Source organism: Vitreoscilla stercoraria DSM 513 (assembly GCF_000382305.1).
In the GTDB taxonomy this organism is placed as follows: Bacteria; Pseudomonadota; Gammaproteobacteria; order Burkholderiales; family Neisseriaceae; genus Vitreoscilla; species Vitreoscilla stercoraria.
Window position 1 is genome coordinate 1 of the sequence record NZ_KB908034.1, and the last position, 57,671, is coordinate 57,671.

Here is a 57,671-nt window from a genome sequence, read left to right on the forward strand (position 1 = left end):
GCAGTTTTGAACAGCAATGCTACTGTGCTAGCGGCCTCAATCTAGTGACAGCCGCGATCGTGTTGTGGAACACCGTCTACCTAGAAAGGGCTGTGAATGCGTTACGCAGTCATGGACAAAATATCGATGATACTTTGCTGCAATACCTGTCCCCATTAGGCTGGGAACATATCAACCTAACCGGAGATTACCTCTGGCATAGCAACAAAATCGGAGTGGGCAAGTTTAGGCCGTTAAAGCAATTACCTAAGCCTTAACGTACTTTAAATTCCGTTTTCTGAAGTGACCCCTATAAAGCGTCCTGTAAATTTACAGGACGCTTTTTTATGCTTTTTTGTTGACAGTTTGGTCATATTGCATTTTAATGAAGATGCAATATGAATACTCCTCTTATGCCAAAACAGCATTGTCCAAACAGAAAGGAAGAAACATGAGCACTTATAGAGCGAACATCCGCTATTCTTACTCAAGCACGATTCGTCAATCTCGCAGCACGCAAGTGCATTCTATTTTAACCGTCAAAGACCAAAGCGAATCTGAAATCATCGCTGCCATCAAACGCCGCCATGGCGATGACATTGAAGTGACCATCAGCAGCATTCAGTGGAAATAGCTTTTGAGCCAGCATAACAGCAAGACCCAGCCTATTCATATCGGTCAACATATTGTTCGTTCGATATATGGCATGTTTTTATTGCTAGAGCCTCCCGATGCCACCGTTTTGAAAGCGCATACCGTGGATATTGCCACGTTGGCTTGGCGTTTGCCGTGTGCATGGTCGCAATGGATTTTTGATGATGGTATCAGTCACAAACGTTTGTTGTGGCTCGGCTGTCCTCGTGGCGATGACATGGTGCTGTTTGAACAGCGCATGTGCGATGTGGTTGCCCATTTTAAAATCACGACTTATGCCAGCATTCTGTTGACAGCAGATTGTGTGAGCGTGTCTTTGCACCAAAATGGTGAGAAACAAGTTTGGTTCAGCCCCGGAGGCTTCCTTACCGTTGAATGGCAGCAAGATTTGCTCAGCCAATTGTTTGGTAGCCCAAACCATCTGCTTCATTTGCGTGAATTGTCTGCACATGGAGCGATTGCCGAGCCGCAAACCAATGCAGGTAGAATGGCAAGGCAATTGAAAGCACAGCAACTTTGGCGAGATTTAAGTTGGGATAAAACAAGCGTCCTGTAAGGTTTACAGGACGCTTTTATTTTGAATAGTGACTTAAAAAGACTTTCAATTCGGTTGTGGTAAACCTTGTCTGATTAAATCGGAATATTCTTGGCTGTTGGATTCTTTGCCTATGACTCGTGGATTAACATGTGCTTTTTGATACCACGTTTTCATGTCCCAATTGGGATTTAAAGCGTGGACATCGTGCAAATAATTGGGCAAATAACCCGAAGCCAAAATGCGGTAATCCAAAGGCAGCTCGTTGTGCGTGGCTTTTTGTGCCATGCTGTAAATCAAAGTGGTGCAGTTTGACAACAAGGTGTTATACCATTGCGGCGTCGCTCGCAACGAATCGGATTTGGCAAGATATGCTAAGAACAAAGCTTGCATTTCATGTTGGCTGATGCCTTGAATCGGAAAAAAATACACTTGTTCACCACGCACATTGCTGCGGGTATAAACAATGTCTTTTTCGTCTGCGGCAATCAAACTCAATTCAAATTGACGAAAAAAGCCACCGATGGCAGAAAACTCCTCGGTTTTTTCTTTGCGAATTTCAATCGAAAACACTAAAGGTGTTTGGTCTTTGAAATCAAAGCTGACCAAAGTATGGGCAATTTGTGGACCCATCCAATATGAGGCGATGACGTTGATGCCTGTGATGTGGTTCAAATCGTATTGACGGGTTTCCCAGCGAGCATCGAAATCTGTTTGGCTGCGCCAGTTAAAATTGCGCACATTGTGTAAGGTGATGATGCTCCCATTTTTTTCATAATGCATGATTTTGGCGACATCGGCTTGCCACAAACGCTCTTGTTGAGCAGGAATATTCAAAAACCACACCACGCCCATGAGCACTATCAAGCCATGTGTATAAACAGCATGCAGTTTTCGCTGTGGTTGCCACAGTTTGAAAATGGCAAACAGACTGAATATCAGCCAAATGCCGATAAGCATGTTGTTGGCTGAGCCAAAAGCTTGTTGTGTGTGCCAAGCCATCGCCAACCATGCGCTCAAAAGTAACATGATAAGACTCAGACAAAATAAGCCGATGGCGCGCCATAAACGAGAAATACGGAACATGAATCATCTCAATGTGAACAAATAAGTGGAAGCGAGATTGTAAAGCGGCAAGCGCAGATTGCGTTATTAAGATAGGGTAGTGTTTGAATTGGTTCTGTATTGATGTATGACAATCAGCAATAACAAGCGTCCTGTAACAGCTTACAGGACGCTTGAAACGATATGACTTTAAGGTTTTACAGTTGTGATGACGGAATTTTGACCACGACCACGCATGTCTGAAGCGGCAGTGACTTTGCCATCTTGTACATGAATGGCTTGAATATCGCCCAAACGCCAGCCTTGATCTTCGACTTTATAGCCCATTTTGGTCAAGTTAGCAGCAACGGCACCCGTAATCGGTGCAAAATCATCGTAGTAAATCACATCTTTCGGGAACAATTGGTGATGGAAGCGTTGTGCATCAACGGCTTGCTTTAATGGCAAATTGTAGTCATACAAATTGTTGATGACTTGGAAAATTGAAGTGAAAATGCGCGAGCCGCCCGGAGTGCCAATGACCAAGCTTACTTGGTCGTTAGTGGTCATGATGGTCGGTGTCATCGATGACAACATCCGTTTGCCCGGTTCAATGGCATTGGCATCTGCACCAATCACGCCAAACATGTTCGCCACGCCTGCTTTGGCGCTGAAATCATCCATTTCATCGTTGAGCAAGAAGCCTGCGCCTTCCACCACCACGCCATTACCATAATCCCAGTTCAAAGTGTAAGTATTGGCAACGGCATTACCGTCTTTGTCTAAAATAGAGAAATGGGTTGTGTGTGCCGATTCTAAGCCTGGTTTGATGTTTTCTGTTGCTGAGATTTTTTTCGGATTCACTTCTTTGGCTCGTTGCGCCAAATAGTCGCTGCTGATTAATTTTGCAACAGGAATCTTAGAAAAATCAGGGTCGCCCAAGTATTGACCACGATCGGCAAACACGCGTTTTTCAATTTCAGCTATCAAATGTATGTATTGGCTGGAATTCAATGCCACGCCTTTGAAATCCGCCGCACGAGCTTCTTTCATGCCCAACAATTGGCGCAAAGCAATGCCGCCGGAACTTGGCAAAGGCGCGGTGTGGATGACATGGTCACGCCATTTAAAGCTCAAAGGCTCGCGCCATTTGGCTTTGTATTTGTGCAAATCGTCCATGCTGATTAAGCCATCATCACGTTGCATTTGTGCAACCAACAATTGGGCAGTTTTACCTTGATAAAATTCATTGGCACCATTTTGAGAGATGCGTTCTAAGGTTTTGGCCAATTCAGGTTGCTTGAAATTGACGCCTTCTTTCAAATTGCCAAAATATTTGGAAAAATTGGTTTTGCCACCGAATGTTTTTTCAGCATCGGTTTTATACAAAGATTGCGTGCCTGCGACAATGAAGCCTTGGTGAGCATAATCGATGGCGGGTTGCAGCAATTGTGACCATTGGAGTTTGCCAAATTTTTGATGCGCTTCCCACATGCCCATCACCGTACCTGGTACGCCTGCGGCTTTGGCGCCGACCACGCTCATGTTCTCAATGACTTCACCTTTTTCATTCAAATACATGTTTTTGGTGGCTGCCAATGGTGCCACTTCACGGTAATCTAAGAAATAAGGTTTACCATCCATATAAACGGTCATGAAACCACCGCCCCCAATATTGCCTGCCTCAGGAAAAGTAACTGCTAAGGCAAAAGCCGATGCTACGGCCGCATCAACGGCATTGCCTCCTTGGGCAAAAATATTTTCTACCACTTTGGCACTGTAAGCATCGGGCATGGCATAAGCCGCTTGTTTGCCTTGAGCAAGACTTAAACTGCTGGCACTGATGAGGGCTGCGGTAACTGCAATTTTCAAGTAGCGTGACATAAGCTTCTCTTTCTTCATGTATTGAAAGGGTGTTGCAAGATTCCATTCAAACATCATATTGAAGTTATGGTGTTAACAAAAGCAGGATGGATGAAAATAATCATCTGAGTCATAGAAATCAAAATTCGCTTTTGATTTTTATTACATATTAATAATTTTCCAATCGAGGCAAAGATTAAAAAGCGTTTGGATGCTTGTAAATGTCTTGATGTTAGAATGATTTTCAGTGAAACGAGATGGGGATTTTGTTGGCTGTTATTTTGAATCAATCAACTTGTGATTTAAATGTTACAAACATTGTAAATCTTATTTGTTACTGTCGTAAATTTGCTGCTTAGAGACGATGGATGTCGTTATACTGCAACAAGTAGAGTGCGGCATTTGAAGGATGAATCATGCAGTGGTGGAAGCGGTGTGGGTGGATTGTGGCATTGGGTTTATTGCCTTGTACAGCGATGGCGTGGGATCAAGATTGTGACCCCGATTTTGAAAGCTATGCAGAGGTGTTACAAAAGGCCAAAGCAGGCAATGCCGATGCCCAATATTGGTTGGGCGAAGCCTATTTTTATGGCTTGAATAATTTGGATGAGCCTATTGCCGAAGACAATCAGGCAGCTAAAAAATGGTACGATTTGGCTGTGAAGCAAAATGATGCTTGCGCCATTCATGCCATTGGCTGGATGTATGACAGCGGTGAAGGTGTGGCTGAAGACATGAGCCAAGCATTTACTTGGTATGAGCGTGCGGCGAAATTGGGCTTAAGCAAGTCACAATTCAATGTCGGCGTCTTGTTGCGTGATGGTGAAGGTGTCGAGCAAGACTTTGAGCGTGCGCGTGGTTGGTTTGCCATTGCAGCAGCGCAAGGTGATACTGAGGCGCAAGAAGAATTGAGTAATTGGGACGCTACCATCGCTGCGATATTGGCAGGTGAAGACGAAGAATAAGATTTATTACAGGACGCTTAAAGCGTCCTGTAAATCAATTGAATATTGATATTATGATGTTAGATACCAAGCAATGGTGACCCAAACGATATTGGCAAGCAAGACTATAAATGCCAGCGATTGTTGGGTGTTGGCTTGAAAAGATACATTGCGGCTTTGCCCTCGCCACAATAAGGGTACGATGAAAATACCCAAAGCAGCAGCGCAGCCCCAATACATGCCTGTTTGAGATGATTGCCAATTGAGCCAAGACAAAGACCATGCCGCAGGGATGAAGCTAAGGCTCAGTAAAATATGGGTTTTGTGGTATAAAGGGTCTTGTTTGTGACCAAAAAATAGACAAACCAAAGTCATGAAGCACGTTAGAAAAACAGGGCCAGCTGACATCAACCGCCATCCGATTGTGTCAGGTAGCCACAATGTAAAGCCACTGCTTAAGCCCATGAGCGCGCACGCTGCTAAACCGATTTTTTGGATGCTGCGATTGGCCCATTGTGATGCTGGGCGATAATCGGTGGCTTTGACTTTGCTGTGAATATCGCCATTTTGTGCAGCAATAAAAACCAAAATGTTATTTTGCTTGTCGTATAAACGGCGGTTGGCTGGACGAAGCAACATATTTTGTGCTTGTTTAATGAGTTCTTTGTCTCGTCCTTTGAGCTTAGCGGTACGAATGGCCACTTTGATTTCTTGGTAAGTTGCATCGCCGCGTATGCCTAAAAACTGATACCAATTGTCACGTTTGAATGTCGGTGTTGGATTGGCTGCTGCTTGAGTTGGAGAATATTTGTCTGTTTCGGTGTTGCTTGAATGGGCTTGTGTGTTTGCTTGAGTTTGATGAGGCGGGCGTGGATTGTTTTTGCCTCGCTTGAGCCAATTTTTTACAGAAAAACCACGTTGTTTTTGTATGGATGACGATGATTCGGACTGAATGATGGCTGCTGCCGATACAATGTGGTGTTGGGCATCATAATCGGCACGGGCATCTGGGTTTAAAAGCTGTTCTCGAGCGTCCTGAATATATTTGCCATTGAGTCCTTCCAAAACCGCATCATCTATCGCATCGGCAATGTTGGCATAACTGGCTTGGGTATCAATGCCTAAAAACTGATACAAATGTTCAAATTCGTGGATTTGATTGGTCGGAATCAGTTTCTTGTCAATTTGGTGTGTCGCTGTGGGCTTGATAGGTGTGGTATGGTGATGAACAGTGTTGGCATCCATGCCCAAAGAAGCGAATAAATGTTGGTCGTATGTTTGTCGGTGTTGTGGATTGAGCAAATGTGTGCGTGCTGCGGCAATGACTTTCGGATGGGCATCATCGCGCAAGCTGTAAATGGCAATGCCAGCTTGTATGGATTTGATGGATGCATTCGGTTCAATATTGAGAATTTGATACAAATTAATCATGTGATTGCCATTTTATAAACACTGCCAAACAGAGATTGTAGCAATGACGTCTTAATTGCTGTTAATCTTTGTCTGAAAAAAGTGTTTTTGGTTTGCAGTTTCAAATGAATGTGAACAAAAAATACAGTGATGTTAGAAGGTTTCGTTACAATGGCAGTCATTGCAACAATATTTAATGCTTGAGGAAATCTCGGTGAAAAAAACAATGATGATGGCGTTGGCTTTGTCCACAATCAGTTATGGTGCCCATGCTAATTTTATGCAGCCGAATACAGAAATCGATTCAGTAGGTAAGCATGTGGTGATTAATATTCCACAATTGCGTTTGTTTGTATATGAAAATGGCCGTTTGGCTAAAAGTTATCCGATTGCAGTGGGCAAGGGTCGCACGCAAACGCCTCCGGGCGAGTATAAAATTGGTGCCAAAGCATTCAATCCTACTTGGACGGTACCACCTTCTATTCGCCGTGATCGTGCGAAAAAAGGTTTGCCTGAGCTAAAAAGTGTCCCACCGGGACCGAGTAATCCGTTAGGTCCTGTATTTGTGCGTTTTGGTGATCCTAAATTGGGTTTGGGCATTCATGGTACGAGTAAGCCTTCTAGCGTACCGAGTTTTGCCAGTTATGGTTGCGTGCGTTTGAAAAATCCAAATGCAATTGAGTTTGCCAAGTTCATTGATAGTGGTTCGCGTGTGTCTGTGCTGTATCAGCAAGGCATGGTCAATGTTGATGGCAATAACAATGTTTGGGTGGCAGCTTATACAGACCCCTACAATTTGAAAAAATTGGACCCTGCGGCAGTGAAAGCCCAAGCCAATGAAGCGGCTAAAAAACACGGTAAAACAGTCAACGATAAATTGTTGACGCAAGTATTGGCCAATCGTTCTGGTCAACTCAATTGTGTGACATGCGGTCAAGGTGCGAAAAAAGTGCAAGGTACTTTGCAGCCTGTGAAGCAAACTGTGGCAGCAGCACCTGTCTCTAAACCTGCACAGACGGTTATACCGCCTGCATTAGAGAAGATTCCTGCTTCGGAGCCGATTAGCACCCCAGACAGCGAAGAAAGTGAATATTTCATTCAGCCACATCAGCCTGTGGATTGGAGCAGTCAGTTAAACACCAAATCGGATGAAGATTTTACCCGTTTGTGGTAATTGAATTGGCATTAAAAAAGCGTCCTGTAAATTTTACAGGACGCTTTTTATATAGGGAAAGCTCAAAAATCAATGGTCTTTTAAAGCATAGATTTCGCCCAAATTGCGCCACGCGCCGCTGACATCCATGCCATAACCAAAGACATAACGGTTTGGTACATCTAAGCCGACATAATCTGCGGTGATGGGTTTTTCTTTGTTCAATAATTTATTGGCGAAAACGGCACATTTGCATGATTTGGCACCCATTGCCATCACTTGTTCGGTGATGACGCGCATGGTTTGACCTTCGTCTAAGATGTCGTCCAAAATCAAAACATCACGACCTTCTACTTTTTGCAATTGTGGCGCGCGCGTCCAACTGAAATTGCCACCTTCCAATTTATCGCCATAGCGAGAAACATGAACGTAGTCAAAATCCAATGGGAAACGCAATAAAGGCAATAATTTGCCAGTGAATACCACTGCGCCGCCCATAACAGGCAATAACAATGGGTATGCATCGCCTAAATCGGCAGTAATTTCTGCGGCCATGCGCTCTAAAGCAGCATCACATTCGGCTGCGGTGAACAATACTTCTGCGGTATCTAAAATCTCTTGGGTTTTTGCGCGGTCTGGCATAGTCATGCTGGAGCTCCAAAATGTGTCTATTATACTGACCCTATTAAATAGGAAAAGTGCATAGACATTTTTTTACTTAGGTTTATTTTGTTGATGCTTGCGTCTTTGCCATGCTTTTTTGCGAATTTTGACTTCGTAAGCAATCGGGCTAAAGCCAATAATGAGCAATACGGCAGATAAAGACAGCACAAATTTGAAATGGACTTGGTGAAATCCCCAAGCTCCGAACACGCCACCGAGCACAAAACCTGTTACCAAACCTAAATACAATTTGAGCTTGGCCAGTTGTACCCCTTGTAATGTGGGACGGCGTTTTTTCATGGAATAAAACAGGAATTTGGCTAGCTCGATGCCGATGTCAGTGATAAAACCTGTCATGTGGGTAGAGCGTATCACGCCACCTGATAACATGGTCATGACCGTATTGTGCATGCCCATGATGAAACACATCAATAAAACGGTAATGGGTACTAAGGTTTGATAATGGGTGAGGCCAGAGGCCATGATGCCAAACAGCAACATGTAAACTGCTTCAATCCAAAAAGTGATGGCATATGGGCTGTGTAAGCGAATATGCTTGCCCCACACAATGGAAAAAGCAGCGTGACAAGCACCCAATATAAAACTCAATACCATCAGGGCAGATGAAAGCGCGATAGACCATTGTTGTAAAAAAATATGGTCGGCAATGCGTGCCAATTCGCCTGACATGTGCGAGGTGTAATGGTGAACAGCAAAAAAACCACCTGCGTTGATGGCACCGCCGATAAATGCCATCAAATATCCCAAACCTCGATAGGCGGCATGATTGACATCCGCTTGATGCAAATGGCTCATGCCATAACGAGGAGGGCGAGGATGGGACATATGACCTATTAAAATTGTTTGTGGCTGTCTAATAACAAGGTAACAGGACCATCATTACATAAAGACACTTGCATGTGGGTTTGAAATTCACCTGTGGCAACATTTAAGCCATTATTTTGTAATAATTTTGCAACGAATTCGTATAATGATACTGCTTTTTCAGGACGTGCTGCTTGGGTATAGGAAGGGCGACGACCATTGCGAGCATCACCGTATAAAGTAAACTGCGATACCAGTAACACGCTGCCGCCGATGTCGGTAACAGACCAATTCATTTTGTCTTGTTCATCAGTGAAAATGCGCAAGTGGGTGATTTTATCCGCGATATAACGCGCATCGGTTTCGGTATCTTCTTCTGCAACACCTAATAAAACCATTAAACCTTGTTGTATTTGACCTGCCGTATGGCGACTGTTGGTGGTGAGTACATCGACTTGAGCATGAGCAACACGTTGAACGACGGCACGCATAACCAGAGCACTTTCTAAATATAAATAAGATAAGATTGTAATAACACTGTGTCCATTTAAAAACAAGCGTCCTGTAAACGATTACAGGACGCTTGTTATTGGAATAATGGGTTTTAACCCAAAGCAGAGGTTGTCTTAGCGTACTTGGCTACCAATCACACCACCCAAAGCTGCACCACCTAAAGTTGCACCTGTATTGCCACCAATGAGATGACCAGCCACGCCACCTACGGCTACACCTGCAGCGGTATTGCGTTGTTGAGTGTTCATATTGGCACAGCCAACCAAAGAAGCGCTTACCAAGCCGATAACTGCTAATTGTGCAATGATTTTCATAGTGATGATTCCTTTATCAAATGATATTGTAGATTTTAATATCTAGGTTTCATTTTGACCTGAAAGGTAGCATTTTGTCATTGCCTAACATGTTAAGAATAGTTAAAGCATATAAAAAAGCCTACCATTCTTTTAAAGGTAGGCTTTTAATGCATTTTAAATGATTTATTGAGCGGTCAAAACAGCAGGTGTTTCCGTTACAAAACCGACTTTGGTCAAACCCACTTCTTGTGCAGCGGCCAGTAAAGTGGTTAATGCTTCGTGCTCTGAGGCTTTGTCCGCGGCAATGGCCAAGACGGTATCAGGGTCTTTTTCCAATTGGACTTTCAACTCTTGTACCAATTTATCGGCTGTGATTTCTTTGCCATCCACATGATAAGTACCATCTACACGAATATCCATACGAAACGGTTCTTTTTGCTCTTTGACAGGTTGCTCTTTGGCATTTTCCGAAGCGGTGGGCAAATTCAAAGGGATTTGATGGGTCAAAACAGGCATGGTTACCATAAATACAATCAGCAATACCAACATCACATCGACCAAAGGGGTGACGTTGATTTCCGCCATTGGGCTGTCGTTGCCACCGTCATTCATTGAACCAAAAGACATGATTTACTCCTGAGTTTTCTTTTCAACAGCCAATTGTGCATGCAAGTCGTGTGCAAAGCTGTCCAATTCGTGTGACAAAGTTTTGTTACCACGAACCAATGCGTTGTAAGCCAATACGGCAGGAATGGCCACAAACAAGCCTGCGGCAGTGGCCACCAAAGCCTCACCAATAGGACCTGCTACCGCAGCAATACTCATTTGACCTGCAGCGCTGATGTTGATTAAGGCATGGTAAATACCCCAAACTGTACCGAACAAGCCAATGAATGGTGCGGTTGCGCCAATAGAGGCCAAAGTGGTCAAGCCACTTTCAAATGGGCGCAAAGCTTTGGTCATAGCATTGCGAATGTGGCGAGTCATATAGGTGTCAAATGGCACTTGAATCGCTAAATTACCTGGTTGTTGGCGTTGTTGGTAGGTGTTTTTTAATTCGATAGATTCATTGATCATCTGTGCCAATGGTGAATATTGTGCATCGACATTTTTGTGGGCTTCTGCAATAGATGAAGCATTCCAGAATTTTTCCAATTCAACGCGATTGGCTTTTTTAGCTTTGAGCAAACGGAATGTGCGCCAAATGATGATAGACCATGTGGCAATGCTCATGACTACCAATGATAAAAAGACAAAAATCAGAACGGCATCGCCTTGTTCAAATACCAAACCCAAATTCATAACCCATTATCCTTCATGTATTTATTTGTTTTGTAGTCAGCTGATTGGAAATCAACTGACTCAGTGTTCGTTTGCGCCATCAACTGATTTTGAAGTTGTATGGGCGAGTGTAATTGTTTTGTACCGGCACGCCACCTTTTAAAGCGGGGCTAAAACGGCATTTTTTAGCTTGGCGCAATGCTGCATTGTCCAAACGAGCGTGACCACTAGAGCCTGTGACTTCTACGTTCAGGACGCTGCCATCAGCACCCACCGTCCAACGTACTTTAACCGATCCTGCTTCGCCACGATCTATCGATTCTTGTGGGTACACGGGGCTTAAGCAACTGGCAGAACCTGCAATTTTAGGTCCGCTGGTTGGACCAGAGCCACCACCTTTGCTATTACCTTCACCAGAACCAGAGCCGCCACCTTTGCCTTCACCCTCTTTGCCAATAGCTGTACCTTTGCCGCTACCTTGAGAACCAGCAGCTTGATGGGTGCCTGCACTGGCTGTTTGAGTGGGCGCTGTATTGGCAGGCGCTGTTGGTTCAGCAGGTTTGGGTTTGGCAACGATTTTTTCAGGCTGAGGTTTTTCGATTTTAGGTTCGATTTTTTTCTCAGGCTTAGGCTCAGGCTTGCGCTCGATTACACGCTCGACTTCAGGCTTTTTGACAATGGTGCGTTTGATGTCAGGCTGCGGTTTTGGTTTTTTAACCACAGGCGTCACAGGTGCGACCAAAGGTGCGGCTGCAGGTGGTGGGGCGCTGCCGATTTCGACGAAAGTCAACTCTTCTTGAGTGGTGATTAACTCCGCTGGCTTGTCTTCAAACGAAGACAAAGCAGCAATCCCTGCTGCGTGTAGCAAGCTCACGGCGAATATGGTTAAGGCAAATTGCGTGTTCTTTTTCATAGGGCATGATTCTAACTGAGAATGGTTACTATTAACAGTATTTTGTGTGAGATTGACGTAAAATTTTTTCAGCACGCAACAGATGTTAATAGAACAAGCAGTTACTTGTTATATATATGACAATATTATCCATAAGGATGTGGCTTTGTTATGATGTTGTCTCTTCGTCTAAACAAGCGGGTGACATCGTGCATTTAACGCAGTGGTTGTTGTTTGTGAGCAGTACTTTGTTGATTTCAGCAACACCCGGACCCAATATGTTGTGGGCATTTCAATCAGGCTTAAACCATGGTTTGAAAAAAACCATGTGGGCTTTATTGGGCTTGAGTGCGGGTTTGATATTGGTTTTGGGGTTTTCGTTGGCGGGCGTGGCCTTGTTGAGCCAACAATCGCCTTTGGCATTTGAAATTTTCAAATGTTTGGGTGCGCTGTATTTGGCGTATTTGGGTTACCGTTCATGGCACAGTGATGGCGGCAATTTGAATGTAGAAGCAGGAGAAAAAGTCACACCGTCAGCATGGCAATTGTTTCGGACCAGTTTGGGCGTGTCTTTGTCCAATCCTAAAGCGATTTTGTTTTTTGCGGCATTTTTTCCGAAATTCATCCAAAGCGATGCCCCGCAAATTCCGCAATATGGCATTTTGATTGCCACTTTTTTTGTCATCGAAATTGTATGGCAATTGTTATACAGCATCAGCGGCCAAGCTTTGTCCAGTTGGTTGCAGCAAGGCCGCCGTTTGTTGTGGTTGAATCGCAGTTGCGGGGTGGTGTTTGTATTGATTGCGGTGAGTTTATTGTGGGACAGCTTCAACACGATGTTTTAAGCGTCCTGTAAAGGTTTTCAGGCCGCTTCCCAATATTCACTGTGCAATTGCAAGATGTGTTGCCCACGCCATTGATTGTCTACCAAACGATAGACCAAATGAATGGTGGCGGGCAAGTCTTCTTCGCAGCGGAAAAACATGGTTTCGACCACTTGCCCATCTTGGCTTTTTAGTTCAGCTTTTTTATGTCCCACACCAATCGCTCTTTGTGATTGAACACTGAAAATACCTTCAAAAATCGGTGCTGCAAAACCTTGTCCCCAAATGACTTGGTTCAAGTCTTGTGCCGATTGCAAATTCAATTGGTGGCGGTTTAAAACCCCATCGGTCAAAAAAGTTTGGGTCAAGTCTGCCAATGTGATGAGTTCACGCACCGCTGCTTCAAAAGCGTCCTGAAAGGCAGCGAGATTTTCAGCGGGCAAGCTTAATCCTGCTGCCATCGCATGACCACCAAATTGAGCAATTAAATTGGGGTGGCGTTTGGAAATGAAATCCAGCGTATCCCGCAAATGCAAAGCAGGAATCGAGCGCCCTGAACCACGCAATTGTCCATTGTCGCCCGGTGCAAAGACAAAAGTAGGGCGGTGATAGCGTTCACGCAACCGACTTGCCACAATCCCAACCACGCCTTGATGCCAATCATCACGGAAAGCGGTGACTGTCATTTGAGTGTCTTGTACTTGAAACTCAGGCAGATTCAAAGCTTCTTTGAGCATGGATTGTTCGATGTTGCGGCGTTCACGGTTTAAAGAATCCAATTCTGCCGCCAAGTTTTGTGCCTCTTGCATAGATTCGGCCAGCAAACAACGTATGCCCACGCTCATGTCGCCCAAGCGTCCTGCCGCGTTGATGCGAGGACCTATGGCAAAGCCCAAATCAAAAGGTTCTGCTTTATGGATATCACGTTTGGCCACTTCAAACAAAGCTTGTATGCCTAAAGCAGCTTTGCCGCCACGAATGCGTTTTAAGCCTTGCGCGACCAAAATGCGATTATTGTGATCGAGTTTGACCACATCGGCGACAGTGCCAAGCGCGACGTAATCCAGCAATAGCGCTAAATTCGGTGGCGTTTGTGTGTCATAACGACCCAATTGTTTGTAATGTGCACGCAAAGCCAACAAGACATAAAACATCACGCCACAGCCAGCCAAGCTTTTGCTGCTAAAGCCACATTCAGGCTGGTTTGGATTGACAATAGTGCAATCGGGTAACTCATCACCAGGCAAATGGTGGTCGGTGACCAAAACTTCTATGCCTAAATTTTTGGCATGGGCGACACCTGCGCTGCTAGCGATGCCATTGTCGACCGTAATAATCACTTGTGCGCCTGCGGCATGTGCCAAATCGACCAACAGTGGCGTGAGTCCATAACCATGTTCAAAACGATTGGGTACCAAAAAATCGATTTTAGCGCCAAACCAGTGCAAACCTTTCATACCCACGGCACAAGCGGTCGCACCATCGGCATCATAATCGGCAATGATGAGCAAACGTTTGCCTTCATCAATGTATTGCGCCAATTGTGCTGCGGCTTGGTGGATGGATTTCAAATCTCGAAAATGCAATAAATGGCTTAAAGCATTGTCCGTTTCGCTCAAATCTTTCAGGCCGCGTGAGGCGTAGAGTTTGGCTAATAATGGATTGATTCCTGCATTTTGCAATTGTTGTTGTATGGCGCTGTCGGGCTCTCGAGCCAAGATATGTGGTTTCATTCGGTATCAGACGCTTGCAAATAATGGTTGAAATGGTGACCACGTTTCCAAAATGCCCAACGTTGTTTGGTTTGGAAATGCAAATCAAAGCCTGTTTCACCATCGGTTTTAATGGTCAAAGATTGTAGTTCACCGCGTTTTAATGCTTGCTGAATGGGCTGTAAAAAGCGTTCATTCAAAGCTTGAAATGCATCTTGATAGCCCCAAATGTCGCCAAACATGCTCGGTGCTTCCAATGGATTGAGCCACAAAATGGCTTGTTCAGGGCGACCTTGTTCTTGTAGCCAAGCTGCGGCAGCTGACCAATCATAAGGCGCATCGGTTTGAGTGTTGGCAGATTGTTGTAATAAAGGTGCATCGGTCAATAAAGGAATATTGGCATCCAAAGGTGTATCGCTGGCCAAGTCACGCCAAAACCAAATGCCGTTGATTTCTGCTTGCTTATTGGAACGGCGTTGCTGGTTGACAGGATGTTGGCTTAAAAACATTTGCAGTTCAGCTTGCAAGGTTTGTAATTTGGCACTGGCTTTGCGATTATCACTTTGTGGGCGCGGCATGAATTTTAGCTGACCTTCGATGTCACATACTGGCGGCAAATGCCATTCGATGGCTGCGCTGCTGGTAACCAACCATAGATATTCACGCTGGGGAACAAAGTGAAACAGGTCATCGTCCATAAAAGCGTTGATGTCTTGGCACATGGCTTGCGCTTCAGACATCGTGAGATTGAGATTGCTACCATCGCTCACGCTCATGCTGTGCATGTCTACCCGTTGTAATACTGGGCTGGCAAAAAAGACATGAGGTGCATCTGCCAAACCTGCTTGCTGTTGGCAATGTTGGAGTAAACTGGTATAGCTTTGTATTTGGCGGTACAAATCACTGCGTTCACGTTGACACGGCTGTATGTTGCCAAAACGCAACCACTCATCTATGGCTTGTGTAGGCAAGTTTTTTGGGACTTGTCCAGTGGCGGCAGCGTGTGGCCAAATCAATCCAGGTAGACACAAGGTCAAATGCATGGCGCAGTCATCTTAATGAGTAAAAAATATATTTTAACCTATCGTGGGCATAGACGATATGGTGGCTTGGTGTTCTGCCCAATGTTGATTTGGAGCATAGACTCTTTAAATTTAACTATAAGTATATTGATTGTAAAAGATTAATTTTCGCTGCATAATTGTAAAGTGATGGAAAGTTATTAGGTGTTGTATATGGGTCGCACTTATAATCCGTATCGATATTAATGAATCAATCTAAATTTGCGCCACGAATCCACTTGATTTGTTTGGCGCAATTGTATTTTTTGATTGAAAGCAATAAGTGAAATAAGGAATCAATTTGAATTCAGCTAAAAGAACCAAACGATGGATGCTCATTCCTATGGTCGTGGCTTTATTGGGTTCAGTAACAGCATTTGCTGTCGGTGATGCGCAAGAAGCACAGCGTCCTGACATGACGCGAGTGATTGAGCGTTTGAGTAAACCTGTTTTACAGCATGCACCCATTAAAGAAGTTTATTGGCGCGAAGAACAAGTGAATGAAGGCGAGAATTTCACGACCTTCTTAAATCGTTTGGGTGTGAGCAATAAGGAAGTGCAAAATTTATTGGCACAAAAAAGCTTTAGTCCAGAGCTTGTGCGTTTGCGTGCGCATCAAATGGTGAGCATACAAGGTGACAATGATGGCGGCTTGAATGCCATTCAGTTTTTCAGTGATGATGAAGACGGTGAAAAAACCTTATTGGCTTTGGAAAAAGTCGATAATCAGTGGCAAGCTTCTGCTACTGAAGTGGATACGGTGACGATGCCGACTTTGCGTGCTGTCAATGTGGTGACTTCCGCGCGTGGTGCTTTGGCACAGGCAAAAGTGCCTGTGGAAATTCGCGAAGCCATCAGTGAAATGTTTGGCGATAAATTTGTCTTGGATGATTTGAAAGAAGGCGATACGGTACGAGTATTGTACGAAAGCCATTATTTCCGTGGTCAAGAAATTTCAGCGGGCAATATTTTGGCAGTCGAAGTGGGCAAAGATGGTCGCTTGTTCCAAGCTTATTATTTTGACCATGGCGATAACACCGGTGCGTATTACGACCATCGTGGTAAATCCATTACCAAAGGTTTTGAGAACAAACCGATTCAAACTGCTGCGCGTGTGAGTTCTGCTTTTGGGATGCGTTTTCACCCGATTTTGAAGACGTATCGCATGCACACAGGTATGGATTATGCTGTGCCAACGGGTACGCCAATTGTGGCACCTTCTGATGGCGTGGTGTCATTTGTTGGTACCAAAGGTGGTTATGGTCAAACTGTGATGCTCAGTCATCGCAAAGGCATGGAAACTTTGTATGCGCACATGAGTAAGTTTGAGCCGGGCATTAGCAATGGTAAAAGCGTGAAAGCAGGTCAAGTGATTGGTTATGTGGGTACGACAGGTCGCTCGACAGGGCCGCATTTGCATTATGAAGTGCGTATTAATGGTCAGATGGTCGATCCATCGACGGTAGCCTTGCCTGTGCGGACGTTGAGCAATTCTGAATTGGCTGCGTTTAAAGGTCGTGTGAATTCGGCAGAAGAGAAGATTGCGACCATTCGTGGTTTGCCTGTGATGGTAGCGCAATTGCATTGATGGTCTGTATTGTCTCAAACAAGCGTCCTGTAAAGTTTTACAGGACGCTTGTTTTGTTATGGCATCGATATTTTAAGTTTTTTAACTTTAATTCTAATGTCATTAACAATGAAAGCGGTTAAGATACGCAGGTCTGTCAGACACCATTTAGATATAAGGATTGACCAATGAAAATGATGAAAACCTCTTTATTGGGTTTGACTGCGGCTGCTGTTTTGGGTGTTTCAAGTATGGTTGTGGCAGCGCCGATGCACCACGCTAATGAACAACACCAAGCCAAACGCGCGGCTTTGACGGATGCGCAAAAAGCGGAAATGACCAAAAAACACATTGAACGCCGTTATGCCAATTTGAAATTGAGCCAAGCACAAATTGGTAAAATCGAAGCGATTGAAAAGCAATACCGTGAAGACATGAAAAACGTGCCACAAACACGTGATTTGAAAAAAGACGCTTTGCAAAATCGTTTGGGTCAATTGCGTGAGCAGCGTTCTAGCGTGTTGCAAAACAAAAATTTCAACACCGAACAAGCACAAAAATTAATCCAAGAGCAGCAAGAAGTGCGTCAACAATTGGGCAGTTTGCGTGAACAAGAAATGGCACGCCACCAAATCAAACAATTGCAAAAAGAACATGCTATTTTCCAAGTTTTGGACAAAAAACAGCAACAAACGTATTTAGAACAAGCTAAAAAACCAGTGCCTATGCAACACATGAATGGTAAAAAAGGTCATAAAGGCAAGCATCATGATGGCAAACCGCACCATCCTAAGCCTGTGATTGAAAAAAAGTAATAGATGAATACATGTAAAACCACGCTGAGGCGTGGTTTTTTGTGGCTTGTTTGTGCCGTAGATATCAATGGGGTATTAACATGCCTTCTTCATGTAAAACTTCCACTTCATTTTTAAATACCGTCAACAAGATGTCGGCGGAAGATTCACCCATTCTGTTGCGATATACTTCATACATATAAGGGCCGCTTTCAAAGCGCACGATTTCATTGCGAGCAGTACCTTCTACTTCAAAATCGGTGCTTTTTAGCAGCAAATCGGGTTTGCTCGATTGGTTTTGGCTTTTTTTCCATGAAGCATAACGGTAGGTTTGGGCATCTAATTGGTCTATGCGTACCAAATAGTTTGGCGTTTGGAACAAATAAATAGGCTCTTGGAATGTTTTTAATGATGCGTGTAATTTGTTTTTTTGTTGCTGCAAGAGTTGTTGACGCCATTTTTTTTCAGCGGCACTGCTGTGATTGACGGCAATGATTTTCAAATTTTTTCCTGTGCTGTCATTGTCATCATCCCGCAGCCACACATCATTTTGTGTTTGGTTATTGCTCAACGAAATACCACGCCAGCCGTATTGATCCCAATCGTTGATGTGGGAATTGGCAATGTTTTGTGTCAGTTTGGCATCAAAGACTTGGTTAAAACGCTGCTTCATTTCTTGAGCATTTTGAATGGCAGGTAACGGCAATTCACGTTCGAGAGGATAATCCACCAGTTTTACGATGGCATTGACATCATTGTTTTTGAAATGTTGGATGAATTGTTGTACCGCTATTTTTTGTTCAGAGCTTAAGTCGTTGGCATATGCGTTTAAGCTGCACAAGCCCAAACAAGCAATCAATAAGGTTCGCATGAAAATGGGTTTCCTTGGTCAAATAAATATGAGGTTTGATGACAAGATAAAATGATTGGCATGGTTTTGAGGCGTCCTGTAAAACGTTTACAGGACGCTTTGTTGTCAATCATACAGCTTGTGTAATGACAAAACCATCAAACTTATTTAAGCTCAAGCATCTGTTTGGAGACATTGGTAAACCATGAATATTACCCAAATTTTGGCCACTGAGTTGGCAGCAAAAGCACATCAAGTCGACGCGGCTGTGGGCTTGTTGGATGAAGGCGCGACAGTGCCATTTATTGCGCGTTATCGCAAAGAAGTGACAGGCGGTTTGGATGACACGCAATTGCGTTTGCTTGCTGAGCGTTTGCAATATTTGCGTGAGTTGCTAGAGCGAAAGGCGACGATACTCAAAAGCATCAACGAGCAAGGCAAATTGACGGATGCATTGCAAGCGCAGATTGAGACGATAGACAACAAAACCGAATTGGAAGATGTGTATTTGCCTTACAAGCCCAAGCGTCGCACCAAGGCGCAAATCGCGCGCGAGGCAGGTTTAGAGGCTTTGGCGCAGACTTTGTGGCAGCGTCCTGAAACCGATTTGGATACGGAAGCGGCAAAATATTTCAATGCCGAACATCATATTCAAGATGTCAAAGTGGCTTTGGATGGTGCGCGCGCGATTTTGATGGAGCAGTTTGCTGAAGATGCGGTATTACTAGGACGTTTGCGTGAACGTTTGTGGCAAGTGGGCGAGATACGCAGTGAGGTGATGGCTGGACAAGAACAAAAAGGTGAAAAGTTTCAAGACTATTTCCAGCATCAAGAACCTTTGCGCAGTTTGCCATCGCACCGCAGTTTGGCTTTGTTGCGCGGCCGCAATGAAGGCATCCTGAATGTCAAAATTGTGTACCAATCCGATGACACGCCAATTACCGAAGCCAGTGAATTTGAAAACCAAATCGCTGCATATTATGGGATTGCAGACCAGCAGCGTGCGGCAGACAAATGGCTCAAAGACACGGTGCGTTTGACTTGGCGGGCGAAATTGTTTTTGTCTTTGGAGTTAGAAGCCATTCATCGTATCAAAACCGAAGGCGATGTGGCAGCGATTACTGTGTTTGCACGCAATTTGAAAGATTTGTTGCTCGCAGCTCCGGCAGGGCGCTTGGTGACTTTGGGTTTGGATCCGGGCATTCGTACAGGCGTGAAAGTCGCTGTGGTGGATGACACCGGCAAATTGTTGGCAACCGATACGGTGTATCCGTTTCAGCCGCGCAATGACAAAAACGGTGCTTTGGCGACTTTGGCACGTTTGATCAAACAATACCAAGTCAAATTGATTGCCATTGGCAATGGTACGGCCAGCCGTGAAACTGACCAATTGGCGGCAGAGTTGATTAAAGCCTTGGGCGATGCGAGTGTGCACAAATTGGTGGTATCGGAAGCGGGTGCTTCAGTGTATTCGGCATCTGAATTGGCAGCAAAAGAATTTCCTGATTTGGACGTGTCTTTGCGTGGAGCGGTATCGATTGCGCGCCGTTTGCAAGACCCATTGGCAGAGTTGGTGAAAATCGACCCTAAATCCATAGGCGTGGGGCAATATCAGCATGATGTCAATCAAGTGCAATTGGCGCGCAGTTTGGATGCGGTGGTGGAAGATTGTGTGAATGCAGTGGGTGTGGATGTGAATATGGCTTCTGCGCCCTTGCTCGCGCGGGTATCGGGTTTGAATCAGACTTTGGCGCAAAATATTGTCGCTTATCGTGATGAAAATGGCGCATTTAAAAATCGCAAACAATTGAAAAAAGTACCGCGTTTAGGCGACAAAACATTTGAGCAAGCGGCAGGATTTTTGCGTATTCAAGGTGGAACTGAGCCTTTGGATGCCTCGTCTGTGCATCCTGAAGCTTATCCGATTGTGGCGAAAATGTTGTTGGATGCCAAAACCGATGCTAAGAATTTAATTGGCAATATAAGCGTCCTGAAAAATTTACAGGCCGCTCGTTACACGGATGCACAATTTGGCTTGCCAACTGTGTTGGATATTTTGAGTGAATTGGAAAAACCGGGTCGAGATCCGCGTGGTGAATTCAAAACCGCTATATTTGCCGAAGGCGTGGACGACATCAAGCATTTGGTTGTCGGCAGTATCATGGAAGGCGTGGTGACGAATGTGGCGGCATTTGGTGCATTTGTTGACATTGGCGTACATCAAGATGGTTTGGTTCATATCTCAGCTTTGGCCAATCAATATGTCTCTGACCCTCATACGGTGGTGAAGGCAGGGCAGGTAGTAAAAGTCAAAGTATTGAGTGTGGATGTGGCGCGCAAGCGTATTGCGTTGACGATGCGTTTGGAGGATGAGGTGGGTGGTGCGGTATCTGAGCGTTCCAATCGCAACATGAATCAGCCAAATCGCCAACAAAAGCGTCCTGAAAAAGAAGTGGTTTCTGATGGTGCTATGGCCGCAGCTTTTGCTAAACTGAAGCGCTAATATTCAATAACGTCCGTCAAAACAGTGTAGTGATACACTGTTTTGATAGATGTCATCTTAGATAGCAAACAACAAAGACATAATCAAACGGCGTACATCTTTGCCTTCACGCACATCAACCAATAATACCGGAATATTAGGACGAAATTCGTCCGTGACTTGTTTGAAATCTGCTGCAGCAATATGTGGATTGGTTTTGTCGATGTGGTTAACACCAATGACCAAGGGTGTGCGGTCTTCTACAATCAGCTTTTTAAAAGCTTCCATATAAAAACGCAAATCGCCTAAAGGATCAGGCGCACGCGCATTGACTAAAATAGCCAAGCCCATGCTGCCACGACTGAGAATTTCCCACATGAAGTCAAAACGGTGTTGGCCAGGTGTGCCATACATGTGAACTTTGGTTTCTTCATCCAAAACCACTGAGCCATAATCCATGGCTACAGTGGTTTGGTTTTTCATGCTTGCGACATCGTCAGATGGACGGACTTCTGTTAACACAGGATCATGATCACTGAATGCTTTAATTAGCGTCGTTTTCCCTGATCCTACAGGGCCGGTAAAAATGATTTTGTGCTCAAACATGGTCTGCCACCTGTACATCCTGCTTTGCGTTCATGGATATTCGGAAAATAGTAAGGTGGTAGTCTACCATTAACCGTTAGCCCAAGGTAAAAAGTCTTTAGGAACAGGTTTGTGAAACCATTTAAAGTAAATACGATCGTAAATACCTTCTTCATGAATCTGCTTTAAGCCTGCATTGAGCTTGTCTCTGAGCTCATAATTGCCTTTTTTAACTGCAATACCAAAGTATTGGGTTGGTGCTTCAGGCAAAACCAAACGCTTGGTTGGCACTTCAGGATAGCTCAACGCGTAGTAATCCATCACCGGTCCTTCACCAACGACTGCATCAGAAGCATCTGCAAACATGGCTTTTAGGGCAATAAACTGGCTATCCGATGGAATCACATTGTTTTCGGTGACACCTAATTGCATGATATTGGTTTGTTGAGCAGAACCTTTTAAGGTAGAAACCTTACTTTTATTGGCCACTAAATCCTCAAAACTGTGGATTTTATCATTGGTGGTTTTAACCAATAATACGTCTTGCAGTGCGAAATAAGGTTGTGAGAATTGATAAACCTCTTCACGCTCTGGCGTCAAGTTGACCGATGAAATGATGATGTCACGCTCGCCTGTATTCAAAGTATGCAACATGCCATCCCAAGGATGGGTCAAAACATTGATATGGAATTTTTGGCGCGCAGCAATGGCATAAATAATGTCCATGTCAAAGCCAATAGATTGACCATATTCATCGCGAAACTCCATTGGTGCATAAGAACCCATGGTGCCGACCAAATACGTTGGCGCATTTTCTGGCAAATTGGTGTCCATGTATTCAGATGGCTTTGGAATTTCTTGGATTTCTACCGCTTCAGCGGTTGCGTCACCAGCTTTTGTGGGTTGTTGGCATGCGCTTAAGAGCATGACAGAAACAGCCAAACCAAGAAATGCCCGTACAGGTCGACGAACAAGCATGATTTTCTCCTAACAATATGCGGATTCAGTGGAGCAGTTCATTATTTACGCAAACAAATAACGATGGCCGCATGGTGTTTGCGCCATTCCAATGGAATGACAAATGAGCGATCCTTGCGTGGTAACAAAATTTCATCAGGCGCACCACAAATGACAATAGGCACCGAAATGTTGAACTCTTCACCAAACTCACTGCGCGAATTGCCTGCAATGGTATTTGCCACTTCACCTACTAAATCTGTCATGTTTTCTTCTGACAAATCTGGTTCTTGAATGCTTTCTAAAATATGAGCAAGCAAGATGCGCGGCGCTGTGAAATACACAATCCCCGTATTGTTGCCTGAAATGGCAATGATGCCTGTGTAATCATGCGCAGCTGGCATTTTGTTTTCAACCAAATAAGGCGTACCGATGATGATTTCTTCTTTATCGATTTGGCTGAAATAATGCTGAGCGCCTGCGATGAATACTTTTAATTTGTCTTCTTTCATATTTTAATCCTGAACCAATTCATTCAGAGCTTCCATCAGCTCGTCTTCTGTAAACGGTTTGCAAATGAAACCGCAAGCCCCTAATTCCAATGCCTTGATACCGGTAGCTTTGTCTGATAAGGCTGAAATAACCAAAATCAATGTGTCCGGTGCTAAATTAATAATGTTGCGTATGCATTCCAAACCATCCATTTCAGGCATGGTTAAGTCCATAGTAATGACTTCTGGAAGGTGTTTTTTAAACTCTTCTAATGCTTCTAAGCCGTTGCTAGCGGTTGCTACCAAGTCAAATTGTGAAGCATTGAATCCCCTTTTGATGCGATTGCGAATGATGTTGGAATCATCCACGACCATGAGCTTGTATGCCATATTTATGAACCTTTTTCTTCGAATTTATAATGGGAAGGTGAAACTAAAGCGTGTAAATTGGCCCGGCTGCGAATGGATGCCAATTTTGCCACCTAATTTTTGTACACGATCTTTCACCACATCTAAGCCTACGCCACGACCTGCATCATCGTCAGCTTGGTTGTACGTCGAGAAGCCAGGAGTGAATAACAGTCCCAATAATTTGCGATTTTCCCAAGACTCCATTTCTTTTTCAGAGTACAGGCCGCTGCTGATGGCTTTGGCTTTGATGGCGTCATAGTTGATGCCTTGGCCATCGTCTTCAATGGTTAATTGAACTTGGTTTGAATCCACATGCAATTTGATTTGTACGTGACCTGTTTGATTTTTTTGACGGGTCAAGCGAATACTTGGGCTTTCAATGCCGTGTACAACCGCATTGCGCAATACCTGAATGGCAATGTCGCGAATCGCTTCGTCCAAGCTGGTTTTAGGCGTGGCATCTTCCAAACTTTGTGTGGTCAATTTCACTTGTTTGAATTGGCGTTTGGCCAAATCTTGAGCAAATTGCTGTAAGTTTTGAGTAAAGGCAAATAGCGGTGCTGTGGTTTTATTGATGTTTTCTGGAACATTGACTTGAACTGTGCCATCGGCTTGGCTGCTGCTAATGCGCTTGTTCAATTGGTCAATAATTTGAGTCAATTTAATCAATTCGTCCAACGATACCGCCAATGGCAAGAAATCGTCACCTGACAATGAGGGTTCTTTTTGCAAACTGGTTACTTTGTCTTCAAACGCATTGCTGGCATTGGCAAATGCATACAAACCCAAGCTACTAGAAATACCTTTTAAGTTGTGAGCTTCGCGGAAGATTTTTTGTAATTTTTGTTGCAATTCGCTTTGTGAAGTACCACTGCCTTTCAAAATTTCATTGATGGTGTCTGTGTGTTTGTGAACGGCGCTAATAAAGTCGGTAATCAAAGCGGCATCGGTATTCAAGATGGTGGTCAACATGTCGATTTGCAAATCGTTGTGCTCACGTTCTTGTAATAAGCGTTGCTCCAATTTCACGGTATCGGTAATGTCAGATACGTTGACCAATACGCGAATAATGTCTTTACCGCTGTATACTCGGGAGAACTTGAAGTCCAAAAAGCGGGTACGTTGATAACCAGATAAGTCATCTACTGTTGTTTCAATACGTGCCAAAGGATTCAAGTCGGCAATCAAACGTTCTTTTACTTTTGGATTGTACAGCTGCTTAATAAAGCCTTGTGTGGTATCCATGTCATCGACTGAAATCATGGTAGTCAAAATTTCAGAGAAGTTTTTACCACCAATATCACGGTGACCAATAATCTGTTCCAACTCTTTAGAATATTGTTGACCGATGTTTAAGTCATTATCCAACAAGAACAAACCTGTTTTTACCGTATCTAAAATCTCGGTTGTTTCTCGACGTGCTTCATTGGCCTCGGCATCGGAAGTGGTCAATCGGCGTACGAAGTAGAACATAAATACGACAAAGTAAATAACGGCCAAACTAATTGCGGTAATTTGTAAGTAGCGCAAATACGTTGCTTGTTGCAAAGAGGCTTGGCTCAATTCATTCAAAATACTGTTAGTGTGGTTGTAGATACTGACACTTGAACCCTGCGTTGAGTCGACTACTTGATCTAGAATCAAAGCAGGAGTGTTGATGTCATTGGCTACTTTTAAGTAGCCATCTAATTTGGTATTTAATGAATGCCATTGTAATTTGATTTGTTCCAAAGAGACTTTTTGGTTGTCTTCCAAGGCATTAATACTGACTTGAGCGCCAAGACTGTCTTCAATCACGCCACCTTGGTCAAAAGCACTGACAATTTTATTGAATCGGTCTTTATTAAGTGTTAACTGACTCAAGGTATATTGAATATGTGGGCTTCGGATATCTTCCGATTGACTCAGTTTTAAGTCATACAAGTCACGAGATATGGTTTGAGTCAGACCTCGCAATTGTTGAGCGGCTGCTACTTGCGTGCTATTGCGTTCAACCAAAAAGATGGTGTAAATGTTGAACGTCAATACGGCAATTACCAATACCAAGAACAATACAATGGATTGGATCAGGCCACGGTAACGGGAGAACGTGGAGTTTTTAAGTTCTAATTGCTTGGCCATAAATGGGGTAACCTCGCTTGTCCTTATTGCTGGCTAAAAAACACCTTGAAGAGCTCAAAATCGGATATTTAAATCAATGATCAAATAGTATATTGCCAGAGCGATTAAAAGAGCTAAGTAGGTGTTTAAACTCAAATCAAAATGATAATGCGTAATGCTAGTGTAATTTAAAATCTTAAAATAACACTCTTTTGCGTCAGACGGCTATGAGTGATTCTGATGATAAGGTGTTTGGTTCTGCGTGAAAATATGTAGCAATTTTATGCTTTAATTGATTATATTTTCATAATTATATGCTTAGTATTGGCTTGATAGCCGTTTTTATTAAAAGATGAGCCCTTTGTATTTTAAAGATAGACCCATTTTAAAATAATGTTATGACATTCAGTTGTTTGGAATAATAAACAATAACACGCCATCTTGAAACCTATTTCAGATTAAATTCGTTGATTTAGGTGAAATAGAGTTAAGAAATATTTGTTTTCATAAAGAATTTATTTGAATAGAATGAATAACTGCTTTTATGTATCAGTGATATGATCGCCAAAGACTATTTGTGAATGCAAGTATTTGTAGTGTAAAAAAATACTATAATTACCAGACGAGCATCACCTTGATGGGTTGAAAGCATTGGGTGATGATTAGGATAGGTTGAAAAAGTCATTAAAATCAGGTGAGATTTTAGTTTGCTCCAGTTGTCTGAAAGTTCAGTATGTTTTTAAAAATATATGACTTATATTTGATACAAATCTAGTATGGATTTTAGAGTGGATTCTTATCATATCTTATCGGTTGGTGTCTTTTAAGTAAGGTTTCATAGGTGACTTGACACACTTTGGAAGTTTAATCATTTAAATCGTTATTTGGCAGTGAGAGAGTATTCAGTATGCAAACGCTCAAATTGGTTGTTAGTTTAGGTGGCTTGTCTGTTTCGGCGGCTCAAAATTTACAAGTGGCAGACAATCCAATATCGATGATCAATGCGCATGCTTGTAAGGCGATTTTGATTACTGATGAGGTACGTTATCAGCCACCTATTATCAGCCAAGTAAGCGACCTGAAAATCATTGATATACCTAAAATATCTGTAGCAGATACGATATTTGATAGCAAACAATTAAAAATGCGCGGTGCGGCTCGTCGCTTGTTAAGAAAGCATTTTTGGCAACATCAAGCATTATTTTGGTCAAGTTTTGATGCTGAACTGGCGCCGTATTCTGATCAACATGCAGTGAGTGTGGTGTTATTGGTTGATACCACGAATATGTTGGCCAGCAGTATTTGTTGGGATGTTTTGTGTCAAATTCGTCTGCATTATCCTCATATTCGTTGTTATTTGGTTTTTCTCGTTTCTCAAAATCCGCAAAGCCTGAATGAGTTTGAAAAATTGAACGTTGCAGCTTTATTATCTGAATACAATGGTATTGGACAAAAAGCATGGCTTCCCTGCAACTTAGACAGTCAAACGCCTTACGCAGTTGAAAATATACCTTTGTGGGAAGCCAGTTTTCTACATGAATTGCCACACAAAAGTGATGTGGCTTTTGACTATGCGCCGTTGATTGAACAAGTTGTGAGTCTGCCGCAACAAAAACTCGGTATGGATACCTTTGAGCATTTGTTGAAAGAGGACTTTCCTAAACTGAGTGACATTAATAAAAAAGTCATGTTGCCACGGGTCATTAGTTTGTTGAAAGCTTCATTGCAAATGGACATGACTGCTGCACAAAAAATGATGACGCAAACCATACAAGTGCAGTTATTGGGTTTGTTGTTACAGCCTAGTCGAGTTAAAAAAAGTGTTTTACAAACCAATGACGGGTGGTTACAGGCCGGTTGGATATTGGATGAGAAAAGTTTGCTGCTCAATGCTTCTTTAGATGCAGGTTCTAGTGCCAAGCATGAAAGCATTGAAAAAGAGTGGCAAGTCCGTGGTGATTTTTTTGTGCAACAAGTACAAGACATGAAAAAATTATCATGGAAAGAGAAAGCCGATGAGTTGTATGTTTTATTTCAAAAAGCTTATGACAAATATTTTAGGGAAGCGGGTGTAGAACAATATTACTCTTTGTCGCAGTCGCGCTTAGAGCGATTACTAGAAGCGCAAGGCAAAGTGATTGAGTCTAAAATCTGGAGTCAATGTTTCCATGGTGAATATGACTTAAATCAGCTTGCGATGCAAATTCCCGAAGCATTGTCATATTACATATTGTTACAAGAAAAATTTGAATTGCAACAAAGACGGATGCGTGAAGAGTATTTGATACAGCAGTCTTTGTGGCAAGAAAAGATGGATGCTTGGCAAAACAGTAGCCGTCGTGAACGTGGGCGCATGGAACAAATACCCATGTTAGAACTGGGTGAATTGTTAAAAACACAATATGTTTTGCAATCTCATTATAAGGCATTTTCATTTGCCATTAAGTTGATTGATACCTTGATGCCATGCTACCAAAATATTTTGAATTCGGTGGATGGCATTAAAAAATTGTGGCTTAAACAAGAACAAACACAAAGTGAAGTTTTGTCACAGCTGGAAATAGATTCTCAGAATGTGTGGGTCACTAAGAATTATAAAAATGGTGTGCATCAATATTTGCTACAACCTACCTCTAGTACAGCACAGCACTTATTACGCGAATTTATAGTTGATTTGAATGATTGGGTGCCTGAAATGCAGTCAACTTGGACACGCCGAGTGGGTGAACAAGGAGATTTTACACAGCTTTTCGCATGGATGAAGCAAGGACAATGGTTGACATTGGTGGAACGAATTGCTGCTCAAATCAGTTACCGTTTGTCTATGCAAACGCCGCAATCAGGTGTGAGTCCATTGAGTTTGATGTTTGAGCAACGCTTAACCGATTTAACGCAATTGCAAGTACAGCAATTGAGTAAGCACATTATTGACAGTATGACTCGTGGCTATAAAACCCAATGGGAGCCATTGGGTAAAGTCTTAAGTGAGCATTATCAATCTAGATCTTCGGCAGCAATTTTATGTTCTTTGGATTTGCAAAATCCAGAAGCCCAAACAGTGGTCTTGTGGATGAAAGAAATTGCCAAAAGAGTGAATCCAAATGTCGCGGTGGTGCCTACTGAGGTTGAACAGCAAATTCAAATGGTCATGATGCATACAGGTTATTTGCAAGAGTGGATGGGTTTATACCAATATCAAAGTGTGTATCAGCAACATGTTCAGCATGATGATGTATTGGAATGGATACACATTGATGGATTGGCTGCAAAACTGCGTCATATTAGCTTGCAATTTGGGCAGCGCAATTTGGATTTGGTGCGACAGCAATTGTTATTGGCGAAAATTTCAGGACACTTGGTACGTAAAAATGACGGTTTTGAGTTGTTTGTCAATCTCGCAGGCGGCCTGAAACGACATACGTTTGTGACGGATGATTTGGCTTATTTGACTGAAACCATTCCATTGCGATTGGTTAAAGCTTTGATAGACCAAAACCGTGTTTTGCGTGAAGAAAATGTGCAAGATGAAATCACTGTTTGGAATCAAAAATTAGATGATATTTTGTCTGAAATGAGGGCATTGTATGTGCCTGAGGGCATGGACTTGGCTGATATGGATTGGAAAGATGCGGGCAAATATGTGGTTTGGACCCGATCGGTACAAAACTTGCGCAAATATTGGTTATTGCCACCAGAGTCTATGGACAATACGGCCAATGCTATTTTGAATTGAAGATTCAAATTGATATCTCAAAAATCAAAAGGTTTTTAGAGTGTCAAACTAAGTTAAATCTGATGGGTTTTTCATTTTTTAGACAAGCATTACAGGGAGTAGATTGCATGCTTGTGGTAGCATAGTGGTCTGAAAAAAATGAGTAGGATGCTTGAATCATGAGTTTATTGACCGAAGTATTGGATCACAACAAAGCTTTTGTAGATGCGGGTGAATACGTCCAATTTTTTAGTGACAAATACCCAAATCGTGGCTTGGCCATTTTGTCGTGCATGGATGCACGCATTATTGAGTTGCTGAACCAAGCATTGGGTTTGAAAAATGGCGATGCCAAAATGATTAAAAATGCTGGTGCATTGGTGACCCATCCTTGGGGGTCGGTGATGCGCTCGCTGTTAGTGGCTGTGTTTGAATTGCGTTGTAAAGAAATCATGGTTGTGGCACATTATGACTGTGGTATGCGCGGCTTGAATTCAAAACACGTGTTGGAAAAAGCCGAAGAAGCAGGCATCAGTACGCAATGCATTGATACTTTGCGCCATGCTGCCATTGATTTGGATGGTTGGTTAACGGGTTTTGATAATGTCGAACAAAGTGTTCGTCATTCAGTAGACATGATACGCAATCATCCATTGATGCCTAAATCGATTCCGATTCATGGTTTGGTGATACATCCGACAACGGGTAAATTGAATTTGGTAGTAGATGGTTATAGCAATGTTGCGGACAATTTACCATGCGCATAGGTTTGTTTGGCGGCACGTTTGATCCCATTCATCAAGGTCATGTGAGTATGGCCAAGGCTTTTGCCGATGAATTGCAATTGCAACAAGTGGTCTTCATTCCGACTGGTGAATCGTATCACAAGACGAGCCAGCCTACTTCCGCTGAACATCGTTTGAATATGGTAGAAATAGCGATTGCTGCCGATGAGCGTTTTGCGGTGAGTGATGTGGACATGGTGCGCAAAGGTGCGACTTATACGGTGGATACTTTGCAAATTCTCAGACAATATTTTCCGCAAGACGAATTGTGGTGGTTAATGGGAATGGATTCGCTATTGCAAATGCATACTTGGCATCGTTATGCAGACATTTTTAAGCTGACGAATATTGCGGTTGCTGCTCGTAATGGTGAAAAAATCCAACAAGTTGCGCCAAAAATGCACCAATTATTGGGCGATGCTTTAAGTGCACCAAGAAGTTCGAGCGCAGGACAGCTACGTTTGTTACAATGGCAGGCTGAGGACGTTAGCTCCACCCAGATACGCGATGCCATTGGGCATCATCAAGCCATAGACGCTTGGGTCGGTCAACCGGTGCAAAACTATATACGCACACATGGTTTATACCGTTAAGCGTCAGATTAAGAGTTTTAAATAAGATGACAGATACAGTAGATTTACAAAAAATGGTCGATGTGGCCGTGAATGCTTTGGAAGATGTTAAGGGTAAAGACATTGTGGTATTGGATGTTGCTGCCAAAACATCGTTGTTCCAACGCATGATCATTGCCAGTGGCGATAGCAACCGCCAAGTGAAAGCATTGGTGAACAATGTTGCGGTTGACTTGAAAGCGCAAGGCTTTGAAGTTTTGAGCACCGAAGGCACGGAAAGTGGCGAATGGGCTTTGGTCGATGCAGGCGATGTGGTGGTTCACGTGATGTTGCCAGCGGTACGTGATTTTTACGATATTGAAGCATTGTGGGGTGGCGAAAAACCATCTTTTCATTCAGGTCATGCCAAGCCTTGGAGCAGCGCAGACTAATCAAACCAAATCATGGTTTTATACAAGCGACCTGTAAATTACAGGACGCTTGTTTTTTGGAGTAACAATCATATTATCAAAGGAGAGTGAGACATGACCAAGCAGCTTGCAACTGCAGTGGGATGTTTGTTGTTGGCCAATATGATTTGGGCGGGCAATGCATTGCTAGCCAGATATGCCAGTAGTGGTGATTTGCAGCCGATTACGATGAATTTTTTGCGTTGGAGTATTGGGGCATTGGTGTTGTTGCCGTTTTGCGTTAAAACCATTTACCAACACCGAGGCATTTGGTTGAAATGGGATGTCTTTAAAAAGCTGCTGTCTTTGGCTATTTTGGGGATGGTGATTTACAACAGCTTGCTTTACGCTTCAGCACATCACACCACTGCCATCAATATTGCTTTGCTCAATACCTGTATTCCGTTGGCGACATTTATGGCAGCTGGCATATTGATGGGACAATGGCCTAAAGCTGCTTCTTGGTTAGGCTTGAGCATTGCAGCGTCAGGATTGTTGTATTTGATTAGCCGAGGCAATATCGAAGCCTTAGTGCAATTGCAGTTTAACCAAGGTGATTTATGGATGTTGGTCGCTGTGGTGGCGTGGTCTGTTTATACGGTATTGTTAAAAATTTGGGCTGGAAAATTGGGTTTGCCGCCTTTGGCGATGCTCAATGTGATGATGTGTTTGGCGGTGATATTGATGTTGCCATTGGCTGGCTGGGAAGTGGCACAATTGGGTTTGCCGAGTTGGAATGCAACCAATTTGGGTATTTTGGCTTATATCGGCATTATGGCATCCATTGTGTCTTATGTGGCATGGAATTATGGCGTGGGGCAAGTGGGTCCTGCTAAGGCTTCATTGGCTTTGTATACCATGCCAGTATTTTCATCGATTTTAAGCTATGTATTATTAGGTGAAAGTTTGCAGCACTACCATTGGGTTGGTGGCGGTATTATTGTCAGTGGTTTGTTGCTTGCCAGTGCTTTAGGTCAAGTGCCTAAAAACAAATAAATTACCCGTATTTTACATGTACGATTGTGGTAAATCTCAGTGGTGGCGATTTGGGCTGACCGCAGTTTGCCACAATCCGTTATAATTTAGCGTCCTGTAACAGATGTGAGTGTGCATGAACATCACTTTATTGGCAGTTGGAAACAAAATGCCACGTTGGGTGGCTGAAGCTACCGAAGAATATGCCAAGCGTTTTGGACGCGAAATCAATTACCAAATCAAAGAGATTAAGCCTGAAAAGCGTGGTGCAGGCGTGAATGCAGAGCAAGGCATGTTGGCTGAAGAAGCGCGCTTGTTAGCAGCGATTCCAGCAGGCTGTTTTTTAGTGGTTTTAGATGAACGTGGCCAAGCGCCTACTTCGGTTCAATTGGCAGAACACATGGGACGTTGGTTGCAAGATGGTCAAGATGTGTGTTTTATTATTGGTGGCGCCGATGGCATGACCGATAAAATTAAACAAAAAGCCCGTTTGTTGATGCGTATTTCCAGTTTAACTTTGCCACACGGCATGGTACGTGTTTTGTTGACCGAGCAGCTTTATCGCGCTGTATCCATCTTAAACAACCATCCTTACCACCGTGAATAAGTGGTTGCATCTTGCATTGCAGCAATCATTTATTCCATGATAACAAATGTTAGAATGTTTTCAGCTACAATAGTCAAAACATCAAGCACCTCAGAATATTACAACTATGACAAAATCATTATTAAATCAAATTGAATTACCTTCAGATTTGCGCCAACTGCCTGAATCTGATTTGCCACAAGTTGCCGATGAGTTGCGCGAGTTTCTATTGCAAACGGTTTGTGCAACTGGTGGTCACTTTGCCAGCAATTTGGGTACTGTCGAGTTAACCGTTGCTTTGCATTATGTTTATAACACGCCGAATGATCATTTGGTGTGGGATGTGGGGCATCAAAGTTATCCACACAAAATTTTGACAGGTCGAAAACATCGTATGGGCACCATGCGTCAAAAAGATGGTTTGGCAGGCTTCCCTAAGCGCTGCGAATCACCTTACGATGCGTTTGGTGTCGGTCATTCTTCTACATCTATTGGTGCAGCTTTGGGTATGCAAGTGGCCGATCAATTACAAGGTCGTCCTAACCGTCATGTCGCGATTATTGGTGATGGCGCGATGACTGCTGGTCAAGCATTTGAAGCTTTGAACAACGCAGGGGATATGAAAGATACCAATTTATTAGTCATTTTGAATGACAATGAAATGTCGATTTCTCCTAATGTTGGCGCTTTACCAAAATATTTGGCATCGTCTGTGATGCGAGATGTGAAAGATTTGGTGAAGTCTGCTAAAAACAAATCCGAAAAAGTATTGAACAAATTGCCCGGTGTGTTGGATGTGGCTAAGCGTTTTGAGAATAAACTCAAAGAAGCGGTGGATGGCTCACCATTAGACATGCATATTTCATTGTTTGAGAAGTTTGGCTTTGAATACACAGGCCCTGTTGATGGTCATGATGTATTGGGTTTGACTGAAACTTTAAAAACCTTGCGCAGTAAAAGCGGCCCGCAGTTTTTGCACATTATCACTAAAAAAGGCAATGGTTATAAATTGGCTGAAAACGACCCTGTCGGATTTCATGCCATTGGTAAAATGGATCCTGCCGTAGGTCCTGTTAAATCCAGTACGCCAGCTGCAGTGACATACACACAAGTATTTGGTCAATGGTTGTGTGACCAAGCTGCCGTAGACAATCGTTTGGTTGGTGTGACACCTGCCATGCGTGAAGGCTCGGGTTTGGTGGCGTTTGAAAAACAATATCCAAATCGTTATTTTGATGTGGGCATTGCGGAACAACATGCTGTGACGTTTGCAGGTGGTTTGGCTTGTGATGGTATTAAGCCAGTGGTGGCAATTTACTCGACTTTCTTACAGCGAGCATATGACCAATTGGTACACGATGTGGCGATTCAAAATTTGCCAGTGATGTTTGCCATTGACCGTGCTGGTATTGTTGGTGCGGATGGTCCTACTCATGCAGGTGCTTATGACTTGAGCTTTATGCGCTGTATTCCTAATATGGTGATTGCAGCGCCATCGGATGAATATGAATGTCGTTTGTTATTGTCAACATGTTACCAATTAAATCAACCAACAGCTGTGCGTTATCCTCGTGGTAGTGGTACGGGCGTGGATGCAGGACGTGAATTGCAGACGGTGGAAGTCGGTAAAGGTTTGATTCGTCGCCAAGGTGAAAAAGTGGCTATATTGGCTTTTGGTAGCATGGTGCAGCCTGCATTACAGGCCGCTGACAATTTGAATGCTACGGTCGCCGACATGCGTTTTGTGAAGCCTTTGGATGAAGCATTGATTATTGAGTTGGCAAACAATCATGATTTTATTGTCACTGTGGAAGAAAATGCGGTTCAAGGTGGTGCAGGTTCTGCGGTATTGGAATTCATGGCTAAAAACAAATTGTGTAAGCCTGTTTTGAACCTTGGTATTGCAGATGTGGTGACTGAACACGGTGATCCTAAATTGATTTTACAAGGTCTGGGTTTAGATGTTGTTGGAATTGAGACCTCGATTCGAAATTTTATGATTTGATATGAAGTTAATTAAAAAAGCCAAGCATTAGCTTGGCTTTTTTAATTGTTGTTTTTAATTCACATATTGATGATTTTCGAAGATAAATATTAAAAAAACATAAAATAATGGCAATATTTTTTTTTGTGAAAATAAATATGAAAATGATTGCTTTACAGTCTTATTTCATGAAATTAAATGTTAATTAGAAATTGAAATTTTGGTATTTTTTGTTAAAAAATAATTATTCTTATGATTTTGGTATTTGATTTTAGATAAGGTTTTTCTTATTTTATGGATACTTAAAGTAAAATATCTATATGATTAAGTATGAGTAATTTTTTATGATGACTGAGAGGACATTTTCAAATAATGAGCAAACTGGTAGAGCAAACAAAGACACTTATCCATGGTTTAGACACAGCTGAAAATAGTACATTAAGCCCACAGCAATTGGTAGAAGCGGCTTGGAATCAACAAGACCCACGAAAAATTGCTGAAGATTTGAATGCGTTGATGCAAGCAATGATGGAAACCCCTTCTCCTTAGTGGGTAAGTAGCATTGCTTGAGTGAGCGCACTTTTGCATCCATTTGATTGAATATCTCATTATGTGAGGCATAAAATCAATCATTTGAGATGAGTGACAAATTAATTATGATAAATTCATCATTAGTGTATTATCTAACTTCTAAAAATCGACCTAATGAGTCGTGATTACAATCCAATGGAGTTGAGATGAAAAATTTTACTTACGATGAGTTGTCAGTAGGGCAAAGCGGCGGTTTGGAAAAAACAGTGACGGCCAAAGATGTGTTGTTGTTTGCGGCTGTAACGGGAGATACCAATCCTGCACATTTGGATCCTGAATATGCCGAACAAACCATGTTCAAAGGCGTGATTGCACACGGCATGTATAGCGCAGGTTTGATTTCAGCGGTATTGGGTACACGCTTTCCTGGCCCTGGTACGATTTATTTGGGTCAAGATTTGCAATTTAAGCGTCCTGTAAATATTGGTGATACTTTGACTGTGACTTTGACTGTTGCTGACAAACGTGACGACAAAAAAATTGTCACTTTGGCGTGCGAAGTGGTCAATCAAGATGGCAAAGTGGTGGTCACAGGCAATTCGACCATTATTGCGCCTGCTATCAGCATAGAACACGAATTGTTATGCTTGGGTGAAGTGGCTGTGCCTGAAGCACCGAATGAGCATTTTGCGGCATTGTTATAAGTTTGTAAAACAAATAGACAAAGCGTCCTGTAAATTTACAGGACGCTTTTTAGATGGGAGATGACTTTAAGATTGTGTTGTTTCGGTTTCAATATTTCCCAATAAAGATACCCGTTGTGGTTCTTGAATGGTGTCAAACTGGGCGCTGAATGTGCTACCGATACCCAACTGGCTTTCAACCAACAATTGGCTACCATGTTCGGCCAATGCATGTTTGGTAATGGCCAAACCCAGACCTGTACCACCGCTGGCACGTGAGCGGCCTGTATCGACACGGTAAAAGCGTTCGGTTAAGCGGGGAATGTGCTCTGAGGCAATACCAGGACCGTTGTCGGTGACGCTGAAGGTGACGGTGTGGTCATCATGGGCTTCCAAGCTGATTTGAATGTGACCACCTTCATGGTTGTAGCGTACCGCATTGAAAACCAAGTTGCTCAAAGCATTGTATAAGTCTAGTTGTATGCCTTTGACCCAAATATTGGCACTGATTTCCGTATCAAACGTTTGTTTGTCCGCAGACAAAATGATACCTTCTTGTATCAATTGCCCTACCATGGCGGATAAATGAATGGGTTGCAATTGGTCGCTGTCTTTGGTGGCTTCCAAGCGCGACAGAGTCAATAAATCATCCAATAAGGCCAACATACGATCACTGTCTTTTTTCATTAAATCTAGAAATTGTATGCGTTGTTCAGTAGGCAATTGTGGATAATCTTGCATGGTTTCGACAAAGCCGTTGATGACAGTCAAAGGCGTGCGCAATTCATGTGAGACATTGGCGACAAAATCGGTACGGGTTTGATTGATTTGCTCGATGCGAGTGATATCTTGGCTGACCAAGAGTTGTAGATTTTTATCAAAATCAGTACATTTGAGCATAACATGGCGGCTTAAGCCTTTGTTGGTTGGTAAAGTCAGTTTGATTTCGTCTGTGTCTTTGTTGTCCATGAATTGATGAAAACTGGGTTGACGCACCAAGTTGGCCAAAATACCGCCAGTGTCTTCCGTTTTCAATAAAAAATGTTCTCGTGCCACCGAGTTCATCCATTCAATTCTGCCATCTTGATTTAAAATCAACACGCCATCAGGCATCACTTCAAATGCTTTGTACAAGCGTTGCAAAGATTGCACGATTTTTTGTTTGCGACGTTTACGGCTTTTGGCTTGTCGGGTCAAAGTCGCAAAAATTTGTTGCCAAATACCAATGCCGCTGGGTGCATTGGAAGGCTTAGGTCGCTCTAACCATGTAATCAATTGGCTGATTTGCCATAAGTGTGTGAACAGCCAAATGGAGAGCAAGCTTAAAAACGTGATAAAGCCGTAGCTTTGTTTCCAAATCATGCCGACAATCGCACCACAGACAGCGAAAGATAAAATCACACGAATGCAGTGCAGCGCAAATCGGCTCATTTATTGGCTTTCTTTTTGCGAGAAACGATAACCTGCACCGCGAACGGTTTGTAGTAAATGTTCCAATTGTGCAGTGCTTAAAGCCCGACGCAAGCGACGAATGTGAACATCGACGGTACGTTCTTCTACAAATACGTGGTCGCCCCATACCAAATCCAGCAATTGACGGCGGGTATAGACACGGTCAGCATGGGTCATGAAAAAATGTAATAATTTGAATTCGGTTGGACCAAAATGAATCGATTGACCATTGCCGCGGACAGTGTGTTCGTTAGGATCTAGCTCTAAACCTGCCAAAGCAATCACTTCACTGGTTTTTTGTGGTGCACGGCGACGCAACAAAGCATTGACGCGAGCGACCAATTCTCGTGGTGAAAAAGGCTTAGTCAAGTAATCGTCAGAACCCAAATTCAAGCCCATTTCTTTATCCACATCATCGCTTCGGGCAGTCAATAAAATGATGGGTAAATCTTTGGTACGGGCATCTTGGCGCAATTGCTTGGTCAATTGTATGCCAGATGTTCCCGGCAACATCCAATCGAGCAAAACCACATCGGGCAGCTTTTCGAGCAAATGTGGCCTTGCCTCTTCCACACTGCCACAACTGGTGACGTTGAAACCAGCTTGTTCCAATGTAAATCGAATCAAAGTCAAAATGGCTGCTTCATCTTCGACCACCAAGACATTAATGTTACTCATGGTATTTCCTTTGTGCCTATCAGCTTGTTTAAAGCAAGAGCATAAAGTGCTGGTATGACGTTATTGTGACAGTGCCATCATTTGTGTGACAAATCGTTTTATGAAGCTGTTTTAAATGCAGAACGTATGACCAAGTTGTCACGATGCAATACTTCTTCTTCAGCCACATAATCCAAAATCGCTTCAATTTGATGCGATGGTTGGCGCAAAATTTTCTCGATTTCATCACTGCTGTAATTGGTCAAACCACGAGCCACTTCTTCGCCATCAGGATTGACCACAGAAATGACCGCACCACGTAAAAACTGTCCTTGTACGCCAATACAGCCGATAGGCAATAAGCTGGAGTGTTTTTGGCTTAGGGCAATGGCAGCACCAGCATCGATGGTGACTTTGCCTGAAAATTGCAAATGACCCATAATCCATTGTTGGCGTGCAGACAAGCGTGAACGGTTTGGAGTCAACCAAGTACCAATACGTTCACCTTGACACAAACGCAAGAGCAAATCAGGTTCATGACCTGATGCAATCAAAGTCGCCGCGCCACTTAAAGCCGCCCGTTTGGCCGCGATGACTTTGGTATACATGCCGCCTGTGCCCACAGCAGAACCTGCGCCACCTGCCATCGATTCTAAATCAGGATGATTGGCTTCGATTTCATGTATGAATTTGGCATTGGGATTTTTGCGAGGGTCGCTGTCATACAGGCCGCTTTGATCGGTCAAAATCAATAAGGCATCGGCTTCAATCAAATTGGTGACCAAAGCGCCCAACGTATCGTTGTCACCCAGTTTGATTTCGCTGGTGGTGACCGTATCGTTTTCATTGATGATGGGAACGACATTCCAATCGAGCAAAGTACGCAAAGTCGAACGCGCATTCAAATAGCGGGTACGATTGCTCAAATCGTCGTGGGTGAGCAGGATTTGGGCAGTTTGAATCCCATGTTCTGCAAACACCTCTTCGTAAGCCTGCGCTAACCCCATTTGACCAATAGCAGCGGCGGCCTGTAATTCATTCAAGGCTTTGGGGCGTGATTTCCAACCCAAGCGCTTGATGCCCTCGGCAATGGCACCGCTGGACACAAACACGACTTGTTTGCCTTGGGCTTTGAGTTGAGCGATTTGGGCTGCCCATTTGGCTAGGGCTTCTAAGTCTACGCCTTTGCCTTCGGCAGTAACCAAACTAGAGCCGACTTTGATGACGAGAGTATGTGCTTCACTGATGGATTTCATGGTATTTTGAGCTCACAACAACAAGACCGTTATGATAATTCATTTGTGCAGACACTGAAAGCCAAGCCGATTGGCTGGTGTGTTTACAGGACGCTTATCTATGTGAATGATCGTTACCATCAGACAAAATCGCCATAAAAAAGCGTCCTGTAAACTTTACAGGACGCTTTGAAAACGAATTGGCAATTGATTATTTGGTAACCAATTTCAATTGTACAGGAATCGCTTTTTCAACATTTTCACCATTGAAATGTTTCACCGCTGCATTGATGGCTTCTTCGCCAATCAAAGCAGGTTGTTGTTCCACAGTGGCAGCCAATTTGCCTGCTTTGACTTTGGCTACGGCATCTTCAGTGGCATCAAAACCAATGACTACGATGTCTTTTTTCGCAGCAGCAACGGCTTCCAAAGCACCCAAAGCCATTTCGTCATTTTGTGCGAAAACTGCTTTCACATTAGGCTGAGCTTGTAAGATGTTTTCCATTACAGTCAAACCTTTTGAGCGATCAAAATCAGCAGTTTGGCTGGTCACAATATTCAATTTGCCTGTTACCGCTTTGGTAAAGCCTTCGCCACGTTCGATGGCAGCAGACGAACCTGCTACACCTTCTAACATCGCCACTTCAGAGCCTTCAGGCACCAATGTCAATAAGTATTCACCCGCCAATTTACCACCTGCAACGTTGTCAGAAGCAATGTGTGAGAAGACATTGCCGCCGTTAGCAGAGCGGTCAACGGTAATGACAGGAATGCCCGCTTTGTTTGCAGATTCAATTACTGAAACCACAGCTGCAGAATCAACAGGATTGATGATAATTAATTTCACGCCTTGTTGAATCAAATCTTCCACGTCGGCTGCTTGCTTAGACGCATCGTTTTGAGCATCTACGACGGTTAAGCTGGCACCCAATGCGGCTGCTTTGGTTTTCGCTGAATCACCCAATGTGACAAAGAACGGGTTGTTTAACGTAGAAATAGACATGCCAATGGTTTTGTCGCCACTTTGAGCAGTTTGGCTAGATGCCGCAGGTGTGGTGCTGCTGGAACCTGATTCCAGAGAACAAGCGGCTAACCAAAATAAGGCAAATGTTGCCATCATCAGGGTGAAATACTTTTTCATGAGAAATTCCTTTTGTTTAAGCTTCTTTTTTACGGTCTAATAAAACCGCTAATAAAATAACGACGCCTTTAACTACCAATTGGTAGAAAGATGAAACACCAATCAAGTTCATGCCGTTGTTCAAAACACCGATAATCAAAGCACCAACCAAAGTGCCAAAAATCCAACCACGGCCACCATTCAAAGATGTACCACCCAAAACCACAGCAGCAATCGCATCCAATTCATACGATGTACCAGCAGTTGGTTGGGCTGAATTCAAGCGTGAAGTTAAAATCAAAGCTGAGATAGAAGCCAATAAACCTGTTAATGCATACACGCCGATTTTGATGCGGTCGATGTTGATACCTGATAATTTAGAGGCCTCTTCATTGCCGCCCACTGCATATACACGGCGACCAAAAGTCGTGTGGTGCAAGATGAAATACAACACAGCGAAAGCGATGATCATGGTCACCACAGGCATCGGTAAGCCTAACATGTAACCTTTGCCCATCATTTGGAAGGCCACCGAATCGCCCAAGCCTGATACAGGACGACCATCGGTATAAGCCAAAGTCAAACCGCGGTAAATGGTCATGGTTGCCAGCGTAGCAATGAACGGAGCGACTTTGCCTTTGGTGATGATTAAGCCATTGATTAAACCTAAGCCTAGACCTAATAACATGGCTATCATCATGGCTAAAATAGGGTCATAACCACCAGCGAGCATGGAGGCTGCAACCGCGCCAGTTAAAGCCAAAGTGGAGCCTACTGATAAATCAATGCCACGAGTCAAAATCACAAAAGTCATGCCAAACGCAATCAATGCGCTGATAGAGACTTGGCGCAAAACATTGAGTAAATTGTTGGCAGTTAAGAAGTTTGGATTCATGGCGCTGATGATAATCACCAATAAAATCAAACCGAAAAAAGGGCCCAAACGCGATAACAACGCTTTGGTTGGATTAGTGGAGGACATGTTTTTCACCTCCTGTGGCAAAATGCATAATGTGTTCTTGGGTCATGTTTTCTTGGGTGACTTCACCGGTCATGCGGCCTTCATGCATAACCAATACACGGTCGGCCATGCCTATCACCTCGGGTAATTCTGAGGAAATCATGAGAATTGCGACTCCTGCTTCTGCAAGCTGATTGATGATGTTGTAAATTTCTTTTTTAGCGCCAATATCCACGCCACGAGTAGGTTCGTCCAAAATCAAAATATCTGGATCTGTGCCCAACCATTTGGCTAAAACCACTTTTTGTTGATTGCCGCCTGATAAAGATTTGGCAGCCAATTCGGCATTGGTGGTGCGGATGGCAAGCTGTTCGATGAAGCTTTGTACAAACTCACGCTCGGCTTGAATTTGAGTAATGCCTGCGCGACAAGTTTTGTCAAAATTGGGCAACATGATGTTGTCACGAATCGAAAAGTCCAAAACCAAACCTTCGGTTTTGCGGTCTTCGGTGACAAATGCGATTTTGTGGCGCATGGCTTGAATCGGATTTTTGATGCTGACGCTTTGACCATCGATGTGGATTTGCCCTTGTTGGGCTTTGCGGTGACCAAAGAGGGTTTGCGCAACCTCTGTGCGGCCTGAACCCATCAAACCCGCAAAAACCAAGACTTCGCCTTTGCGCAAATCAAATGACACATTGTCGAATGCTTTGGACGCTGACAAATTGCGTACCGATAATTTCACTTCGCCAATATTGGCATTGCGTTCAGGAAAACGCTCACCCAGTTCACGACCTACCATCATCGCCACAATTTCGTCGAAATTGGTTTCTGGAATGTTGCGCACACCTGCGTATTGCCCATCACGCAAAATGGTGATGCGGTCGCAAATGGCAAAAATTTCTTCCATGCGGTGAGAAATGTAAACAAAAGAAATGCCTTTGCTTTTCAATTCACGCACGGTTTCAAACAAAGTTTGGATTTCGCGATCGGTCAAAGCCGCCGTCGGTTCATCCATCACAATGTATTTGGCGTCAGAGGCGATGGCTTTGGCGATTTCAACCAGCTGTTGCTTGCCCACAGACAAATCACCTGCGCGGGTTTTTGGATCAATGTCCAAGCCCAATTTACACAGTAATTCATAGGTTTGGCGTTGCATTTCTTTGCGCTTTAAAATACCAAAACCATAAGTCAACTCTTTGCCTAAGAAAAGATTTTCTGCCACCGATAAGTCTGGCAAAATGTTCAACTCTTGGTGGATGACGTGAATGCCACAAGCTTCAGAATCACGCACATTTTTGAAAATTTTTTCCTGCCCATCGACGGTGATGCTGCCGCTGTCTTTTTGATGAATACCGCTTAAAATTTTCATCAAAGTAGATTTGCCAGCACCGTTTTCGCCCATCAAAGCATGGATTTCACCATTTTTTAGCTCGAACTCTACGCCATTTAAGACTTGGTTGCTGCTGAAGGCTTTGCAAATGCCTGTCATGTGTATCATGGAGCCTCCTTAAAAAATCACGCCGCTTTGCAAGATGATATTGGCGTAAGGTGTGGCCTCACCTGTGCGGATGATGACTTTGGCTTGGGCACATTGCTGTTTGAATGCTTCATGGGAAACATATTCTGTGTGCAAGTTCAAATTTTGAATGTGTTGGTCGAGGCTTTGGTTGTGTGCCGTGATTTCACTGGCGCACACACTTTTCTCTACGACCAAATCTGCTAATACAGCATTGAGCACATCTTCAAAACTGGGCTTGTGCAAAGCGTATGCCAAATCGATGCATGTCACACCCGCAGGAACGGGTAAGCCACAGTCTGCAATGACAATGGTGTCGGTATGTCCCAATTTTGCAAAAATACCCGCCAATTCGCGGTTTAAGATGCCATGTTTTTTCATGCGTTGAGAGCCTTAAAGTGTTGATGATGTATGATTATTTTGATGACCATCATCTTCACCTGTTCGTGGTTTGGTTTGGAAAAAGGTGTAATATTATCAAATTAATGGATTCTTTGAGTGTAAATTTGCTTAATTAATTCAATTAATGGGGTTTTTATAACTATGGCATTTAAATTTTGCAATAAATGTTCATATTCATTTCTATATTTATGAGGCATTAGATATCAAAAAGCGTCCTGTAAATGTTTACAGGACGCTGAGTTTGATTTAATCAGGTTTGGAATTGCTTATTCGGCGTTGGTTTCTTTTTTAGCCTCTGGTGCTTCGATTTGCTCAGCATGACCACACTCTTTTTGTGGACACACTTTTTCAGTGCCACGACGCTTGGTCACTTTGATGGTCAATAATGGCCAATTACATTTTGGACAAGCTTCGTTGATTGGTGGGTTCCAAACGGCGTAATCGCAATCTGGATAGGTTTCACAGCTGTAAAACAATTTGCCAAAACGGCTCTTGCGCTCAATCAAATGACCTTTGCCACATTTCGGGCAAGCGACGCCCGAGTCTTTTTTCTCTAAAGGCTCGATGTAAGTACATTTAGGCTTGCTTTTGTAATTGCTGCAACCGATGAATTTACCGAAACGACCTTTTTTGTAAATCAATTGACCATTGCATTTGGGACAAAAGCGGCCTTCTACTTCGGTCGGCTCTTCGGCAGCTTTGGCGGCTTCTTCCGCGGTTTCGTTGACGTTGCGGGTGTAATCGCATTCAGGATAACCGTGGCAAGCGATGAAGCGGCCGCGTTTGCCAAATTTAATCATCAATTTGTGTTGACCACATTTTGGACAATCTTCTTCCAAATCTTCTGAGGTGATTTGTGCGCGCGGAATGTCTTCTTTTTCTTTGACTTGTTTGTCAAAGTCTTTCCAAAATGATTTCATCACCGGTTGCCAAGCGCGTTTGCCATTGGCAATATCGTCGAGTTGGTCTTCCAGTTTAGCGGTGAAATTGTAATCGACGTATTGACCAAAATGCTCGGTTAAAAACTTGTTCACAATGTCGCCTGTGTCCGTTGGCGTAAAACGCTTTTGGTCTAGGGTGACATATTCACGGTCTTTGAGTGTAGAAATGATACTGGCGTAAGTCGATGGACGGCCGATGCCAAATTCTTCCAAAGCTTTCACCAAAGACGCTTCCGTGTAACGTGGTGGTGGTTGAGTAAAGTGTTGTTCGCCACGCAAAGCATCGACGGGCAAAACGTCGCCTTCGTTCATTTCCGGCAATTTTTTGCTGCCTTCTTCGCCATCGTCATCGTCATCAGTGTCTTCTTCGTACACGCTCAAAAAGCCAGCGAAGGTTTGCACTTGACCTGTGGTGCGGAAGATGCCTTCACCCATTTCAATGTCAACCGAAGTCAAATCGAATTTCGCAGGTGTCATTTGACATGCGACTGTGCGTTTCCAAATCATTTGGTACAAACGGAATTGGTCGCTGCTCAAAAACGGTTTCACTTCTTCAGGCGTCCTGTAAACCGAAGTAGGACGGATAGATTCATGCGCTTCTTGGGCATTTTTCGATTTGGTTTTGTAGGTATTGGCTTTGCTCGGCAAAAATTGTTTGTCGATTTTGTTTTCAATGTAATGGCGAATTTCAACCAAAGCATCTTCAGACAAACTGACTGAGTCAGTACGCATGTATGAAATCAAACCAATCGCGCCTTGACCGACATCGATGCCTTCGTACAATTGTTGTGCAGTGCGCATGGTACGGTCAGTGGTCATACCCAATTTGCGTACGGCTTCTTGTTGCAAAGTTGAAGTGGTAAACGGTGCGGCTGGGTTGCGGCTGCGTTTTTTCTTTTCAATTTTGGCAATTTTGGCTTCATTGCCTGTTAAGTTAGCGATGACTTTGGCTTGAGATGCGTCATTTGGCAAAGCAAATTGGTCTAATTTTTCACCCTCATAATGAGTTAAGCGGGCTGAAAATTTGCTGCGACCTTTGTGGCTGTCCAAATGTACAGACCAATATTCTTGTTCGGTAAATGCTTTGATTTCGTTTTCACGTTCACAAATCAAACGCAAAGCAGGACTTTGCACACGACCTGCTGACAAACCACGACGAATTTTTTTCCACAACAATGGCGATAAATTAAAACCAACCAAATAATCCAAAGCACGGCGGGCTTGTTGCGCATCGACCAATTCTTGTGAAATCGGGCGTGGATTTTGAATGGCCTCTAAAACCGCTTTTTTGGTGACTTCATGAAACACCACACGCTCTTTGGGCAAAGTTTTCAGGCCGCGTTTGCCATCTAAGATTTGTTGTAAATGCCAAGAAATGGCTTCACCTTCGCGGTCCGGGTCGGTTGCCAAATACACGTGTTCGGCTTCGCGAGCAGCTTGAACAATGGCATCAACGTGTTTGCTGTTGCGACTGACCAATTGGTATTTCATCGCAAAGTCATTTTCAGGATCCACTGCGCCACTTTTCGGAACCAAGTCGCGCACATGGCCGTAAGACGCTAAAACTTCAAATTCAGCGCCTAAGTATTTTTTCAGTGTTTTGGCTTTGGAAGGTGATTCCACGATTAATAAATTTTTGGCCATTTTAGGAGTATTCGTATTGTTTGATTATTTGGGTGCAAAGTGTGCAAAACGCAGCGTCTAGGCTGCGTTTGGTAAGGCGCAAGAACGTTCTGCCTTATTTATTGCATCATGGTATGACCGTGTAAAGCAACCAATAATTCATCGCCTATCAAAATTGGCAATTCACTTTGGTGTAACCACAAGACCATTAATGCCAATAATTTGGTATGGTCTACGGTAATATCTTCATCGGGCAATTGGGTGAGCATGTGAATGATGAGCTCACGTTGGGTTGAGTTAATACCGCTTTCTGCTTGTAAAAAACTCAATAAATGAATCACTTCTTCAGGCAAGACATCGAGCTCATATTGATTGAAAACACGAATATATTGGCAATCATCTAAGATGGCTTGATCCATGCTTAAACTGTTGGTTAAATGCTCTAAGCATTCTAAAGCATCGCGAATCTCTTCGCCATCAAAGCCTGCTTCGGCTAATAATGTGCCTAAAGCATCTTGCTTTGGACAGGTTTCCCAGTCTTGGAAGTTTTCAATTAAAAAAGCAATGACATCGAACATAGTCTATCCAGTTGGGTTAATGAATGCGTTGGTAACGACCACCTGTGAGTGCTGCAATCTGACCTTGTAGCTCTAATTCCAATAATTCAGCATACACATCTGTAAGGCTGCTGCCAAGTTTATCGACCAATTGGTCAGGATGTATGGGGTCAAAACCCATGGCTTGCAAGAGCGGTGATGGATTTGGATGGTTGTCTGTATTGGCTTTTGGCTCAAAATGGGTATTTTTGTGCAGCTGCGGCAAAAGGATACATTCTTCCAAAATGTCTTGAACCGATTCAATCAGCTTGGCACCTTGTTTGATCAAAGCATGGCAGCCTTTGCTATGAGGATTGTGAATTGAGCCGGGTATGGCCATCACTTCTTTGTTCATTTCCAATCCTAAGCGGGCTGTAATTAAAGATCCTGATTCCACAGCCGCTTCAACCACCAAAATCGCTTGCGACAAAGCTGCAATGATGCGGTTGCGTCTTGGGAAGTTTTGCGCAACAGGTGGTGTTCCAAGGGCGAATTCTGACAGCAATAAGCCTTTTTCACAAATTTGATGTGCCAATTGGCGATTGGCCGCAGGATAAACGCGGTCTATGCCTGTTCCCAAAACAGCGATAGTGGCACCATTTACTTGAATACAGCCTTGATGGGCTGCGGTGTCGATGCCCGCGGCAAATCCAGAAACAATCGCCATATTGTGTTGGCTTAAATCTGCCGCAAATCTGTGAGCATTTTGTAAGCCTTGGGCTGTCGCGTGGCGGCTGCCGATAATCGCAATGCTCGGTTGGTGTAATAAAGACAAATCGCCTTTGGCAAATAATAAAGGAGGCGGTGAGTCAATTTGCGCTAAATTTAATGGATAATCATCGTCTAGTAAAGACAATAAATGGTTGTTTGCATGTTCGCTTTCCCATATTAAAGCGTCCTGTAAAGCTTGTTTGCCTTGACGTTGTTGTATGGCTTGAATGGCTTTGGGTTTGGCTAAGTTGGAAAGTGCAGAGCTTGGTGTTTGCCAAATGTCAGCAGGACAATCCAAATATTGTAATATTTTTAATAGGGTCATAGGACCGACATAAGGCGTGAGGGCCAATTCAAGATAAGCCAATCGGTTGGCATCGTTCATGACTCAATATCCTAGATATTAAAAACGCACCCTAAGGTGCGTTGATAGATACAATCAATATTTGATGTAATCACCACGATTGTAATTACCATGTTCATAGTAATGTGGCTCTTGTGGTTCGTTTGGAACATGTGGACTGTGATTGCTGAAATCATCCAAATCACGACCTGGTTCACGTACTGTATCGCCTACGCTGACGTTGGTTAAACTGCTTAAAATTAATGCATATGAGATATTTTCATTGGCTTGATATACCATGGCCAAAGCCAACTCTTCGGATGGAATGGAAATATGACCATAGCGTGGACCATCGTCATTGCCACGACGCTCGACCTTGGTGGTGTTGATTTTGCGATAGATGCTGATCACTGTACCAGGATCAATACCTTGGCTTAAACCTTGATTGATGGCTATGGTTTGAAATTGTGCTGCTTCACTAACGCCATCCAGAATAGACAAAACTTTGGCATTCACAGGCACAGAAGGCTCGTGTGGCATGAATTGAAAGCCTGTTTTGATAAAATCAGGCTCACGCATCAAATAGTCACCTTTTAAAATTTCCGAACCAATTTCACGAATCATCATCGGTTGTGCGGTTGTGGTTGGGATTTTTAATAAAGGGTGTTTTAAAGTGTAATACTCATCATCATTTAAACGACTGTTGTCGGCGACTGTGTCACGCTCACTCCATGCGCTTGGATTAAAATTAATTGTTTCTAATTTACCGGTGATGATGATTTCACGACCTAAGAATTTTTTGGTATCAGGGTCGGTAATGTCTTTATTTACACGGTAGCTATAATATGTACCTGGTTCTTTTAAGCCATAAGAATAAACACGGTCACCGGGTGAATAAATCAAGCGGCTGTCAGGACCTTGAATCAAATGAGGTGCATTCTTCATTTCTTCGGTACTGATAATTTGTGGCGACTGCATGAAAGTTTGCGCCAAATTCATGTTGATGGTGTTAATACCATAACCGTCACTGACTGTGCGTACACCAGGGTGAATTTTGATGACTGGGATTTTAGTGCTGTCTTCTAAGCCTAGAACAGGTTGCCCATTGACATAACTTAAGACCAAAGTTTGACCTGGATAAATCAGGTGGGGGCTGCGCAATTGGGTACGGTTGGCATTCCACAGCTTAGGCCATTGCCAAGGATTGCTCAGATAGCGTCCTGAAATGCCCCATAAGGTATCGCCTTGTTTGACTGTATAACGAGCAGGAGCGTCAGCACGCAATTTCAGCGTTTGTGCAAAGCTGGAAGTGGAAATAGCTAAGCCTGCAGTGCAAAGCAAGGTTATAATGGTTCTTTGCATGATTTTCCCTTATTTCGAATTCTATAATGACATGAATGCCAATTTATCTAAATCATAGATGATTTGCATGGATAAAATCTAGTTTTTCAATCACATTCTCTTGAAATCAATGATATTGTCGTCAATTAAGTCATATACAACAGCATTTTAGTTTTAAGGAGTCCCCTGATGGCACTGTTAGAAATTTTACAATATCCAGATGAGCGTTTGGCGATCATTGCCAAGCCTGTTGAACAAGTAGATGAACGCATTCAACAATTGATTAAAGATATGGCTGAAACCATGTATGCCGCACATGGTATTGGTTTGGCTGCAACGCAAGTGAATGTGCATGAGCAAGTCGTGGTCATGGACTTGTCAGAAAGTCACAATGAATTGCGTGTCTTCATCAATGCTAAAATTACCGAGCGTGATGGCGAAACCGTTTATGAAGAAGGTTGTTTGTCTGTACCTGGCATTTACGACAAAGTGCACCGTTCAGAAACGGTCACTGTCGAAGCTTTGAATGAAAAAGGTGAGCCTTTCACTTTGCATGCTGATGGTTTATTGGCGATTTGCGTTCAACATGAATTGGATCATTTGAATGGCAAAGTGTTTGTACAGCATTTGTCACGCTTGAAGCAAGACCGTATTAAAAACAAATTGAAAAAAGCCCAAAGAGCCTAATGAGAATCATATTTGCAGGTACGCCTGATTTTGCAGCCCATGCGTTGGCTGCCTTGATTGCTGCTGGACATGAAGTGGCCGCTGTTTTGACACAACCCGATCGTCCTAAAGGTCGTGGTATGAAATTGACTGCATCGCCTGTCAAAACTTTGGCATTGGAACATGCTTTGCCTGTGTGGCAGCCTGAACATTTGAAAGACGAAGCGACTCAACAGCAATTGCGTGATTTGAATGCTGAGGTGATGGTCGTAGCAGCTTATGGCTTGTTGTTGCCTGCAAGCGTCCTGAACATTCCTGCACGTGGCTGCTTGAATATTCATGCGTCTTTGTTGCCACGCTGGCGTGGCGCAGCGCCGATTCAGCGAGCCATAGAGGCAGGTGATGCTCAAACTGGTGTGTGTATCATGCAAATGGACGTGGGTTTGGATACAGGTGATGTATTGCTCACCAAAACCACGCCGATTCATGCGCAAACCAATGCAGCACAATTACATGACGCTTTGACCGAGTTGGGTGCTCAAGCCATTGTAGAAGCTTTGGCGCAGTTGCCTGATTTGGTGGCGTTGCCGCAGCCTAGCGAGGGTGTGACATATGCACAAAAACTGTCTAAAGCCGATGCCCAATTGGATTGGAATTTGCCTGTGCAACAAGTGCACGACAAAATTCGCGCGATGAATCCTGTTCCCGGTGCGTGGACGACTTTGAATGGTGATGTGTTCAAAATTTGGGGCAGTGAAATACAGGCAAACAGTGTGAATGCATCTGTGGGTAGTATTTTAAGTGTGGATAAAAATGGCATTGCTGTGCAAGCAGCAGATGGTGTTTTGAACATTACCGAATTACAAGCCAGTGGCAGCAAACGCATGTCAGTGGCTGCATTTTTAGCAGGACGCACTGTTGTGGTGGGTCAGGCATTTGAAAGACAAGTATGAGTTTAGGCAATATTCAATTACAGGCCGCCCACATTTATTTAAAAGTGGCAGCAGGTTCTAATCTGACTGATTTGTTGACGCAAGTAAAAGCGCAAGAAGAGTGGACTGCGCAAGAGTGGGGCACGTTGCAAGATTTGTCGTATGGTACACAACGCTATCGTGGTAGTTTGAATGCTTATTTGCGTTTGCGCGTGCCTAAACCTTTGTCTGAGCCAAAGCTAGAAGCATTATTGATGGTGGCGATGTATCAATTGCTGTATACGCAAAATGCGCAACATGCAGTGGTGAATGAGGCGGTACAAGCATCACAAAAATTGGCAGATGGTAAATTCAAATCTTTGCTCAATGCAGTATTGCGTCAAGTGATTCGTGATGGCTGCAAATTGCCAAAAATTGTGCTGCAAGACGATGTTGAAGCCAAGTTTAACTTCCCAGAGTGGTGGGTTGAAAAGTTAAAAAAAGACTATCCAAAGTATTGGCATAATATTTTGGCAGCCAGTCAATTGCCGCCGCCATTGACCTTGCGTGTGAATCAGCGCCATACGACGGGTGAAGCGTATTTGGCTTTATTGGCAGAGCAGGGCTTGGAAGCCACCTTGCTTGGTTCACAAGCTGTGCGTCTGAAACAAGCAACATCTGTTGCTAATTTGCCACAATTTTACGATGGTGTTGTTTCTGTGCAAGATTGGGGTGCGCAACAAGCTGCTTTGTTGTTAGATCCTCAAAATGGTGAACGTATTTTGGATGCTTGTGCGGCTCCTGGCGGCAAAACAGGCCATTTGTTGGAGTTGGCAGACATTGACTTGTTGGCGATTGATGTAGATTCAAAACGCTTGCGTCGTGTGCAAGAAAATGTAGATCGTTTGGGTTTGCCTGCTCAAATTAAAGCTGCCGATGCCACGAAGTTAGATGCTTGGTATGATGGTCAACCGTTTGATGCAGTGTTAGCGGATGTGCCTTGTACCGCTTCGGGTGTGGTGAAGCGTCATCCTGATATCAAATGGTTGCGTCGTCGCCAAGATGCTGCATCTGTTGCACAACAGCAACATGTGTTGTTGGATGTGTTATGGTCGACGGTAAAATCGGGTGGTCGTATGCTTTTGGCCACGTGTTCTATTTTCCCAGAAGAAAATCAACAGCAATTGCAGGCATTTTTAGAGCGTCATTCGGATGCTACATTACGCACCGAGCGCATTTGTCTGCCTAATGATACTCAAGATGGTTTCTATTACTCGCTTATTGATAAAGCTTAGTATTCTTTTCATCTGCGTGGGTGGCTTTACGCTGGCCCACGCAGATGGCATTCGTGTGAAACGTGCTCAAGCGGTATTGGGTATTCAAGGGCAGTTGTCGGTGAACAGTCGTTTTGAAACCAGCTTGCCAGCTTCTTTGCACAATGCTTTAAAACAAGGTGTTGCTTTGGATTTTCAGTTGCAATATCAATTGATTGCACCGAAAGTTTTGGCTTATAACTTGCGATTCAATCCGTGGGCTGACACTGTCAGTCCCATTTCTTATAAACTGACTTATCATCCATTAACGGACAAATACCGAGTGACGATAGGAACGTTTTCTACTGAGTACTCGAATTTACAAGTTGCTTTACGCAGTATTGGCGGTATTGTGAAATGGGATGTTCATCCTGTGAATACATTTCTTGCAGCTGAAAAAGACCAAATTTATGCGCAAATTCGTTTAAGTTTGAGCAGTCATCAATTACCAAGACCATTTCAAATCAATACTTTGACTTCCAAAGCTTGGGGCTTGGATTCTGGGTGGGTGCGTTTGAGAGTAGAAACGGAGTAATTTGTGCGTTTATTTGTCATTGCTGTGGCAATTATTACGATGTTGCTGTTGTACATGTTGGCATTGGCAACAGGGCATGCTTCGATTTTTTCCGACTATTTTTGGTGGATTTTCGGGTTCAATGCTCTTGCTTTGGGCATGTTGTTGTTTTCGGTAGGCAGACAAGTTTGGCAGTTGTGGCGAGATGGACGCAAGCGTGTATTTGGTGCGCGTATTGCCAAAAGATTGACCATGATGTTTGCCATTGTTGCCATATTACCGGGTTTGTTTTTGTTTGGTGTATCGGCACAGTTTATTCGCCATAGTATTGATTCTTGGTTTGGCAATGAAACGGAAGTGGCATTAGAACGCAGCCTGAATTTGAGCAAAGTTGCACTGAATGGTAGCGTAGAGGATGCTTTGCGTGATGCTGTGCCGTTGCAAATTGAAATGGCTAGAGCGCTGGTTTTTCATGATGATGTTGCATTGGCGTTATCAGGTCGCTTACAGCGAGGTGGATATCGACAATTGGCTTTATGGGATCAAGAAAATAAAAAATTTGTAGAAAAAGTAGGCGGTGGTGGGCAGTTTGATTGGCCTGAATTGACACAACAAGATTGGCAGCGTTTGCACAAAGATGGCTCGATTGGTAATTTAGAATCGGTACAAAATACTTTATATATCAATGGCTGGCTAATGATTCCACAGGTGGACGAAAGCAATGTTATTTTGTTTTTTCGTAAGCCCGTTCCTGAGTCTATTGCGCAAGATGCGGTGTTAATTGAAGCTGCTCGCGCAAAATATGCTGAATTGAGTTATGCCAAACAAGGTTTGCAAGCTTTTTTTGTGATGACGTTGTTGATGGCAACGGTGTTGGCAATCAGTTTGGCATTGTTGCTTGCGGTTTATTTTTCGAGACGTTTTGTCGCGCCTTTGTCTGCTTTGGCCGATGGGACACGGGCGGTGGCGCAAGGTGACTTTAGTCAAAAAAGTCCTGTTTTGCGTACCGATGAGATGGGTATTTTGAGTAGTTTATTCAATCGCATGACAGAGCAATTGGATGTTGCCAAACAACAGGCAGAAAAAAATCGCCATCAGCAAGAAGTTGCTAGGGCTTACTTGGAGCAGGTATTGGCAAGTTTAAGTACGGGCGTTATCTCATTGAATGCCAATGGTTATTTGCGTACTTATAATGACAGTGCAGAACAAATTCTTGGCATGGATTTGATGGCTGCGGAAACATTGCCTGTAGAACAATGGGGACAGCTGGGTACGCAATGGGGCGTATTAGCGAAAATCATTGAAGAAACGTGTCTGAAAATGGGCGATACAGCACCATTGCAAATGGACTATATTGGCGTGGATCAGGCACAAATTTTGCTCGTTAAGGCCGCTCCAATTATCTATGAAGATATGTCGCATACCGTGATTATTTTTGATGATGTGACCGATTTGGTGAGTGCCCAAAAAGAGGCTGCATGGGGTGAGGTGGCTAAGCGATTGGCGCATGAAATTCGCAATCCATTAACACCTATTCAATTATCAGCCGAACGGTTGGCATGGAAACTTCAAGACAAATTGTCTGAAGACGATGCCCGTATTTTGGTGCGTTCTACGGATACGATTGTGAAGCAAGTGGCTGCTTTAAAAGAAATGGTTGAAGCCTTTCGAAATTATGCGCGTTCGCCTTCTTTACGGCCTGTAAAACAAGATTTGCGCCAAGTGGTCAATGAAGTTTTGGTGTTGTATGAAGGTTCTATTTGTAATTTTCAGGCGGATTTGGGTAATATACCGTTAATGGTGCGCATTGATACGGCATTGATGCGCCAAGTACTGCACAATATCTTTAAGAATGCAGCAGAAGCAGCAGAGCTTGCAGAGCGTCCGCAAGTTGACATTATTGCATGGTCGAATGAGCAAACCGTCACGTTGACAGTGGCGAATAATGGCCAGAGTTTTCAGCCAGCTATTTTGGCGAAAGCATTTGAGCCTTATATTACTGATAAGAAAAACGGAACTGGGTTGGGGTTGGCAGTGGTGAAAAAAATCATTGATGACCACCAAGGTAAAATTACCTTAGCCAATCAAGAATCCGGCGGCGCAATCATACGAATCATATTGCCAAAAATGGAGGAATAATGCGCAGTACAGATATCTTAATTGTTGATGATGAGGTGGGAATACGAGACCTTTTGTCTGAAATTTTACAGGACGAGGGGTATACCGTTGCAGAAGCAGAAGATGCGGAAGCGGCTCGTCAACTGCGCAATCAAACGAGACCTGCGATGGTTTTACTCGATATTTGGATGCCAGATTGTGATGGCATTACTTTATTGAAAGAGTGGGCGCAATCGGGTCAGTTGAATATGCCTGTCATTATGATGAGTGGACACGCTAGCATTGATACTGCTGTAGAAGCGACTAAAATTGGTGCTTTGGATTTCTTGGAAAAACCGATTGCTTTGCAAAAACTGTTGACCACAGTGCAACGTGCTTTGAAATATGGCCAAATGCAACAAGCCAGCACTTTGACTTTGGAGAAGTTGGGCAATAGTGTTGCGATGGATGAATTAAGTACCCAGTTGATTAAAGTTCAAAAAGGCAAGTTTCCGTTATTATTAACGGGTGAAAAAGGCTCACCTTTTGAACTGGTGGCCAGAACTTTGTTAAATAATGGTTCACCTTGGGTGACACCTGCCAAACCTGAGCAATTGATAGACAATGGTTTAGAGTTGCTGCAAAAAGCACAAAATGGTGTTTTGTATTTGGGTGATGTGTCGCAGTTGCCATTGGCCGCCCAGCGTGCAGTGGTTGGTTTATTGCAAAAAACAGAGCAATATCCAGCACGTGTCGTGGCTTATTGCAGTCGTCCTTTGGAAGAGATGTTGACTCAGTCTGAGTACGAATCTGACTTAATCAATGGTTTTGCTAACTCAATGGTGGCAGTACCAGCTTTGCGTGAGCAAGCAGATGATTTGGTGTCCATCATTAACCATTTGTTGGCAGAGTTGATTGAAAATCGCCAGATTCCAATGGTGAAGTTTACCGTACAAGCCCAAAATGCTTTGCGTCAATATGATTGGCCGGGCAATTTAGAGCAACTCAAAAGCGTCCTGAAAAGCTTGGCGTTGAATGCAGAGCATGGTGCAGTAGATGCACCACAAGTTACGGCTTTGTTGTCGCAATTTAAACAAACTCAAGCCAACCATATTTCAGGCGGCTTTAATTTTGATTTGCCTTTGCGTGAGTTGCGAGAGGAGCTGGAAAAGCGTTATTTTGAGTACCATATTACCCAAGAAAATGGCAATATGAGTCGAGTGGCGCAGCGAGTGGGTTTGGAAAGAACGCATTTGTATCGTAAGCTCAAACAGTTGGGCGTGCAATTTTCCAAACGTCAGGCAGAAAAAACTGAGTAATATTGATTGAAACGGCTGCCTTTGGGCAGCTTTGTATTTTTAAAGACCATGAAACACAATAAAGCACACACACAACAAGTTCGTATTATTGGTGGTACGCATCGCCGTCGCATTGTTCATTTTAATGAGGCCGAAGGTTTGCGCCCTACGCCCGATCGAGTGCGTGAGCAAGTGTTCAATTGGCTTGGGCAGCGATTGCATGGTTTGCGTGTGTTGGATGTGTTCGGTGGCAGTGGCGTGATGGCATTTGAAGCAGCTTCGCGCGGTGCTGAGCATGTGGATGTGGTGGAGTTAAATCGTCAGAGTGCTCAAGTGATGCGAGAGAATGTGCGTCAATTGCAATTGGAACATGTGTTTGTTCACCATCAGGATGCATTGCGATTTTTACAGGCCGCTTCTAAGCCTTACGATGTCATCTTCTTAGATCCGCCTTACCGTTGGCAAGATTGGGGATTGGTTTGGGCGGATTTAATCAAATTGTCGCATGAAGACAGTATGATTTACATTGAAGCTTCACAACTGCCAGAGTTGCCTTCGCAATTGGTTTGGCATAAGCAAGGTTCTGCAGGGCAGAGTCATTATGGTTTGGCCATGCTGCAAAGCATTGATTTATAATTGCCAACAGGCAAAATATTTGCCAATATGCATCGAAGCTGTAACAATGTCGGGTTTATAACGCTTGATTATAGGTAACAGAAATGTCTTTGCTTATTACCGATGAGTGCATTAATTGCGATGTGTGTGAGCCAGAGTGCCCCAATGATGCGATTTACCAAGGTGATGAAATTTACGAGATTCATCCGCATTTGTGTACACAGTGCGTAGGTCATTATGATGAGCCGCAATGCCAACAAGTTTGTCCAGTAGACTGTATTTTGATTGATGAAGAAAAACCTGAGACTCAAGCAGAGCTGCAAGACAAATACGAAAAGTTGCAAGAAGCTAAAAAATAATCATCATAAAAACAAGTTGTTAATCAATTAAACGGAAAAACACTGAAAATTAATGTTGACGGACTGTGAGAATCATCTTAATATTCAGCCTCTCTTGTGGAGGGATTCCCGAGCGGCCAAAGGGGGGAGACTGTAAATCTCTTGCGAAAGCTTCGAAGGTTCGAATCCTTCTCCCTCCACCACAAGATTTGCAGTAGCGGTTGGGGTTGTAGCGCGGGTGTAGCTCAATGGTAGAGCAGAAGCCTTCCAAGCTTATGGTGAGGGTTCGATTCCCTTCACCCGCTCCAAACGAAACACAATAGTTAGGCCCATGTAGCTCAGGGGTAGAGCACTCCCTTGGTAAGGGAGAGGCCGGCAGTTCGAATCTGCCCATGGGCACCAAAATATTAGCAACACCAAATTTTTTGTGGTTTTGTTTATCTGATTTATTTTGCAACAAACAAAATAGGACTTAGGAATAGCCATGGCTAAAGAAAAATTCGAGCGGAGCAAACCGCACGTAAACGTTGGCACCATTGGTCACGTTGACCATGGTAAAACTACTTTGACTGCTGCTTTGTGCACAGTATTGTCTAAAGCATTTGGTGGTGCTGCTAAAGCTTACGATCAAATCGACAACGCGCCTGAAGAAAAAGCACGTGGTATTACCATTAATACTTCACACGTTGAATACGAAACTGAAACTCGTCACTACGCTCACGTAGACTGTCCAGGTCACGCCGACTATGTTAAAAACATGATTACTGGCGCGGCTCAAATGGATGGCGCGATTTTGGTATGTTCAGCAGCTGATGGTCCTATGCCACAAACTCGTGAACACATCTTGTTGGGTCG

At 43.5% G+C, this 57,671-nt stretch carries 56 protein-coding genes and 3 tRNA genes (1 of these 59 running past the window's edge); 30 read left to right on the forward strand and 29 right to left on the reverse strand.

The features are described 5' to 3' along the window. The 3 genes from H150_RS14390 to H150_RS0111525 all read left to right on the forward strand — a co-directional run. On the forward strand, positions 1 to 257 hold a 257-nt coding region (locus H150_RS14390; protein WP_019959215.1), incomplete at its 5' end, for a Tn3 family transposase. A 173-nt stretch (positions 258 to 430) separates the two neighbouring features. Continuing rightward, complete coding sequence (locus tag H150_RS0111520; RefSeq protein WP_019959216.1) at positions 431 to 613, forward strand: hypothetical protein; 183 nt, start codon at positions 431 to 433, stop codon at positions 611 to 613. A 3-nt stretch (positions 614 to 616) separates the two neighbouring features. Next, a complete protein-coding gene (locus H150_RS0111525; protein WP_019959217.1) occupies positions 617 to 1,189 on the forward strand; it encodes a hypothetical protein in 573 nt (190 codons plus the stop codon). 45 nt (positions 1,190 to 1,234) lie between these two features. Here the strand turns inward: H150_RS0111525 and H150_RS0111530 are convergent, their stop codons facing one another. Both H150_RS0111530 and ggt read right to left on the reverse strand, forming a co-directional pair. After that, positions 1,235 to 2,197 (reverse strand): Lnb N-terminal periplasmic domain-containing protein, encoded by a 963-nt coding sequence (locus H150_RS0111530; RefSeq protein ID WP_019959218.1) that lies wholly within the window; start codon positions 2,195 to 2,197, stop codon positions 1,235 to 1,237. A gap of 225 nt (positions 2,198 to 2,422) precedes the next feature. Beyond that, on the reverse strand, positions 2,423 to 4,096 hold the full coding sequence (gene ggt, locus H150_RS0111535) for a gamma-glutamyltransferase (RefSeq protein ID WP_019959219.1): 1,674 nt from the start codon (positions 4,094 to 4,096) through the stop codon (positions 2,423 to 2,425). A gap of 395 nt (positions 4,097 to 4,491) precedes the next feature. Between ggt and H150_RS14395 the strand changes: the two genes are divergently transcribed. Further along, the gene (locus tag H150_RS14395; protein ID WP_019959220.1) at positions 4,492 to 5,040 is read left to right on the forward strand and encodes a tetratricopeptide repeat protein; all 549 of its coding nucleotides are present in this window, start codon (positions 4,492 to 4,494) and stop codon (positions 5,038 to 5,040) included. Positions 5,041 to 5,091: 51 nt separating this feature from the next. Here H150_RS14395 and H150_RS0111545 read toward each other — a convergent pair whose 3' ends face one another. After that, on the reverse strand, positions 5,092 to 6,450 hold the full coding sequence (locus H150_RS0111545; protein WP_019959221.1) for a J domain-containing protein: 1,359 nt from the start codon (positions 6,448 to 6,450) through the stop codon (positions 5,092 to 5,094). 193 nt (positions 6,451 to 6,643) lie between these two features. Between H150_RS0111545 and H150_RS14400 the strand changes: the two genes are divergently transcribed. Beyond that, positions 6,644 to 7,603, forward strand: a complete 960-nt coding sequence (locus H150_RS14400; RefSeq protein WP_019959222.1) for a L,D-transpeptidase — start codon at positions 6,644 to 6,646, stop codon at positions 7,601 to 7,603. 69 nt (positions 7,604 to 7,672) lie between these two features. On the opposite strand, the gene H150_RS0111555 is transcribed toward H150_RS14400, so the two are convergent. The 7 genes from H150_RS0111555 to H150_RS14405 all read right to left on the reverse strand — a co-directional run bounded on the left by H150_RS0111555 (position 7,673) and on the right by H150_RS14405 (position 12,073). After that, positions 7,673 to 8,230 (reverse strand): hypoxanthine-guanine phosphoribosyltransferase, encoded by a 558-nt coding sequence (locus tag H150_RS0111555; RefSeq protein WP_019959223.1) that lies wholly within the window; start codon positions 8,228 to 8,230, stop codon positions 7,673 to 7,675. Positions 8,231 to 8,296: 66 nt separating this feature from the next. Beyond that, positions 8,297 to 9,091, reverse strand: a complete 795-nt coding sequence (locus tag H150_RS0111560; protein ID WP_019959224.1) for a YoaK family protein — start codon at positions 9,089 to 9,091, stop codon at positions 8,297 to 8,299. Positions 9,092 to 9,099: 8 nt separating this feature from the next. Next, entirely contained in the window at positions 9,100 to 9,561 is a 462-nt protein-coding gene (dtd, locus tag H150_RS0111565; protein ID WP_019959225.1) for a D-aminoacyl-tRNA deacylase, read from the reverse strand. A gap of 135 nt (positions 9,562 to 9,696) precedes the next feature. Next, positions 9,697 to 9,897, reverse strand: a complete 201-nt coding sequence (locus tag H150_RS0111570) for a glycine zipper 2TM domain-containing protein (RefSeq protein WP_019959226.1) — start codon at positions 9,895 to 9,897, stop codon at positions 9,697 to 9,699. Between the two features lie 165 nt (positions 9,898 to 10,062). Further along, positions 10,063 to 10,506, reverse strand: coding sequence for an ExbD/TolR family protein (locus H150_RS0111575; protein ID WP_019959227.1), 444 nt, complete (start codon positions 10,504 to 10,506; stop codon positions 10,063 to 10,065). A 3-nt stretch (positions 10,507 to 10,509) separates the two neighbouring features. Further along, a complete protein-coding gene (locus H150_RS0111580) occupies positions 10,510 to 11,181 on the reverse strand; it encodes a MotA/TolQ/ExbB proton channel family protein (protein ID WP_019959228.1) in 672 nt (223 codons plus the stop codon). Between the two features lie 79 nt (positions 11,182 to 11,260). Beyond that, complete coding sequence (locus H150_RS14405; protein ID WP_019959229.1) at positions 11,261 to 12,073, reverse strand: energy transducer TonB; 813 nt, start codon at positions 12,071 to 12,073, stop codon at positions 11,261 to 11,263. Between the two features lie 188 nt (positions 12,074 to 12,261). Here H150_RS14405 and H150_RS0111590 point away from each other — a divergent pair, with 188 nt between their 5' ends. Next, complete coding sequence (locus tag H150_RS0111590; protein ID WP_040755939.1) at positions 12,262 to 12,897, forward strand: LysE family translocator; 636 nt, start codon at positions 12,262 to 12,264, stop codon at positions 12,895 to 12,897. 17 nt (positions 12,898 to 12,914) lie between these two features. Here the strand turns inward: H150_RS0111590 and recJ are convergent, their stop codons facing one another. Continuing rightward, the gene (gene recJ / locus H150_RS0111595; RefSeq protein WP_019959231.1) at positions 12,915 to 14,609 is read right to left on the reverse strand and encodes a single-stranded-DNA-specific exonuclease RecJ; all 1,695 of its coding nucleotides are present in this window, start codon (positions 14,607 to 14,609) and stop codon (positions 12,915 to 12,917) included. Next, a complete protein-coding gene (locus tag H150_RS0111600; protein WP_019959232.1) occupies positions 14,606 to 15,631 on the reverse strand; it encodes a hypothetical protein in 1,026 nt (341 codons plus the stop codon). Before H150_RS0111600 ends, recJ begins: the two co-directional genes overlap by 4 nt. A gap of 319 nt (positions 15,632 to 15,950) precedes the next feature. Here H150_RS0111600 and H150_RS0111610 point away from each other — a divergent pair, with 319 nt between their 5' ends. Both H150_RS0111610 and H150_RS0111615 read left to right on the forward strand, forming a co-directional pair. After that, on the forward strand, positions 15,951 to 17,237 hold the full coding sequence (locus H150_RS0111610) for a M23 family metallopeptidase (protein ID WP_026353675.1): 1,287 nt from the start codon (positions 15,951 to 15,953) through the stop codon (positions 17,235 to 17,237). 167 nt (positions 17,238 to 17,404) lie between these two features. After that, positions 17,405 to 18,031: a hypothetical protein gene (locus H150_RS0111615; RefSeq protein ID WP_019959234.1), complete on the forward strand. Its 627-nt coding sequence runs from the start codon at positions 17,405 to 17,407 to the stop codon at positions 18,029 to 18,031. Positions 18,032 to 18,095: 64 nt separating this feature from the next. Here the strand turns inward: H150_RS0111615 and H150_RS0111620 are convergent, their stop codons facing one another. Next, entirely contained in the window at positions 18,096 to 18,881 is a 786-nt protein-coding gene (locus H150_RS0111620; RefSeq protein ID WP_019959235.1) for a hypothetical protein, read from the reverse strand. A 184-nt stretch (positions 18,882 to 19,065) separates the two neighbouring features. Here H150_RS0111620 and H150_RS0111625 point away from each other — a divergent pair, with 184 nt between their 5' ends. Beyond that, on the forward strand, positions 19,066 to 21,363 hold the full coding sequence (locus tag H150_RS0111625; protein ID WP_019959236.1) for a Tex family protein: 2,298 nt from the start codon (positions 19,066 to 19,068) through the stop codon (positions 21,361 to 21,363). 57 nt (positions 21,364 to 21,420) lie between these two features. Here H150_RS0111625 and H150_RS0111630 read toward each other — a convergent pair whose 3' ends face one another. From H150_RS0111630 to H150_RS0111650, 5 genes are all read right to left on the reverse strand, one after another. After that, a complete protein-coding gene (locus tag H150_RS0111630) occupies positions 21,421 to 21,948 on the reverse strand; it encodes a GTP-binding protein (protein ID WP_019959237.1) in 528 nt (175 codons plus the stop codon). Positions 21,949 to 22,017: 69 nt separating this feature from the next. Next, on the reverse strand, positions 22,018 to 22,905 hold the full coding sequence (locus tag H150_RS0111635; protein ID WP_019959238.1) for a transporter substrate-binding domain-containing protein: 888 nt from the start codon (positions 22,903 to 22,905) through the stop codon (positions 22,018 to 22,020). A gap of 41 nt (positions 22,906 to 22,946) precedes the next feature. Next, on the reverse strand, positions 22,947 to 23,396 hold the full coding sequence (locus H150_RS0111640; protein ID WP_019959239.1) for a chemotaxis protein CheX: 450 nt from the start codon (positions 23,394 to 23,396) through the stop codon (positions 22,947 to 22,949). Positions 23,397 to 23,399: 3 nt separating this feature from the next. Beyond that, the gene (locus tag H150_RS0111645; RefSeq protein ID WP_019959240.1) at positions 23,400 to 23,765 is read right to left on the reverse strand and encodes a response regulator; all 366 of its coding nucleotides are present in this window, start codon (positions 23,763 to 23,765) and stop codon (positions 23,400 to 23,402) included. A gap of 24 nt (positions 23,766 to 23,789) precedes the next feature. Further along, positions 23,790 to 25,907, reverse strand: coding sequence for an ATP-binding protein (locus H150_RS0111650; protein ID WP_019959241.1), 2,118 nt, complete (start codon positions 25,905 to 25,907; stop codon positions 23,790 to 23,792). A gap of 886 nt (positions 25,908 to 26,793) precedes the next feature. On the opposite strand from H150_RS0111650, the gene H150_RS0111655 reads away from it, so the two are divergent. The 9 genes from H150_RS0111655 (at position 26,794) to H150_RS14410 (ending at position 36,184) form a co-directional block, all read left to right on the forward strand. Next, positions 26,794 to 29,619 carry a hypothetical protein gene (locus tag H150_RS0111655; RefSeq protein WP_019959242.1) on the forward strand — a complete coding sequence of 942 codons (2,826 nt, stop codon included), beginning with the start codon at positions 26,794 to 26,796 and terminating at the stop codon, positions 29,617 to 29,619. A 158-nt stretch (positions 29,620 to 29,777) separates the two neighbouring features. Next, complete coding sequence (locus H150_RS0111660; protein ID WP_019959243.1) at positions 29,778 to 30,365, forward strand: beta-class carbonic anhydrase; 588 nt, start codon at positions 29,778 to 29,780, stop codon at positions 30,363 to 30,365. Then, a complete protein-coding gene (nadD, locus tag H150_RS0111665) occupies positions 30,356 to 30,976 on the forward strand; it encodes a nicotinate-nucleotide adenylyltransferase (RefSeq protein WP_019959244.1) in 621 nt (206 codons plus the stop codon). The genes H150_RS0111660 and nadD overlap by 10 nt, the downstream gene beginning before the upstream one ends. A gap of 26 nt (positions 30,977 to 31,002) precedes the next feature. Further along, on the forward strand, positions 31,003 to 31,386 hold the full coding sequence (rsfS, locus tag H150_RS0111670; RefSeq protein WP_019959245.1) for a ribosome silencing factor: 384 nt from the start codon (positions 31,003 to 31,005) through the stop codon (positions 31,384 to 31,386). 93 nt (positions 31,387 to 31,479) lie between these two features. Further along, entirely contained in the window at positions 31,480 to 32,400 is a 921-nt protein-coding gene (locus H150_RS0111675; RefSeq protein WP_019959246.1) for a DMT family transporter, read from the forward strand. 115 nt (positions 32,401 to 32,515) lie between these two features. Further along, positions 32,516 to 32,986: a 23S rRNA (pseudouridine(1915)-N(3))-methyltransferase RlmH gene (gene rlmH, locus H150_RS0111680; protein WP_019959247.1), complete on the forward strand. Its 471-nt coding sequence runs from the start codon at positions 32,516 to 32,518 to the stop codon at positions 32,984 to 32,986. Positions 32,987 to 33,092: 106 nt separating this feature from the next. Continuing rightward, positions 33,093 to 34,970, forward strand: a complete 1,878-nt coding sequence (dxs, locus tag H150_RS0111685) for a 1-deoxy-D-xylulose-5-phosphate synthase (RefSeq protein WP_019959248.1) — start codon at positions 33,093 to 33,095, stop codon at positions 34,968 to 34,970. Between the two features lie 351 nt (positions 34,971 to 35,321). Next, positions 35,322 to 35,498: a hypothetical protein gene (locus H150_RS15165; RefSeq protein WP_019959249.1), complete on the forward strand. Its 177-nt coding sequence runs from the start codon at positions 35,322 to 35,324 to the stop codon at positions 35,496 to 35,498. A 188-nt stretch (positions 35,499 to 35,686) separates the two neighbouring features. Beyond that, complete coding sequence (locus tag H150_RS14410; protein WP_019959250.1) at positions 35,687 to 36,184, forward strand: MaoC/PaaZ C-terminal domain-containing protein; 498 nt, start codon at positions 35,687 to 35,689, stop codon at positions 36,182 to 36,184. A gap of 66 nt (positions 36,185 to 36,250) precedes the next feature. On the opposite strand, the gene phoR is transcribed toward H150_RS14410, so the two are convergent. The 11 genes from phoR to H150_RS0111750 all read right to left on the reverse strand — a co-directional run bounded on the left by phoR (position 36,251) and on the right by H150_RS0111750 (position 49,085). Continuing rightward, a complete protein-coding gene (gene phoR / locus H150_RS0111700) occupies positions 36,251 to 37,594 on the reverse strand; it encodes a phosphate regulon sensor histidine kinase PhoR (RefSeq protein WP_019959251.1) in 1,344 nt (447 codons plus the stop codon). After that, on the reverse strand, positions 37,595 to 38,293 hold the full coding sequence (gene phoB / locus H150_RS0111705; protein WP_019959252.1) for a phosphate regulon transcriptional regulator PhoB: 699 nt from the start codon (positions 38,291 to 38,293) through the stop codon (positions 37,595 to 37,597). Between the two features lie 98 nt (positions 38,294 to 38,391). Continuing rightward, positions 38,392 to 39,528, reverse strand: coding sequence for a glutamate 5-kinase (gene proB / locus H150_RS0111710; RefSeq protein ID WP_019959253.1), 1,137 nt, complete (start codon positions 39,526 to 39,528; stop codon positions 38,392 to 38,394). A 190-nt stretch (positions 39,529 to 39,718) separates the two neighbouring features. After that, positions 39,719 to 40,648 carry a ribose ABC transporter substrate-binding protein RbsB gene (gene rbsB, locus H150_RS0111715; RefSeq protein ID WP_019959254.1) on the reverse strand — a complete coding sequence of 310 codons (930 nt, stop codon included), beginning with the start codon at positions 40,646 to 40,648 and terminating at the stop codon, positions 39,719 to 39,721. A 16-nt stretch (positions 40,649 to 40,664) separates the two neighbouring features. Continuing rightward, positions 40,665 to 41,609: a ribose ABC transporter permease gene (gene rbsC, locus H150_RS0111720; protein ID WP_019959255.1), complete on the reverse strand. Its 945-nt coding sequence runs from the start codon at positions 41,607 to 41,609 to the stop codon at positions 40,665 to 40,667. After that, the gene (locus H150_RS0111725) at positions 41,596 to 43,089 is read right to left on the reverse strand and encodes a sugar ABC transporter ATP-binding protein (protein WP_019959256.1); all 1,494 of its coding nucleotides are present in this window, start codon (positions 43,087 to 43,089) and stop codon (positions 41,596 to 41,598) included. The genes rbsC and H150_RS0111725 overlap by 14 nt, the downstream gene beginning before the upstream one ends. A gap of 9 nt (positions 43,090 to 43,098) precedes the next feature. Beyond that, the gene (gene rbsD / locus H150_RS0111730; RefSeq protein WP_019959257.1) at positions 43,099 to 43,488 is read right to left on the reverse strand and encodes a D-ribose pyranase; all 390 of its coding nucleotides are present in this window, start codon (positions 43,486 to 43,488) and stop codon (positions 43,099 to 43,101) included. A 287-nt stretch (positions 43,489 to 43,775) separates the two neighbouring features. Beyond that, positions 43,776 to 46,094, reverse strand: a complete 2,319-nt coding sequence (topA, locus tag H150_RS0111735) for a type I DNA topoisomerase (RefSeq protein ID WP_019959258.1) — start codon at positions 46,092 to 46,094, stop codon at positions 43,776 to 43,778. 98 nt (positions 46,095 to 46,192) lie between these two features. Beyond that, on the reverse strand, positions 46,193 to 46,651 hold the full coding sequence (locus tag H150_RS0111740; RefSeq protein WP_019959259.1) for a DUF494 family protein: 459 nt from the start codon (positions 46,649 to 46,651) through the stop codon (positions 46,193 to 46,195). A gap of 16 nt (positions 46,652 to 46,667) precedes the next feature. Continuing rightward, positions 46,668 to 47,765, reverse strand: a complete 1,098-nt coding sequence (dprA, locus tag H150_RS0111745) for a DNA-processing protein DprA (protein WP_019959260.1) — start codon at positions 47,763 to 47,765, stop codon at positions 46,668 to 46,670. 54 nt (positions 47,766 to 47,819) lie between these two features. Next, positions 47,820 to 49,085 carry a LysM peptidoglycan-binding domain-containing protein gene (locus tag H150_RS0111750; protein ID WP_019959261.1) on the reverse strand — a complete coding sequence of 422 codons (1,266 nt, stop codon included), beginning with the start codon at positions 49,083 to 49,085 and terminating at the stop codon, positions 47,820 to 47,822. Between the two features lie 168 nt (positions 49,086 to 49,253). Here H150_RS0111750 and def point away from each other — a divergent pair, with 168 nt between their 5' ends. The 12 genes from def to tuf form a co-directional block, all read left to right on the forward strand. After that, positions 49,254 to 49,751 carry a peptide deformylase gene (def, locus tag H150_RS0111755; RefSeq protein WP_019959262.1) on the forward strand — a complete coding sequence of 166 codons (498 nt, stop codon included), beginning with the start codon at positions 49,254 to 49,256 and terminating at the stop codon, positions 49,749 to 49,751. Next, the gene (fmt, locus tag H150_RS0111760; protein ID WP_019959263.1) at positions 49,751 to 50,683 is read left to right on the forward strand and encodes a methionyl-tRNA formyltransferase; all 933 of its coding nucleotides are present in this window, start codon (positions 49,751 to 49,753) and stop codon (positions 50,681 to 50,683) included. The genes def and fmt overlap by 1 nt, the downstream gene beginning before the upstream one ends. Then, complete coding sequence (rsmB, locus tag H150_RS0111765) at positions 50,680 to 51,936, forward strand: 16S rRNA (cytosine(967)-C(5))-methyltransferase RsmB (RefSeq protein WP_019959264.1); 1,257 nt, start codon at positions 50,680 to 50,682, stop codon at positions 51,934 to 51,936. The genes fmt and rsmB overlap by 4 nt, the downstream gene beginning before the upstream one ends. Further along, positions 51,902 to 52,489, forward strand: coding sequence for a DUF4390 domain-containing protein (locus H150_RS0111770; RefSeq protein WP_026353678.1), 588 nt, complete (start codon positions 51,902 to 51,904; stop codon positions 52,487 to 52,489). The genes rsmB and H150_RS0111770 overlap by 35 nt, the downstream gene beginning before the upstream one ends. Positions 52,490 to 52,492: 3 nt before the next feature. Further along, positions 52,493 to 54,607, forward strand: a complete 2,115-nt coding sequence (locus tag H150_RS0111775) for an ATP-binding protein (protein WP_019959266.1) — start codon at positions 52,493 to 52,495, stop codon at positions 54,605 to 54,607. Further along, complete coding sequence (locus tag H150_RS0111780; RefSeq protein WP_019959267.1) at positions 54,607 to 55,884, forward strand: sigma-54-dependent transcriptional regulator; 1,278 nt, start codon at positions 54,607 to 54,609, stop codon at positions 55,882 to 55,884. The genes H150_RS0111775 and H150_RS0111780 overlap by 1 nt, the downstream gene beginning before the upstream one ends. A 48-nt stretch (positions 55,885 to 55,932) precedes the next feature. Then, the gene (rsmD, locus tag H150_RS0111785; RefSeq protein ID WP_026353679.1) at positions 55,933 to 56,499 is read left to right on the forward strand and encodes a 16S rRNA (guanine(966)-N(2))-methyltransferase RsmD; all 567 of its coding nucleotides are present in this window, start codon (positions 55,933 to 55,935) and stop codon (positions 56,497 to 56,499) included. A gap of 83 nt (positions 56,500 to 56,582) precedes the next feature. Further along, complete coding sequence (locus tag H150_RS0111790) at positions 56,583 to 56,837, forward strand: YfhL family 4Fe-4S dicluster ferredoxin (protein ID WP_019959269.1); 255 nt, start codon at positions 56,583 to 56,585, stop codon at positions 56,835 to 56,837. A 98-nt stretch (positions 56,838 to 56,935) separates the two neighbouring features. Beyond that, positions 56,936 to 57,019: transfer RNA gene (locus H150_RS0111795), tRNA-Tyr, on the forward strand. A 31-nt stretch (positions 57,020 to 57,050) separates the two neighbouring features. Further along, positions 57,051 to 57,124 (forward strand) — tRNA-Gly (locus tag H150_RS0111800). Positions 57,125 to 57,143: 19 nt separating this feature from the next. Next, a tRNA-Thr gene (locus H150_RS0111805) sits at positions 57,144 to 57,218 on the forward strand. A gap of 82 nt (positions 57,219 to 57,300) precedes the next feature. Further along, positions 57,301 to 57,671, forward strand: part of the annotated coding region (tuf, locus tag H150_RS0111810; RefSeq protein WP_019959270.1) for an elongation factor Tu (this coding region is incomplete at its 3' end). Its footprint extends 671 nt past the window's final position; 371 of its 1,042 annotated nt are in view.

Bases quoted from the DNA above. Each gene is read 5' to 3' on its own strand.
- H150_RS0111660 (WP_019959243.1), top strand. From the start codon at position 29,778: ATGAGTTTATTGACCGAAGTATTGGATCACAACAAAGCTTTTGTAGAT.
- H150_RS0111635 (WP_019959238.1), bottom strand. From the start codon at position 22,905: ATGCTTGTTCGTCGACCTGTACGGGCATTTCTTGGTTTGGCTGTTTCT.
- rlmH (WP_019959247.1), top strand. From the start codon at position 32,516: ATGAACATCACTTTATTGGCAGTTGGAAACAAAATGCCACGTTGGGTG.
- H150_RS0111750 (WP_019959261.1), bottom strand. From the start codon at position 49,085: ATGCAAAGAACCATTATAACCTTGCTTTGCACTGCAGGCTTAGCTATT.
- phoR (WP_019959251.1), bottom strand. From the start codon at position 37,594: ATGAGCCGATTTGCGCTGCACTGCATTCGTGTGATTTTATCTTTCGCT.
- H150_RS0111675 (WP_019959246.1), top strand. From the start codon at position 31,480: ATGACCAAGCAGCTTGCAACTGCAGTGGGATGTTTGTTGTTGGCCAAT.
- H150_RS0111580 (WP_019959228.1), bottom strand. From the start codon at position 11,181: ATGAATTTGGGTTTGGTATTTGAACAAGGCGATGCCGTTCTGATTTTT.
- rsfS (WP_019959245.1), top strand. From the start codon at position 31,003: ATGACAGATACAGTAGATTTACAAAAAATGGTCGATGTGGCCGTGAAT.
- H150_RS14405 (WP_019959229.1), bottom strand. From the start codon at position 12,073: ATGAAAAAGAACACGCAATTTGCCTTAACCATATTCGCCGTGAGCTTG.
- H150_RS0111545 (WP_019959221.1), bottom strand. From the start codon at position 6,450: ATGATTAATTTGTATCAAATTCTCAATATTGAACCGAATGCATCCATC.
- recJ (WP_019959231.1), bottom strand. From the start codon at position 14,609: ATGAAACCACATATCTTGGCTCGAGAGCCCGACAGCGCCATACAACAA.
- H150_RS0111600 (WP_019959232.1), bottom strand. From the start codon at position 15,631: ATGCATTTGACCTTGTGTCTACCTGGATTGATTTGGCCACACGCTGCC.
- rbsB (WP_019959254.1), bottom strand. From the start codon at position 40,648: ATGAAAAAGTATTTCACCCTGATGATGGCAACATTTGCCTTATTTTGG.
- ggt (WP_019959219.1), bottom strand. From the start codon at position 4,096: ATGTCACGCTACTTGAAAATTGCAGTTACCGCAGCCCTCATCAGTGCC.
- H150_RS0111640 (WP_019959239.1), bottom strand. From the start codon at position 23,396: ATGAAAGAAGACAAATTAAAAGTATTCATCGCAGGCGCTCAGCATTAT.
- rbsC (WP_019959255.1), bottom strand. From the start codon at position 41,609: ATGTCCTCCACTAATCCAACCAAAGCGTTGTTATCGCGTTTGGGCCCT.
- H150_RS0111570 (WP_019959226.1), bottom strand. From the start codon at position 9,897: ATGAAAATCATTGCACAATTAGCAGTTATCGGCTTGGTAAGCGCTTCT.
- H150_RS0111790 (WP_019959269.1), top strand. From the start codon at position 56,583: ATGTCTTTGCTTATTACCGATGAGTGCATTAATTGCGATGTGTGTGAG.
- H150_RS15165 (WP_019959249.1), top strand. From the start codon at position 35,322: ATGAGCAAACTGGTAGAGCAAACAAAGACACTTATCCATGGTTTAGAC.
- H150_RS0111555 (WP_019959223.1), bottom strand. From the start codon at position 8,230: ATGACTATGCCAGACCGCGCAAAAACCCAAGAGATTTTAGATACCGCA.
- H150_RS0111645 (WP_019959240.1), bottom strand. From the start codon at position 23,765: ATGGCATACAAGCTCATGGTCGTGGATGATTCCAACATCATTCGCAAT.
- H150_RS14410 (WP_019959250.1), top strand. From the start codon at position 35,687: ATGAAAAATTTTACTTACGATGAGTTGTCAGTAGGGCAAAGCGGCGGT.
- dxs (WP_019959248.1), top strand. From the start codon at position 33,093: ATGACAAAATCATTATTAAATCAAATTGAATTACCTTCAGATTTGCGC.
- H150_RS0111780 (WP_019959267.1), top strand. From the start codon at position 54,607: ATGCGCAGTACAGATATCTTAATTGTTGATGATGAGGTGGGAATACGA.
- rsmB (WP_019959264.1), top strand. From the start codon at position 50,680: ATGAGTTTAGGCAATATTCAATTACAGGCCGCCCACATTTATTTAAAA.
- H150_RS0111630 (WP_019959237.1), bottom strand. From the start codon at position 21,948: ATGTTTGAGCACAAAATCATTTTTACCGGCCCTGTAGGATCAGGGAAA.
- H150_RS0111560 (WP_019959224.1), bottom strand. From the start codon at position 9,091: ATGTCCCATCCTCGCCCTCCTCGTTATGGCATGAGCCATTTGCATCAA.
- H150_RS0111650 (WP_019959241.1), bottom strand. From the start codon at position 25,907: ATGGCCAAGCAATTAGAACTTAAAAACTCCACGTTCTCCCGTTACCGT.
- H150_RS0111655 (WP_019959242.1), top strand. From the start codon at position 26,794: ATGCAAACGCTCAAATTGGTTGTTAGTTTAGGTGGCTTGTCTGTTTCG.
- rsmD (WP_026353679.1), top strand. From the start codon at position 55,933: ATGAAACACAATAAAGCACACACACAACAAGTTCGTATTATTGGTGGT.
- phoB (WP_019959252.1), bottom strand. From the start codon at position 38,293: ATGAGTAACATTAATGTCTTGGTGGTCGAAGATGAAGCAGCCATTTTG.
- H150_RS0111625 (WP_019959236.1), top strand. From the start codon at position 19,066: ATGAATATTACCCAAATTTTGGCCACTGAGTTGGCAGCAAAAGCACAT.
- H150_RS0111615 (WP_019959234.1), top strand. From the start codon at position 17,405: ATGAAAATGATGAAAACCTCTTTATTGGGTTTGACTGCGGCTGCTGTT.
- dtd (WP_019959225.1), bottom strand. From the start codon at position 9,561: ATGCGTGCCGTCGTTCAACGTGTTGCTCATGCTCAAGTCGATGTACTC.
- def (WP_019959262.1), top strand. From the start codon at position 49,254: ATGGCACTGTTAGAAATTTTACAATATCCAGATGAGCGTTTGGCGATC.
- nadD (WP_019959244.1), top strand. From the start codon at position 30,356: ATGCGCATAGGTTTGTTTGGCGGCACGTTTGATCCCATTCATCAAGGT.
- H150_RS14395 (WP_019959220.1), top strand. From the start codon at position 4,492: ATGCAGTGGTGGAAGCGGTGTGGGTGGATTGTGGCATTGGGTTTATTG.
- dprA (WP_019959260.1), bottom strand. From the start codon at position 47,765: ATGAACGATGCCAACCGATTGGCTTATCTTGAATTGGCCCTCACGCCT.
- H150_RS0111725 (WP_019959256.1), bottom strand. From the start codon at position 43,089: ATGATACACATGACAGGCATTTGCAAAGCCTTCAGCAGCAACCAAGTC.
- H150_RS0111530 (WP_019959218.1), bottom strand. From the start codon at position 2,197: ATGTTACTTTTGAGCGCATGGTTGGCGATGGCTTGGCACACACAACAA.
- H150_RS0111620 (WP_019959235.1), bottom strand. From the start codon at position 18,881: ATGCGAACCTTATTGATTGCTTGTTTGGGCTTGTGCAGCTTAAACGCA.
- H150_RS0111770 (WP_026353678.1), top strand. From the start codon at position 51,902: ATGGTTTCTATTACTCGCTTATTGATAAAGCTTAGTATTCTTTTCATC.
- topA (WP_019959258.1), bottom strand. From the start codon at position 46,094: ATGGCCAAAAATTTATTAATCGTGGAATCACCTTCCAAAGCCAAAACA.
- rbsD (WP_019959257.1), bottom strand. From the start codon at position 43,488: ATGAAAAAACATGGCATCTTAAACCGCGAATTGGCGGGTATTTTTGCA.
- H150_RS0111575 (WP_019959227.1), bottom strand. From the start codon at position 10,506: ATGTCTTTTGGTTCAATGAATGACGGTGGCAACGACAGCCCAATGGCG.
- fmt (WP_019959263.1), top strand. From the start codon at position 49,751: ATGAGAATCATATTTGCAGGTACGCCTGATTTTGCAGCCCATGCGTTG.
- proB (WP_019959253.1), bottom strand. From the start codon at position 39,528: ATGAAATCCATCAGTGAAGCACATACTCTCGTCATCAAAGTCGGCTCT.
- H150_RS0111520 (WP_019959216.1), top strand. From the start codon at position 431: ATGAGCACTTATAGAGCGAACATCCGCTATTCTTACTCAAGCACGATT.
- H150_RS0111740 (WP_019959259.1), bottom strand. From the start codon at position 46,651: ATGTTCGATGTCATTGCTTTTTTAATTGAAAACTTCCAAGACTGGGAA.